General features: G+C 66.3%; 50 protein-coding genes (2 of these 50 cut by a window edge). 28 read left to right on the top strand and 22 right to left on the bottom strand.

Going from position 1 to position 57,436, the window contains the following annotated elements:
- A protein-coding gene (locus PV781_RS01550; protein WP_274773865.1) for an ATP-binding protein crosses the window boundary here: on the bottom strand, positions 1-923 show its 5' portion. The gene continues 430 nt to the left of window position 1, outside the view; only the first 923 of its 1,353 coding nucleotides appear in the window; its start codon is at positions 921-923; its stop codon lies off the left edge, out of view.
- Positions 911-1,633, bottom strand: a complete 723-nt coding sequence (locus PV781_RS01555) for a response regulator (RefSeq protein ID WP_274773866.1) — start codon at positions 1,631-1,633, stop codon at positions 911-913. Before PV781_RS01555 ends, PV781_RS01550 begins: the two co-directional genes overlap by 13 nt.
- 526 nt (positions 1,634-2,159) lie before the next feature.
- Here PV781_RS01555 and PV781_RS01560 point away from each other — a divergent pair.
- Positions 2,160-2,528: a hypothetical protein gene (locus PV781_RS01560; RefSeq protein WP_274773867.1), complete on the top strand. Its 369-nt coding sequence runs from the start codon at positions 2,160-2,162 to the stop codon at positions 2,526-2,528.
- 218 nt (positions 2,529-2,746) lie between these two features.
- Here the strand turns inward: PV781_RS01560 and thiL are convergent, their stop codons facing one another.
- The 10 genes from thiL to exbB all read right to left on the bottom strand — a co-directional run bounded on the left by thiL (position 2,747) and on the right by exbB (position 10,658).
- Positions 2,747-3,739, bottom strand: a complete 993-nt coding sequence (gene thiL, locus PV781_RS01565) for a thiamine-phosphate kinase (protein WP_274773868.1) — start codon at positions 3,737-3,739, stop codon at positions 2,747-2,749.
- Between the two features lies 1 nt (position 3,740).
- A complete protein-coding gene (gene nusB / locus PV781_RS01570) occupies positions 3,741-4,223 on the bottom strand; it encodes a transcription antitermination factor NusB (RefSeq protein ID WP_274773869.1) in 483 nt (160 codons plus the stop codon).
- Positions 4,220-4,711, bottom strand: a complete 492-nt coding sequence (gene ribH / locus PV781_RS01575; protein ID WP_274773870.1) for a 6,7-dimethyl-8-ribityllumazine synthase — start codon at positions 4,709-4,711, stop codon at positions 4,220-4,222. Before ribH ends, nusB begins: the two co-directional genes overlap by 4 nt.
- A 31-nt stretch (positions 4,712-4,742) precedes the next feature.
- Positions 4,743-5,354, bottom strand: a complete 612-nt coding sequence (locus PV781_RS01580; protein WP_274773871.1) for a riboflavin synthase — start codon at positions 5,352-5,354, stop codon at positions 4,743-4,745.
- Positions 5,355-5,453: 99 nt separating this feature from the next.
- The gene (gene ribD, locus PV781_RS01585) at positions 5,454-6,542 is read right to left on the bottom strand and encodes a bifunctional diaminohydroxyphosphoribosylaminopyrimidine deaminase/5-amino-6-(5-phosphoribosylamino)uracil reductase RibD (protein WP_425532349.1); all 1,089 of its coding nucleotides are present in this window, start codon (positions 6,540-6,542) and stop codon (positions 5,454-5,456) included.
- Between the two features lie 65 nt (positions 6,543-6,607).
- Entirely contained in the window at positions 6,608-7,084 is a 477-nt protein-coding gene (nrdR, locus tag PV781_RS01590; protein WP_274773873.1) for a transcriptional regulator NrdR, read from the bottom strand.
- A 33-nt stretch (positions 7,085-7,117) separates the two neighbouring features.
- Positions 7,118-8,428, bottom strand: coding sequence for a serine hydroxymethyltransferase (glyA, locus tag PV781_RS01595; RefSeq protein ID WP_274773874.1), 1,311 nt, complete (start codon positions 8,426-8,428; stop codon positions 7,118-7,120).
- Between the two features lie 167 nt (positions 8,429-8,595).
- Entirely contained in the window at positions 8,596-9,450 is an 855-nt protein-coding gene (locus PV781_RS01600) for an energy transducer TonB (RefSeq protein WP_274773875.1), read from the bottom strand.
- On the bottom strand, positions 9,447-9,908 hold the full coding sequence (exbD, locus tag PV781_RS01605; protein ID WP_274773876.1) for a TonB system transport protein ExbD: 462 nt from the start codon (positions 9,906-9,908) through the stop codon (positions 9,447-9,449). Before exbD ends, PV781_RS01600 begins: the two co-directional genes overlap by 4 nt.
- Positions 9,909-9,923: 15 nt before the next feature.
- Positions 9,924-10,658, bottom strand: a complete 735-nt coding sequence (gene exbB, locus PV781_RS01610) for a tonB-system energizer ExbB (RefSeq protein WP_342455434.1) — start codon at positions 10,656-10,658, stop codon at positions 9,924-9,926.
- Positions 10,659-11,450: 792 nt separating this feature from the next.
- Here exbB and PV781_RS01615 point away from each other — a divergent pair.
- A complete protein-coding gene (locus PV781_RS01615) occupies positions 11,451-11,834 on the top strand; it encodes a DUF2946 family protein (RefSeq protein ID WP_274773877.1) in 384 nt (127 codons plus the stop codon).
- Positions 11,835-11,960: 126 nt separating this feature from the next.
- The gene (locus PV781_RS01620; RefSeq protein ID WP_274773878.1) at positions 11,961-14,063 is read left to right on the top strand and encodes a TonB-dependent receptor family protein; all 2,103 of its coding nucleotides are present in this window, start codon (positions 11,961-11,963) and stop codon (positions 14,061-14,063) included.
- Positions 14,064-14,132: 69 nt separating this feature from the next.
- Here the strand turns inward: PV781_RS01620 and metG are convergent, their stop codons facing one another.
- The 7 genes from metG to PV781_RS01655 all read right to left on the bottom strand — a co-directional run bounded on the left by metG (position 14,133) and on the right by PV781_RS01655 (position 23,089).
- The gene (gene metG, locus PV781_RS01625) at positions 14,133-15,683 is read right to left on the bottom strand and encodes a methionine--tRNA ligase (protein WP_274773879.1); all 1,551 of its coding nucleotides are present in this window, start codon (positions 15,681-15,683) and stop codon (positions 14,133-14,135) included.
- 131 nt (positions 15,684-15,814) lie between these two features.
- Positions 15,815-16,837, bottom strand: a complete 1,023-nt coding sequence (locus PV781_RS01630) for a DNA polymerase III subunit delta' (protein WP_274773880.1) — start codon at positions 16,835-16,837, stop codon at positions 15,815-15,817.
- Positions 16,834-17,499, bottom strand: a complete 666-nt coding sequence (gene tmk, locus PV781_RS01635; protein WP_274773881.1) for a dTMP kinase — start codon at positions 17,497-17,499, stop codon at positions 16,834-16,836. The genes PV781_RS01630 and tmk overlap by 4 nt, the downstream gene beginning before the upstream one ends.
- Positions 17,496-18,746, bottom strand: coding sequence for a D-alanyl-D-alanine carboxypeptidase family protein (locus PV781_RS01640; protein ID WP_274773882.1), 1,251 nt, complete (start codon positions 18,744-18,746; stop codon positions 17,496-17,498). The genes tmk and PV781_RS01640 overlap by 4 nt, the downstream gene beginning before the upstream one ends.
- On the bottom strand, positions 18,730-19,728 hold the full coding sequence (locus tag PV781_RS01645) for a septal ring lytic transglycosylase RlpA family protein (RefSeq protein ID WP_274773883.1): 999 nt from the start codon (positions 19,726-19,728) through the stop codon (positions 18,730-18,732). Before PV781_RS01645 ends, PV781_RS01640 begins: the two co-directional genes overlap by 17 nt.
- A 366-nt stretch (positions 19,729-20,094) precedes the next feature.
- Positions 20,095-21,960: a TRAP transporter large permease gene (locus PV781_RS01650; protein ID WP_274773884.1), complete on the bottom strand. Its 1,866-nt coding sequence runs from the start codon at positions 21,958-21,960 to the stop codon at positions 20,095-20,097.
- A gap of 112 nt (positions 21,961-22,072) precedes the next feature.
- Positions 22,073-23,089, bottom strand: a complete 1,017-nt coding sequence (locus PV781_RS01655; protein ID WP_274773885.1) for a TRAP transporter substrate-binding protein — start codon at positions 23,087-23,089, stop codon at positions 22,073-22,075.
- 203 nt (positions 23,090-23,292) lie between these two features.
- Here PV781_RS01655 and PV781_RS01660 point away from each other — a divergent pair, with 203 nt between their 5' ends.
- From PV781_RS01660 to PV781_RS01680, 5 genes are all read left to right on the top strand, one after another.
- Positions 23,293-24,171, top strand: coding sequence for an IclR family transcriptional regulator (locus PV781_RS01660; RefSeq protein ID WP_274773886.1), 879 nt, complete (start codon positions 23,293-23,295; stop codon positions 24,169-24,171).
- Positions 24,168-25,337 carry an acetyl-CoA acetyltransferase gene (locus tag PV781_RS01665; protein WP_274773887.1) on the top strand — a complete coding sequence of 390 codons (1,170 nt, stop codon included), beginning with the start codon at positions 24,168-24,170 and terminating at the stop codon, positions 25,335-25,337. The genes PV781_RS01660 and PV781_RS01665 overlap by 4 nt, the downstream gene beginning before the upstream one ends.
- The gene (locus tag PV781_RS01670) at positions 25,334-26,968 is read left to right on the top strand and encodes an acyl-CoA synthetase (RefSeq protein ID WP_274773888.1); all 1,635 of its coding nucleotides are present in this window, start codon (positions 25,334-25,336) and stop codon (positions 26,966-26,968) included. Before PV781_RS01665 ends, PV781_RS01670 begins: the two co-directional genes overlap by 4 nt.
- Before the next feature lie 36 nt (positions 26,969-27,004).
- Positions 27,005-27,769, top strand: coding sequence for an SDR family NAD(P)-dependent oxidoreductase (locus tag PV781_RS01675; RefSeq protein ID WP_274773889.1), 765 nt, complete (start codon positions 27,005-27,007; stop codon positions 27,767-27,769).
- A 110-nt stretch (positions 27,770-27,879) separates the two neighbouring features.
- Positions 27,880-29,151: a serine/threonine-protein kinase gene (locus PV781_RS01680; RefSeq protein WP_274773890.1), complete on the top strand. Its 1,272-nt coding sequence runs from the start codon at positions 27,880-27,882 to the stop codon at positions 29,149-29,151.
- A gap of 1 nt (position 29,152) precedes the next feature.
- Here PV781_RS01680 and msrQ read toward each other — a convergent pair whose 3' ends face one another.
- The gene (gene msrQ, locus PV781_RS01685; protein ID WP_274773891.1) at positions 29,153-30,085 is read right to left on the bottom strand and encodes a protein-methionine-sulfoxide reductase heme-binding subunit MsrQ; all 933 of its coding nucleotides are present in this window, start codon (positions 30,083-30,085) and stop codon (positions 29,153-29,155) included.
- Between the two features lie 88 nt (positions 30,086-30,173).
- Positions 30,174-30,968 carry a thymidylate synthase gene (locus tag PV781_RS01690; RefSeq protein ID WP_274773892.1) on the bottom strand — a complete coding sequence of 265 codons (795 nt, stop codon included), beginning with the start codon at positions 30,966-30,968 and terminating at the stop codon, positions 30,174-30,176.
- Between the two features lie 234 nt (positions 30,969-31,202).
- Here PV781_RS01690 and PV781_RS01695 point away from each other — a divergent pair, with 234 nt between their 5' ends.
- The 3 genes from PV781_RS01695 to PV781_RS01705 are packed head-to-tail and all read left to right on the top strand — an operon-like array spanning position 31,203 to position 33,171.
- Positions 31,203-31,913 (top strand): PP2C family protein-serine/threonine phosphatase, encoded by a 711-nt coding sequence (locus PV781_RS01695; protein WP_274773893.1) that lies wholly within the window; start codon positions 31,203-31,205, stop codon positions 31,911-31,913.
- Positions 31,910-32,377, top strand: coding sequence for a hypothetical protein (locus PV781_RS01700; RefSeq protein ID WP_274773894.1), 468 nt, complete (start codon positions 31,910-31,912; stop codon positions 32,375-32,377). The genes PV781_RS01695 and PV781_RS01700 overlap by 4 nt, the downstream gene beginning before the upstream one ends.
- The gene (locus PV781_RS01705) at positions 32,374-33,171 is read left to right on the top strand and encodes a MinD/ParA family ATP-binding protein (protein WP_274773895.1); all 798 of its coding nucleotides are present in this window, start codon (positions 32,374-32,376) and stop codon (positions 33,169-33,171) included. Before PV781_RS01700 ends, PV781_RS01705 begins: the two co-directional genes overlap by 4 nt.
- Before the next feature lie 84 nt (positions 33,172-33,255).
- Here the strand turns inward: PV781_RS01705 and tssJ are convergent, their stop codons facing one another.
- Positions 33,256-33,792, bottom strand: coding sequence for a type VI secretion system lipoprotein TssJ (tssJ, locus tag PV781_RS01710; protein WP_274773896.1), 537 nt, complete (start codon positions 33,790-33,792; stop codon positions 33,256-33,258).
- A gap of 268 nt (positions 33,793-34,060) precedes the next feature.
- On the opposite strand from tssJ, the gene tssH reads away from it, so the two are divergent.
- The 17 genes from tssH to tssE all read left to right on the top strand — a co-directional run.
- Positions 34,061-36,688 (top strand): type VI secretion system ATPase TssH, encoded by a 2,628-nt coding sequence (tssH, locus tag PV781_RS01715; RefSeq protein ID WP_274773897.1) that lies wholly within the window; start codon positions 34,061-34,063, stop codon positions 36,686-36,688.
- A gap of 7 nt (positions 36,689-36,695) precedes the next feature.
- Positions 36,696-37,079: a PAAR domain-containing protein gene (locus PV781_RS01720; RefSeq protein ID WP_274773898.1), complete on the top strand. Its 384-nt coding sequence runs from the start codon at positions 36,696-36,698 to the stop codon at positions 37,077-37,079.
- 78 nt (positions 37,080-37,157) lie between these two features.
- Positions 37,158-38,129 carry a methyltransferase domain-containing protein gene (locus tag PV781_RS01725; RefSeq protein WP_274773899.1) on the top strand — a complete coding sequence of 324 codons (972 nt, stop codon included), beginning with the start codon at positions 37,158-37,160 and terminating at the stop codon, positions 38,127-38,129.
- Positions 38,130-38,316: 187 nt separating this feature from the next.
- Positions 38,317-40,719, top strand: a complete 2,403-nt coding sequence (locus PV781_RS01730; protein WP_274773900.1) for a hypothetical protein — start codon at positions 38,317-38,319, stop codon at positions 40,717-40,719.
- A gap of 83 nt (positions 40,720-40,802) precedes the next feature.
- Positions 40,803-41,279: an Hcp family type VI secretion system effector gene (locus PV781_RS01735; RefSeq protein ID WP_274773901.1), complete on the top strand. Its 477-nt coding sequence runs from the start codon at positions 40,803-40,805 to the stop codon at positions 41,277-41,279.
- Between the two features lie 182 nt (positions 41,280-41,461).
- The gene (locus PV781_RS01740) at positions 41,462-43,504 is read left to right on the top strand and encodes a type VI secretion system Vgr family protein (RefSeq protein WP_274773902.1); all 2,043 of its coding nucleotides are present in this window, start codon (positions 41,462-41,464) and stop codon (positions 43,502-43,504) included.
- 15 nt (positions 43,505-43,519) lie between these two features.
- Positions 43,520-44,125 carry a DUF6931 family protein gene (locus tag PV781_RS01745; protein ID WP_274773903.1) on the top strand — a complete coding sequence of 202 codons (606 nt, stop codon included), beginning with the start codon at positions 43,520-43,522 and terminating at the stop codon, positions 44,123-44,125.
- Positions 44,122-45,099 (top strand): FHA domain-containing protein, encoded by a 978-nt coding sequence (locus PV781_RS01750; RefSeq protein ID WP_274773904.1) that lies wholly within the window; start codon positions 44,122-44,124, stop codon positions 45,097-45,099. Before PV781_RS01745 ends, PV781_RS01750 begins: the two co-directional genes overlap by 4 nt.
- Positions 45,096-46,430 (top strand): type VI secretion system baseplate subunit TssK, encoded by a 1,335-nt coding sequence (gene tssK, locus PV781_RS01755; RefSeq protein ID WP_274773905.1) that lies wholly within the window; start codon positions 45,096-45,098, stop codon positions 46,428-46,430. The genes PV781_RS01750 and tssK overlap by 4 nt, the downstream gene beginning before the upstream one ends.
- A 322-nt stretch (positions 46,431-46,752) precedes the next feature.
- Positions 46,753-48,096, top strand: coding sequence for a type IVB secretion system protein IcmH/DotU (gene icmH, locus PV781_RS01760; RefSeq protein WP_274773906.1), 1,344 nt, complete (start codon positions 46,753-46,755; stop codon positions 48,094-48,096).
- A 16-nt stretch (positions 48,097-48,112) separates the two neighbouring features.
- Positions 48,113-51,613 (top strand): type VI secretion system membrane subunit TssM, encoded by a 3,501-nt coding sequence (gene tssM, locus PV781_RS01765; RefSeq protein ID WP_274773907.1) that lies wholly within the window; start codon positions 48,113-48,115, stop codon positions 51,611-51,613.
- Between the two features lie 150 nt (positions 51,614-51,763).
- Entirely contained in the window at positions 51,764-52,891 is a 1,128-nt protein-coding gene (gene tssA / locus PV781_RS01770) for a type VI secretion system protein TssA (RefSeq protein WP_274773908.1), read from the top strand.
- A gap of 48 nt (positions 52,892-52,939) precedes the next feature.
- Positions 52,940-53,452: a type VI secretion system contractile sheath small subunit gene (gene tssB, locus PV781_RS01775; RefSeq protein ID WP_274773909.1), complete on the top strand. Its 513-nt coding sequence runs from the start codon at positions 52,940-52,942 to the stop codon at positions 53,450-53,452.
- Between the two features lie 3 nt (positions 53,453-53,455).
- The gene (tssC, locus tag PV781_RS01780) at positions 53,456-54,943 is read left to right on the top strand and encodes a type VI secretion system contractile sheath large subunit (protein ID WP_274773910.1); all 1,488 of its coding nucleotides are present in this window, start codon (positions 53,456-53,458) and stop codon (positions 54,941-54,943) included.
- Between the two features lie 161 nt (positions 54,944-55,104).
- Positions 55,105-56,565, top strand: coding sequence for a type VI secretion system contractile sheath large subunit (gene tssC, locus PV781_RS01785; protein ID WP_274773911.1), 1,461 nt, complete (start codon positions 55,105-55,107; stop codon positions 56,563-56,565).
- 15 nt (positions 56,566-56,580) lie between these two features.
- Positions 56,581-57,381: a type VI secretion system accessory protein TagJ gene (locus PV781_RS01790; RefSeq protein WP_274773912.1), complete on the top strand. Its 801-nt coding sequence runs from the start codon at positions 56,581-56,583 to the stop codon at positions 57,379-57,381.
- A protein-coding gene (tssE, locus tag PV781_RS01795) for a type VI secretion system baseplate subunit TssE (RefSeq protein ID WP_274773913.1) crosses the window boundary here: on the top strand, positions 57,378-57,436 show its beginning. 385 nt of this gene lie beyond the right edge of the window; the window shows 59 of its 444 coding nt (coding positions 1-59); its start codon is at positions 57,378-57,380; its stop codon lies off the right edge, out of view. Before PV781_RS01790 ends, tssE begins: the two co-directional genes overlap by 4 nt.

Genomic DNA, 57,436 nt, shown 5'->3' on the forward strand with positions numbered 1-57,436 from the left:
TCGTCAAGCCCCACCAGTTCCAGGTCGGAGGTGGAAACCTCCTCGCGCACCAGCCGGATGGCGCTGTCGGCGATCCGGTCCAATTCCTCCAGGTCCGCGAACCACTTTTCCCGCTCGTCGTCATCGGAGAGAAACTCGGCCCTCAGCCTCAGGCGCGTGAGCGGCGTGCGCAGGTCATGGGCCGCGGCCGCCACAATGCGCATGCGGCTTTCCATGGCGCCCTTCAGCCGATCGCCCAGGGCATTGATGGTGCGCACGGCCGCCCGTACCTCTGCAGAGCCGGTCTCCTTGAGCACCGGCAATTCGCCATTGGGCCCGATCTCGTCCACCGTCTTCTGGAGCAGCACAAGCGGGCGCAGCAGACGGTTCACCACAACGAGAATCACGGCGGTGAAGCCGATGCCCGTGAGCATCAGCCAAGCCACCAGACGCAGCGGAAAGGACGGAGGTGGCTGCATCATGCCCACATCCGTAGGCACGTTCAACCAGCGGCCATCCGCCATTCGGATTGCAACCACTTCCCGGGGCCAGTGGCCCTCCCCCTCCCGTGGGGGCGGTGGCGGCCCCTCAGTCTCGGACCGCCCACGGAATGGCTCGCCCATGCGAACCACCTGGACCTCCATGGGACGCCCAACGGCCGCGAAGGCGCTGGCCACCTCGGCGGTGCGCCGGGCATCCACGACGCCCTTGAGGGGTGCATCCGTCACCAGGGAGGCCCGGGCCTGCTCGGCCGCGCTGCCGCCTTCCACAAGGGCCGCGATCAAGGCGGCCTGCGTCACGACGGATGGCAGGTCGGGACGCGGCGGAGGCGCCCCTCGGTCCAGGACGAAGAAGGTGATCGCCCCCGACAGCACCATGACCACAAGCAGCACAGCCACCACGAGGGCGGCGACCTTTGTGCGCAGCGAGGTCAAGCGTCGCACTCGACCGTTTCAACCCGCGCCGCGAATTGATAGCCGCCATTGCGTTGCGTCTTGAGCAGATTGAAGGCGCCCTGGTCGCCCAGCTTGCGCCGCAGGCGGCTCACCAGAACGTCGATGGACCGGTCGAACGGCCCCGCCTCGCGGCCTTGGGTGATGTCGAGGAGCTGCTCGCGCGAGAGGACCCGGCCGGGCCGCTCCAAAAATGCCACGAGGAGATCGAACTCGGCGGCGGTGAGCACAACGTCCTGCCCGTCTGCGTCCAGCACCCGGCGGCTGCTGGGCTCCGCCATGAAGCCGGAGAAGCGATATTGGCGGTTGGTGGCCACATGCTCGTCATGGTCGGAGAAGCGCCGCATCACCGCCCGGATCCGCGCCACCAGTTCGCGCGGATTGAACGGCTTGCCGAGATAATCGTCGGCGCCCACTTCCAGCCCGATGATGCGGTCCACCTCCTCCTTCAAGGCTGTGAGGAGGATGATCGGCACCCGCGAGCGCCCACGCAGGGAGCGGCACAGATCAAGGCCCGAGGCGTCGGGGAGCATCAGGTCCAGCACCACCAGGTCGATGCGGTTGGTGGTGAGGGCCTCTTCCATTTCGCGCCCGCTCGCGGCGGTGGACACGCGAAACCCCTGGCCTGACAGATAGCGGCCCAGCAGCTTGCGAATTTCATGGTCGTCATCGACCACCAGTACGTGCGTTGATGCGTCCACTGCGTGTCTGGTCCCGGTTTGTTGCTGGATGTGCTTCTAACCGAGCTTGACCATGGACGGGGCGTCCGGATTGCAAGCCCGTGTTTCCACGCGCGCCCTGGCAACATTCGGACACCATTCTCCACCCGGACGATACGTCCTGGCAACGCCCGGACGAAGGGCGGCAAAGGGAAGCGCCTAGATTGAGGTCATCGCAAAGGTCACGGGTCACACAGTCATGAACAGGCAATTCCGGCCCCCCCATCGCACCGCGATGGGCATCGCCGTCGCCCTCGCAGGGGTCGCGGTGGCGGGGTGGGCCATCGCCGACACGGCCGGGATGACGCATCCCCAGCGCCCCGACCGGTTCGCCAGCCTGGTTCTGGCCGCCGGGCCAGGCCCGGCCGAGGGTCTGCCTCCATCGCCGCCCGGCCCGCGCCGGGCACCCGATGCAGCCGCAGGCCCAGGCGGCCCCCTCGGCGTCGCTGCATCACGCCCGATGCCGCCGTCCCCGCCGCCATTGCCACCTCCCGCGCGGCTGGCGGAGATGCTCTCAGCCGCCGAGACCTTCATCGGCATTCGCACCGAACAGCTCGACGCGTGGCGTGACTTCACCGACGCGTCCCTGTCCCTCCTTCCCGAGCCCCCCGCGGCCCGGCCAGAACCGGGCACGGCGGACCCGTTCGCCCGTTCGAGCGAATTGGCAAACCGGATGGTGGCACAGGGCAAGAAGGCGGAACGGCTTCTTGCCGCCGTGCAGCAGCTCAAGGCAAAGCTGTCGCCAGACCAGCTTCAACGGGTGGCAAAGCTTGAGGCGATGCTGCCGCCCCCGCCCGCGCCCCCTTTCCCTCCTGGCCCGAAGCAAGACGCCGCGCCACCGTCGCGTGCCCCCAACGCACCGGGCTTGCCAAACTGATGTGAGACGGGAGGGCACGCCCCCACACCTGTGCCCTCCCCCAGCGGGCGTGCTTCGGCACGCCCGCTGCCCCAGATGAGGCGTTCGGATCTGCCCGATAAGGCGACGGACGCCCACGCAAAGGAAGGATGCGCCCCCACACCTGCATCCTTCCCCAGGGCGGGCGTGGCTTCAGCTGCGCCCGCCTTTTCCATTTGAAGAAGAGGCGGGTCTCGCCGTCAGATGTGGCTGTAGTTCAGGCGCGCGAGTGCGACCGGCGCCCCATCGGCGTCCAGAATGGCGAAACCGGGGGTCTCGAAGGTCTCGCCGACCACCCGCGCAGCGATGCCGGCCGCCCCCAGGTCCGCGACGAAGTCCTCTGCCGCATCGAAGGGGACGCAGGCCGCGATCTCATAATCATCGCCCCCCGCCAGGATCGTTTCCAAGAGGGCCGGCTCCGCCGCAAGCGCCGTTCGCGCCGCGTCGGAGAGCGGAACGTCCTGGACCCGCAGGAGGCCGCCGCAGCCGGAAACGCGCAGCATCTTCGCAAGGTCGCCGGCCAGACCATCGGAAATGTCCATGGCCGCGCTAGCCCGGCTCCGCAGAACGCCAGCGGCTGCGAGGCGCGGCTGGGGATGGAGATAGCGGTCTAGCAGGAAGCTGCGCTGCACGGGCGACAAGGCGGAAAAGCCCGGTCGCTCCGGCGTCAGGCGCAAGGCCAGTCCGAGGGCCGAATCGCCTATGGTACCGGTGACGAGGAGCGCCTCGTTGGGCCGCGCACCCGTACGCGGGACGAAGCGCCCGGTGGGAACGGCGCCGATTGCGGTCAAGGACAGCGTGACGGGGCCGGGGGTGCGCACCGTGTCCCCCCCCAGAAGCGGGCAGCCATAAAGGTCGCAATCCTCACCCAAGGCCAGGGCGAAGGCCTCCAGCCAGTCCGACGTCGTCTCACGGGAGACCACGAGCGCAATGAGGGCGCCGATGGGCCGCGCGCCCTTGGCGGCAAGATCCGACACATTCACCCGCAACAGCTTGCGGGCGATGGAAGCGGGGGGATCATCGGCAAAGAAATGCACGCCGGCCACCAGCGCGTCCTTGGTCAGGACCAGTTCGCTGTCCGGCGGCGGACGCAGCAGGGCGGCATCATCCAGCAGCCCGCGCGCGGCAGGGTGGCGCGCGATCGGCCGGAAGAGGCGCGCGATAAAGGCGTCCTCTCCCGAGCCTTCGCTCATGTCAGGCGGCTCCCGGCCGGGCGAACTCGGCGGCGCGCAGCTCCCGCGCCAGCGTGTCGAGCACGGCATTGACCATGCCGGTCTCGTCCCGCTCCAGGAAGGCGCCGGCCACATTCACATATTCGGCCACCACCACGCGGGCCGGAATGTCCGGCCGGCCAATGAGCTCATAGGCCCCGGCCCGGAGCGTCGCGCGCAGCACCGTCTCCACCCGGCGCAGCGGCCAGCCCGCGGCAAGCGCCTGGTCGATCATGGGATCGATGCGCAGCTGCTCGCGCAGCACCCCCTGCACCACGTCACGGAAAAGGTTGGTGTCGGCGTCGGGATATTCCACGCCTTCCACCTCGCGGCCGAGCCAAAAGCTCTGGAACTGCGCCAGGATGTCCTGAACCGGGGTCCCGGCCACGTCCATCTGGTAGAGCGCCTGCACGGCCCCAAGGCGCGCCGCGCTCTTCTTCAGCGGTTTGCCATTGCCTTCGCTCATGCCGACACCTGCCGCTTCAGGCGGATGAGCGACACCGCCGCCTCCGCCGCGCCGCCGCCCTTGTTGCCCTCGGTCACCCGCGCCCGCTCCCACGCCTGCGCCTCGGTCTCAACGGTGAGGATGCCGTTGCCGGTGGGCAGGCCGTGGGCCAGCGCCAGATCCATCAGGGCACGGGAGGATTCCCCCGCCACGATCTCGAAATGATAGGTCTCGCCACGGATGACGCAACCGAGTGCCACCAGACCCTCATAGGGGTCGCCCTGGAGCTCGGCGCCCTCCATGGCGATCTCAGCGGCGATGGGAATTTCCAGCGCGCCCGGCACCGTCACCACATCCACCCGCGCGCCGGCCGCCTCCAGCGCGCCCTTGGCGCCGCTGAGCAGTTCGTCCGCCAGTTCCTCGTAGAAGCGGCCTTCCACGATCAGAACCCGGGCGCCGGTGACCGGCTCGTTCGTCTCGCTCGCGCCCGCGCTGCGCGTGCCTGCCATGATGTCTCTCCTCGATCCGCGCTGACGGGTACTAGCCTCTGGGGAACTCCGCAAGCCGCGCCGCATAGCGCGCCATGAGATCCACTTCCAGATTCACCAGATCGCCGGCCTTCGCCGCCCCCCAGCTGGTCACCGCCAGCGTATGGGGGATCAGCAGGCAGGTGAAGCGGTTGCCCTCCACCGTGTTGACCGTTAGCGACGTTCCATCCAGGCACACCGAGCCCTTGGCGGCGATGAAACGCGCCAGCGCGTCCGGCGCCTCGAAGGTGAAGCGACTGGTCTCCGCGAAGTCCTCCCGCGTCACCAGCGGGATCGCCGCATCCACATGGCCGGTGACAAGGTGGCCGCCGAGCTCCGCCCCCATGGCCAGCGCCCGCTCCAGATTGACCCGCTGCCCAACCTGCCAGTTGGCCACCGTCGTAATGGCCAGGGTCTCGGGAGCCGCATCGAAGGTGAAGAGGGAACCGAGCGGCCCCCCGGGGGCGGCCGAGGTCACGGTCAGACAGACGCCCGAGCAGCAGATGGAGGCGCCGATCTCTACGCCTTCCGCAGGGTAGTGGGAGGCGAGGGTGAGGGTGCGCACCTCATTATGGGCGCGCACCTCCGTCACGAGGCCAAGGTCGGAAACAATGCCGGTGAACATGGCGCACTTCCGCTCTGAGAAGGAGAAATTCGCCGGTCTTTTCGACCATTTCACCCCGTCTGTCGATGCGCCTCAGCGCGCATCTGCCGTGCGCGGAACTCAGCGCCGCATCAGGCGGACCATGCGGTCCCGGCCGAACTGCGCGTCTTCCACCCGCACGAAGCCGACCGGTTCCAGCAACCGGCCGAGCGGCTGGCCCGGCAGGGCGTCGAGCGCAAAATCCCCAAGCGAGACAGGAGATTGGAAGACGGTAATTTCGTCTACCAAACCGGCCTCCAGCAAACCCGACGCCAGATGCGGGCCGCCTTCCACCATCGCTCGGGTCACGCCGAGAAGACCGAGCAGGTGCAGGACGGCGGAAAGGTCCAGCCGCCCGCGCGCGCCACGCGGCACGCGATAGACCTCAACCCCTTGGTCCACAAGTTCTTTTTCATTCTGCGCCGAGGCATCCTCCGCACAGATCACCCACAGGGGCACCTGCTCGGCGGTCGCTACAAGGCGTGACGACAAGGGCAGGCGCAGCTCGCCATCCAGCACCACCCGGACCGGCGAACGCCCCTCCTGCCCCGGCAGGCGGCAGGTCAAAAGAGGGTCATCGGCCAGCGCCGTGCCGATGCCCACAAGGATCACATCGGTGCGCGCCCGCAGGCCGTGGACCTTCTCCCCCGCCTCGGGACCGGTGATCGCAACCGGTGCCGGGCCGGGCAGTCCAACCTTTCCATCGGCCGAAATCGCCATCTTTAGAAGGACATGCGGCCGGCCGCGGGTGACGCGGCTGATGTGTCCAGCATGGTCGAGAAAGGCCTGTTCGGCGCCAACGCCCACCGTCACCCAGATGCCCGCCGCCCGCAGGCGAGCGACGCCGCGCCCCTTCACGCGGCGGTCGGGATCCTCGATGGCGGTGACCACCCGGCGGATACCGGCGGCGACCACGGCGTCGGCGCAGGGCGGGGTGCGGCCATAATGGGAGCAGGGCTCGAGGGTGACATAGAGCGTTGCGCCGCGCGCGGCCTCTCCAGCCTGGGCCAAGGCGAGGGGCTCGGCGTGTGGCCGGCCGGCCGGAGCGGTTCCTGCTTCACCAATGATTTCAGGGCCTTGAGACGTGTGGCGGACGACCACAGCCCCCACCGAAGGGTTCGGCCAGGTGCACCCGAGCCCCGCCTGCCCCACCGCCAGGGCGCGCGCCATCAGGCGCTCATCAACCTCCGGAGTGGTGACGGGGTAGGGCTCCACGGCTTTGGGCCCCACGTCCGTCACTCTCCGCTCCGGGGCGGCTCGCCCTGGTGGCCGAGTTCGCCAAGCAGGCTCTCGAAGTCCTTGGCTTCCCTGAAGTTTCTGTAGACCGACGCGAACCGCACATAGGCCACGTCGTCGATTTGCTTGAGCCCTTCCATGACCATCTCGCCGATGGTCTCGGAGGTGATCTCGGTTTCGCCGAGGCTTTCCAGCTGGCGAACAAGGCCGGACAACATGCGTTCTACGCGTTCTGTTTCCACCGGCCGCTTGCGCAGGGCGATCTCCACGGACCGGGCCAGTTTGTCGCGGTCAAACGGCACCCGCCGACCAGAGCGCTTCACCACCATCAGCTCTCGCAACTGCACCCGCTCGAAGGTGGTGAACCGCCCGCCGCAATCGGGACAGACCCGACGGCGGCGGATGGCGGTATTGTCCTCGGTGGGACGGCTGTCCTTCACCTGGGTGTCCAGGCTGCCGCAATAGGGACACCGCATGGTACCTCTCCCGCTCCGGTGTCCCGACCGCGCTCAGTAGATGGGGAAGCGGTCGAGCAGGGCGCCGACCTTCTCGCGCACGGCGGCTTCCACCAGGCTGTCCTCGTCCACACCCTTTTGGGACAAGACTTCCAGCACCTCGGCGATCATATCGCCCACCTGCTGGAACTCCTTCACGCCGAAGCCGCGCGTGGTGCAGGCCGGGGTGCCCAGGCGCACGCCGGAGGTCACGAAGGGCTTCTCAGGATCGAACGGAATGCCGTTCTTGTTGGTGGTGATGTGGGCGCGGCCGAGCGCGATCTCCGAAACCTTGCCGGTGAGGCGCTTGGGACGCAGGTCCACCAGCATCACATGAGTGTCGGTGCCGCCGGAGACGATGGCAAAGCCATGGCCCCGCAGGGTTTCCGCAAGCGCCTTCGCGTTTTCCACGACGTTCTTCGCGTAAAGCTTGAACTCGGGACGCAGCGCCTCGCCGAACGCCACCGCCTTGCCGGCGATGACATGCATCAGCGGACCGCCCTGGATGCCGGGGAAGATGGCCGAGTTGAACTTCTTGGCCAGGTCCTCGTCATTGGTCAGGATCATGCCGCCGCGCGGGCCGCGCAGGGTCTTGTGGGTGGTGGTCGTCACCACATGGGCATGGGGGAACGGGCTGGGGTGCGCGCCGCCCGCCACCAGGCCGGCGAAATGCGCCATGTCCACCATGAGCTTGGCGCCCACGCTGTCGGCGATCTCGCGCATCTTGGCGAAATCGATGACACGCGGGTAGGCCGAGCCGCCGGCGACGATCAGCTTCGGCTTGTGCTGGTCGGCGAGGCGCGCCACCTCTTCATAGTCGATGCGGTGGTCATCGGGGCGCACGCCATAGGGCACCACGTTGAACCAGCGGCCGGACATGTTCACGGGCGAGCCGTGGGTCAGATGACCGCCAGCGGCCAGGTTCAGGCCGAGATACGTGTCGCCCGGCTGAAGCAGCGCGAAGAAAACGCCCTGGTTGGCCTGGCTGCCGGAATTGGGCTGCACGTTGGCAAAGCTGCAATTGAACAGCTTCTTGGCCCGCTCGATGGCGAGATTTTCCGCCACATCAACGAACTGACAGCCGCCATAATAGCGCTTGCCCGGATAACCCTCGGCATACTTGTTGGTGAGCACCGAGCCCTGGGCCTCGAGCACTGCGCGCGACACGATGTTCTCGGACGCGATCAGTTCGATCTCATTGCGCTGGCGACCCAGTTCCGCCGTGATGGCAGCGGCGATATCAGGGTCCGTCTCCGCCAGGCCGGCAGAGAAGAAGCGGTTGTTTTCCTCCGTGACAGAGGAATGGGTCGCGTCGAGCGAGGCCATTGGCGGTCTCCGAGGTTCCGGCGCGGTGCTTGACCGATGACCGCGATTTCCGGGCAGGCGGCTCGCTTATCACAGGGCGGTCGCCAAGTCCAAAGCTGCGCTACACCCAGCGACATGCCCAAAGGCTTGCGGCTGTGTCCGAAAGGCGCGGCGACGGCCGCGCCATTTCATCGCTGGTCGAAATTCACCGGCACGGTGAAGGTGATGGTGCCCCCCGGCACTTCCGGCGGCGGAGCCGGCAGGGGCGAGGCGCGGCGGATCATGTCGAGCACCTCTCCGTCCAGCGTGGCCGAGCCCGTGGAGGACAGAAGCGAGGCGCCCAATACCTTGCCGGCGCGATCGATGGAGAAGCGCAGCCGCGCCACGCCCTCCTCCCGCCGGGCCCGCGCTTCGCTGGGATAGCGTTTGTGGCGGTTGATATGAGCCATGACCGAGCTGCGCCAATTGGCGGGCGCAACCGAATTGCTGGCCGATGCACCGCTGGTGGGCGCCGCCATGGCATTGGCCTGGGCGGCATCCGAGCGCGGCGCGGCGCTGGTGGCCGGCGCCGGGGGCTTGCGGCTCACCTTGGGCTTGGGCTTCGGCTTGTCGACGGGCTTGGGGGGCGGGGGTGTCTCCTCCAGCTTCTTTTCCGGCTGGGGCGGCGGCAGGAGCGCCTCGGCGAGGGCGGCCGGGGGCGGAGGCGGCAGCAATTCCTCGAGCGGCTCCACCAGCTCCGGCTGGGGCGGGGGCTGCTCGGGCTCCTCCTCCGTCTCGGGCGCGTCTTTCACCGGGTCGGGCGCCTGGGTCATTTGCGGACCCGGCGCCACGTCCTCCACCTCGGAGGGGGGCGCGACTGGCAGGGGAGCCAATTCGATCATCAAGGCGGCGGCTGGCGGGTCCGACGCCACCGGCGCGGGCCAATGGATGGCCATGTAGACGCCGCCCACATGGGCCGCCAGGATCACCGCTCCCGCCAGCAGCCAGCGGCTGGCCGCCCGCCCCCCGCCCGATCCGCCGTCATACCAGTGGATGGCGCTCACTGAGGCGCTCCTGCCGCAGGCGAAGCGGCCGGCGCCGCACCCGGCACCCCTTCAAGGCCCACCAATGCGATCTTCAGATAGCCCGCATTTCGCAGGAGATTCATCACCTCCATCACGTCGCCATAAGGCACTGCCTTGTCGGCGCGGACGAATACGCGCTGCTGGCGATCGCCACTGGTGGCGGCATCGAGCACGCGGCCCAGGCCGTCCCGCGGCACCGTGTCATTGCCGAGCGACAGTCCGAGATCCGACTGCACGGTGAGGAAAAGCGGCTTGTCCGGGCGCGGCTGGGGCTGGGCGGTGGAGGCCGGAAGGTCCACCGGCACGTCCACGGTGGAGAGCGGGGCCGCCACCATGAAAATGATGAGCAGGACCAGCATCACGTCGATGAACGGCGTGACGTTGATCTCGTGATTCTCCGGAAGCTCTTCGCCGCCGAGATCGAGCTTGGCCGCCATGTAACCCGGCCCCCTTTACTCGGCCGCAGCCCGGAGGTGCGATATGGGCCGTCCTTGCGCCCGGTCGAGATCGCGTGACAGGTGCCGCATGACTTCCGCGGAGGTGTCGGAGAGCTCAGCCTTGTAGCCGGCGATGGCACGGGCGAAGATGTTGTAGATCACCACTGCGGGAATGGCGGCCACGAGACCGATTGCAGTGGCCAGCAGCGCCTCGGCAATGCCCGGCGCCACCACGGCGAGGTTGGTAGTCTGCGCCTTCGAGATCCCGATAAAGCTGTTCATGATGCCCCACACCGTCCCGAACAGGCCGATGAAGGGGGCGGTCGCGCCGATGGTCGCGAGGATGCCGGTGCCGGTCATCATGCGCCGGGCGGCAGCGGCCTCGATGCGGTTGAGCGAAATGGCCACGCGCTCCTTCACGCCGTCGGCGGGCAAGGCGCGGGAGGCGTCCAATTCGGCGGCCGCGGAACGGACCAGGGCGGCAGCGGGATCGGTGCGGCTGGCAGGCAGCGCGCGCAGAACGCCGTCAAGTGTGGTCGCCCCACGCAATCCCTTCAGAATGCCCCGCACCTTGGCCTTGCCGACAGCCAGCTCGATGGACTTGACCAGCCACACGGTCCAGGTGGCGACGGAGGCGAGCGCGAGGCCCACCATCACGATCTGCACAACCAGCGCGGCTGCCATGAACATGCCCCAGGGCGACAGGTCGTGGGGCAGGATGGCGGGCGGATGGTCTGGCGCGGCCGCCATGGACATGCCGACCGAGGGCGCCGTGGAGGGGGCGCCAGGGACCGGGGAAACAGCCGAAGGCGCGGCCTGAGCATTGGGCACAGAGGGCGCCGGATGTGCCGCATGGGCATCCGGGGTGGCACTGGGCGCCCCTTGGGGCTGCGCCGTAGGCGCGGGAACAGCTGGCGTTGGCGCGGGCTTCGACAGGGCGGCCGGTGACGGCGGGGCAGGCGAAGTTGAAGGCGCAGCCTGGAGCAGTGCGGACGGCGTCTGCGTCACGGCCGCAGGTGCAGTCTGCGCCCAGGCACTGCCCGCGCCCACAAGCCCAAGGGCTGCCATCACGGCGAAAAGCGGGAGCCATCGGGGACATACCGAGGGCATGCCCGAGTTATCGCGTGTCGTCATCGCGTCACCGGCGTCAGGAAATGGCTGATTTGGCTGGCGATCCCGCGAAGGGACGAAGCTGGCTGAGGAGACTTATACCCCCACTTCCCCCGGCACGTTAAGTTTTTTTGCGTCGCACCCGTGTGGAGGCTGGGTCACAGCCTCTGCATATCTGCCGCCATCCCCTTCCTCTGACGGTCCGTCATGCTAAATTGCGGCGCACCGTGGCCAATCCGCGCGTTTCCCGGGACTGGTGAGGCGCGGGAGCAAGGCGCAGGTGCACGCGGCTTTTTTCAAGAATATCACACGCTCAATGCGTGGATCGCTACGGGGCAAGCCCGGGCCGGGCGGACCAAGGGGTGGGGCGCAGACATGCGCGGTGGGGGCAAGAGCGCTGGGAGCAAGGGCGCGCGGACCTTGGCGCGGCGGGTGAGCCGCGGCGCAGGCCGCGTGCGCATGCCGCTCGCCTGGAGCCTCGCCTATATCCTCCTCGCCCAGCTCATCCTCAGCGGCTTTTCCGCCGGCGCCGCCATGGCGGCCCTATCGCACGACCGGGCGCCTGCCTTCTGCTCCGGAGGGACCGATGCAGCCCCGCCGCAGGACCAAGCGCCCCATCGGGCGCCGCATTGTCTTCTCTGTCCGCAAGCGGGACTGACGCCGCTTCTTCCCGTTGCGCCCGCCCTGCCCGCTCCCCAGGCGGCGTTTGGGCTGGCGGCGGATGCCATCTCGCAGCCGGCGGAGCCGCGTTTCTGGGCGATCCACGAGGGCGCGCGCACCCGCGCGCCGCCCCTGGGGGGAAAGGGTTCGGCCTGAAGCCGCATCGTTTCACCGTGCTGCCGCGTGCCCGGTAGGGGTCTTGCCACCCAGACCGCGCCTGCGCGCACGCTCTCCCCTCGCCGCCGCCCCGCTTGGCCGATGCCGCGGGCGCCAGGACTTCCCATGCCCCCTCGCCATCCCTCTGCTGGAACCGGAGCGCTGCCGCGCGCCCTTCTGGCGGCCCCGCTTGCCGCCCTCCCCTTTTCGTTTCTGCCCAATGCCGCCTCGGGCCAGGAGGCCAGCTACGAGTTGCCAGTCATCTCCATCAATGCCGGCCAGGACGGCAGCCTCACCGTCCAGTCGTATCGCCAGGCCCAGCAGACCATCGACCTGACGCCGGGCGGCGTGGAAGTGGTGCCGGACACCCAGTGGCGCGACACCCCGGCCACCACCATCAAGGACATGCTGGACTATGTGCCCGGCGTCTTTGCCCAGCCCAAATGGGGCGAGGACACGCGCCTGTCGATTCGCGGCTCTGGCATCTCTCGTAACTCCCATCTGCGCGGCATCCAGCTCTACCAGAACGGCATTCCGCTCAGCAGCGTGGATGGCGGCGGCGATTTCCAGGAGATCGACCCCACCGCCTTCCAGTATGTGGAGGTGTTCAAGGGCGCCAATGGCTACCAGTACGGCGCCAATGCTCTGGGCGGCGCCATCAATTTCGTCTCTCCCACGGGCCGCAGCGCGCCGGGCATGGAGGTGCGCGTCGATGGCGGCGCCTTCGGCTTCGGGCGGGTGCAATCCAATGTGGGCGGGGTGAATGGCGCCTTCGATGGCTTCATCACCGCCTCTTACCTGACCCAGGACGGCTTCCGGCAGCATTCCTCGGGCGAATCGGTGCGCGGCAGTGCCAATTTCGGCTGGCAGCCCTCCGCCACGTTCGAGACGCGCTTCTACCTGAACGCCACCGACGTCCAGCAGGACATTCCGGGCGCGGTTTCGAAGACGGTGGCCCTCAACTCGCCCCAGACCGCCAACCCCACCAATGTGGCGCTGGACTATGAGCGCAACATCCAGGCCTTCCGCGCCGCCAACAAGACCACATTCATCCTGTCCGACACCACCAAGCTGGATGCCGGGCTCTATTACAACAACCGCTCCCTCGTTCATCCCATCTTCCAGGTTCTGGACTATGGCTATGAGGAAGTGGGCGCCTTCGCCCGCATGGTGGACGAGCGCACCATAGGCGGTTTCAACAACCGCCTGGTCATGGGCGTCAACTTCGGCACCGGGAACGTGGATGCCCAGCGCTACACCAATGTGAGCGGCAATTCGGGCAGGCTGGTCTATCTGACCACCGACGAAGCCACCACCACCACCCTCTATGCCGAGGACAATTTCTACCTGACCAAGGATTTCGCGCTGGTGGGCGCGTTCCAGTATCTCAATTCCAGCCTCAACCGGGTCGCCTATCTCGGCACGGTCTCCGGCGGCAATGACTACCAGCTGTTCCTGCCCAAGGGCGGGTTCATCTGGGAGCTCCAGGCGAATGCGCAGCTCTACGGCAACGTCTCGCGCTCCGGCGAGGTGCCGACCTTCTCGGAACTGACCAATTTCGCCGTGGGGGACATCGCCAACCTGGAAGCCCAGACCGCGACCACCGTGGAAATCGGCTCGCGCGGCCAGACCCCCACCTTCAACTGGGACGTCTCGCTCTATCGCTCCTGGGTGCAGAACGAGTTGCAGTGTCAGGACACCGGCATTCTGCTTGGCCTCACCTGCACGGTGGTGAACCTGTCCAACACCATCCACCAGGGTATGGAAGTGGGCGCCAACTGGCAGGTGGCGCAAGGCCTGTGGGCCAAGGGCCCCTTGTCCGACAGCCTGTGGCTGAATCTCGCCTACACCTATTCAGACTTCTTCTTCGACAATGACCCGGTGTGGGGCAACAACCAGCTCCCCGGCATTCCGCGCCACTACATCCGTGCGGAACTGCTCTACAAGCATCCGAGCGGTTTCTATGCGGGACCGAACGTGGAATGGGTGCCCACCGCCTATTTCGTGGATGACGCCAACACGCTGAACACCTCGCCCTATGCCCTGCTGAACTTCCGCATGGGCTACGATCCCGGGTCGCGCTTCTCGGTCTATATGGACGCGCGGAACCTCCTGAACGTGAACTATATCGCCAGCGTCAACGTGACGGCGCGCGCCAGCCAGAACCAGGCCTTGTTCGAGCCGGGCAATGGGCGGGCCATCTATGTGGGCGGGCGGATGACCTTCTGATCCCCTGAACGCAACAAGGCCGGGCGCGAGCCCGGCCTTGCCAAACAGATGAAGCCAGGCGCAATCGCCTCAGGCCTCCGGCTCCACATAGCGCGGGAACACGCCGACCGGCGCCGGCAGCGTGATGGAGGGCGGCAGGCGGCCAGTGGCACCAAGGCGGGCGAAGATGCGCTCGTCCTCGGGCAGGGCCAAGAGATCGAGGAGGCGCGCCGCGCTCGCCGGCACGACCGGCTGGGCGAGGATGCCGATCTGGCGGATCACTTCCGCCGTCACCCAAAGCACGGTGGCAAAGCGCGCCGGATCCGTCTTGCGCAGCGCCCAGGGCGCCTGCGCGGCGAAATAGCGGTTGGCGTCCGCCACCACGGCCCACACGGTGGACAGATACTGGTGGATGGCCTGGCTCTCCATGGCCTCGCGCGCCTTGGCCAGCATGCCGTCGGCGGCGGCGAGGATGGCCTCGTCCTCCGGCGAGATCGGCCCGGGCTCGGGCACGATGCCGTCGAGATTCTTGGCGACCATGGACAAGGAGCGCTGGGCAAGGTTGCCCAGATCATTGGCCAGGTCCGCATTCATGCGGGCGACGATGGCTTCGTGGCTATAGGAGCCGTCCTGGCCGAACGAGACCTCGCGCAGGAAGAAATAGCGCACGGGGTCGACGCCATAGGCGGCCACGAGGTCGAAGGGATCGACCACATTGCCCACCGACTTGGACATCTTCTCCCCGCGATTGAACAGGAAGCCGTGGCCGAACACCCGCTTGGGCGCGGCAAGGCCGGCGGACCACAGGAAGGCAGGCCAATAGACCGCGTGGAAGCGGGTGATGTCCTTGCCGATCACATGCAGGTCGGCCGGCCAATAGGTGCGGAACAACTCGCCCTGCGTGTCGGGATAGCCGAGCGCCGTGATGTAGTTGGTGAGCGCATCCACCCACACATACATGATGTGCTTGGGATCACCCGGCACCGGAATGCCCCAGTCGAAGGTGGTGCGGGAGATGGACAGATCCTGCAGCCCGCCAGCCACGAAGCTCACCACCTCGTTGCGCCGCGCCTCCGGGGCGATGAAGTCGGGATTGGCGGCGTAATGGTCCAGCAGGCGCTGCTGGTAGGCGGAGAGGCGGAAGAAATAGCTCTCCTCCTCCACCCATTCCACCGGCGTGCCCTGGGGGCCGAGACGCACGCCTTGGTCGTTGAGGGTGGTTTCGTCCTCGGCGTAATAGGCCTCGTCGCGTACCGAATACCAGCCGGCATAGGTGGACTTGTAGATGTCCCCATTGGCCTGCATCCGCTCCCAGATGGCCTGTGCGGAGCGGTGATGGCGGGCTTCGGTGGTGCGGATGAAGTCGTCATTGGAGAGGCCGAACGCCTCCACCATGGCCTGGAAGCGCGGAACGTTGCGGTCCAGCAGCTCCTGCGTGGTCAGCCCCGCCTTCTGGGCGGTCTGAAGCATCTTGATGCCGTGCTCGTCCGTGCCGGTCAGGAAGCGCACGTCATAGCCGTCCAGTCGCTTGAAGCGCGCGATGCAATCGGTGGCGATCGCCTCATAGGCATGGCCCATATGGGGCACGCCATTGGGATAGGCGATGGCGGTGGTGATGTAGAATGGCGTCTTGGACGACATGGCAGACCAATCGAAGGCCTCGCCGCCTGCGGCCCCAAGACGTTTCGCCATCGGCCCGGAGCCCGGCGCACCGATGGGTCGTCGCGCCGGATGCGGGGCCGGCCGGTCGCGTGGACCCCGCCCCTCCGCCGCTAGCGGGCCGCCTCAGCGAGGGCGGTGAAAATGCGGAACACGAGCGCCTTGCGGTCGAGATTGAACGTATCGGCCTCGGCTCCCGCGCGTCGCACCTTCTCCCACACCTCGGACAGCCGGACAAGGCGCCCACGCTCATGCGCGCCAGACAGGGTTTGCGCGGCGATCCAATCCGTCACCGCCTCAATGAAGAGATCGAGCCCGCCCGCGCGGTCTCCCTGGAGCCGCGCGCCAAGCCCGTGCAGGTCCTCCGGGCGCACCTGGGGCAACTGGTCCAGCAGGCGTTGCGTCGCCACGCGCACCTCCAGCCCCTCCCCGCGCGCCAGAACCAGGGCGCGGCGCACGCTGCCGCCGGCGGCCGCAGCGGCGGCGGGCAGTGCCGCCTCGTCCAGCTCGGCGTCCTGCTTGAGGTCATCAAGGGCGGCGAGAACGTCGGGCTCATGCAGGTCCCGCAGGCGCAACAGGCGCGTGCGGGAGCGGATGGTGGGCAGCACCCGGCCCGGCGCGTGGCACACCAGGAGGAAGAGCGCACGCGGCGGGGGCTCTTCCAGCGTCTTCAGCAGCGCATTGGCGCCAAAGGCATTCAGTTCATCCACCGCATCCACGATGCAAACACGCCAACCGCCAGAGGCCGCTGTCGACCCGAAGAAGGGGCGAACCTTGCGCACCATTTCCGCCGGGATGACGGTGGGGATCTTGTCTTCCCCACTTTCTGCCGCACGCCGCAGCACCAGCAGGTCAGGATGGGACATGGCCGCCACCTGACGGAACACCGGGTCTCGCTGCGAGACGAAGAAATCGTGCTGGTCCCGCCCCGCCTGTCCACCGGCCAGCACGAAGCGGGCGATCCGGTAGGCGAGCGTCGCCTTGCCGATGCCTTCCGGCCCGCCAATGAGGAGCGCATGGGGCATGCGCCCGGCGCGCCAATCCGCCATGAGGTCGGCCTCATGGGCGGCATGGCCGAACAGGTGCTCGCGGGTGCGCGGATGAGGTGCGCCGGCCAGCACATCGCCTTCGCTCATGCGTTCTCCTGCGCCGGAAGGGCAAGGCCAAGGCGCGCTTTCAGGGCGGCGCGGATGTCCTGCCACACGGTGTCGGCGGGTTGGGTTGCATCCACCACCACATAGCGGCCGGCATCGCTGCGGGCGAGATCAAGAAAGGCCGCACGGACGGCCGCATGGAAAGCGAGGCCCTCCTTTTCGAACCGGTCGGCCGCCGCCCCCTTGCCGCGCGCCGCCGCCCGTTCAAGACCGATCTCCGGCGGCACATCGAGGATGAAAGTGAGGTCCGGGGTCAGGCCGGGCGCGGCCACATGCTCCAGCGCGATGAGAAAGCGGGTGTCCACCTTGCCCACCGCCCCCTGATAGACGCGGGTGGAATCGGTGAAGCGATCGCACACCACCCACTTGCCGGCATCAAGCGCCGGCCGGATGGTATGGTCGACGTGATCGACTCTAGCCGCCGCGAACAGCACCGCCTCCGCGTCCGGCCCGTAGGGCTCGGCGGCCCCGGACAGCAGCACCTCACGGAGCCGCTCCGCACCGGGCGAGCCACCCGGCTCACGGGTTGTCACCACGTCGTGGCCGCACCCGCGCAAGGCATCGGCCAGCCGACGCAACTGGGTGGACTTGCCGCCGCCCTCCCCGCCCTCCAGGGTGAGGAAACGGCCCCTGTGCAGCGTCATTTCTTGAACTTGGCCAGCAACTGGCTGGTCAGATCGCGGGCCGTGTCGCCAACAGTGACCGTCGCGCCATCCAAAGCGCGCTGCCACAGCGTGCCAACGGCGACCTCCTCGGTGGTGACGAGGGGCACTTCCAGCACCTTCAACTGCCCGCGCAGGATTTCCAGCTTCGCCACCTCGGTGCCCTTGGCGATGGGGGCGCGAAGCGGAGAATTGTATGTGACGCGTGAGACGATCTTGTCGGGCGTGTTGCGCGGCAGGAGCAGCATCACCGGATCGCGCGGCGCAATCGCCACCGAGCCGGCATCGCCGCCAAAGACATTCGCGCGGCCAAGCTCGGCACCGGCAGCGAACAACTGGCGATATTCGAAGGAGTGGAAACCCCATTCCAGCAGGCGCTTGGCCTCCTCAAGCCGCTCCTTCTCGGTCTTGGCACCCATCACCGCCACGATCAGGCGGCGGTTCGATTGCTGGGCGGACCCGACGATGTGATAGCCGGCATCCCGCAGCCACGCCGCCTGGAGGCCATCGGCGCCCACGCCCGCATTGAGCAGGGGATTGCGGTTGCGCTGCTTGATCTTGCTCCACTCGATGTCCGGCACAGAGAACAGCGGATAGAATTTGGGGAAGGTGCGGATCACATAGCGGGCCAGCTGCGCCATATCCTTGGCGGTGGACACCTGATCGGGATCGGCGAAGCCTTGCGCGTTGAGGAAGGACGAATTGGTCAGCCCGATGGCTGCGCCCAGCTCGTTCATCTTCATGGCGAACGCCGTCTCGGTGCCGGAGACGCCTTCGGCCAGCGCGATGGCCGCGTCATTGCCGGACACGGTGAGAGCGCCGATCAGCAGGTCTTCCACCCGCACCGGCTTGTTCACTTCGGCAAACATGGCCGCGCCACCGGACGGCCCACCGCCCCGCCGCCAGGCATTCACCGAAACCATGAACGGCGTGTCCGGCGTGATCCTGCCCGCCTGCAATTCGTTGAAGACCACGGCGGCCGTCATGATCTTGACCAGGCTGCCGGGCGCCATGCGCCGGTCGGCGTCCTTCTCGAACAGGATGGCACCGGTGGAGAAGTCCACCAGGATGGCGGAGGGCGCCGGGGTCTGGAACGTGCCCTGGGCGCCGGCCGGAGCGGCCATCGCCAGGAGTGCGAACGCCGCCACAAAGAACAGGCCCGCGCCGGCGAGCCGGGCGCGGGCCTTCTTGAAGAGGCTGCTATGGGTCGGATCAGCGTCCAGATGCATAGGTTGGAACACCCGCATAACCAAGGCCCGAAACAGGCTGCGCCCCCACGGCCCAGCCAGAGGCCACCACCGTGCTACCCGGCTGCGCGGCCGGGCGCACGGCCTGGAACGCCGTCTGCGTGCCCTGGCGCGGCGCTGGCGCGGGCTCGGCTGCGGCCTGCTGGGTCGGAGCCGTCTCGATATTGGCGGCCTGGCGCACCGGCGCGGCGGACGAAGACACCGGCTCGGTCTCCTGGTGGCCGAGGTCATAGGGCCGCTGCAGCGGGAACGGGATTTCCCCGTCGTCAGACTTGGGCGGCATCACGCGCGCCAGGGATGGCACGAAGGGCGTCGCAGACGCCACCATGATGGCGGAATTGGAAGGCACCTGCGCCGGGCCGTCATCGCGCAGGGTCGCGGCGAGCTTGCGGTCGTCCGAGCCATCAAGCGGAGCGCGTCCCACATATTCAACCCGCACCTTGGCGATGCCGTTGCTCTTGAAGCCGAGCAGATCCGCCGTGGCGTGGGAGACGTCGATGATGCGGTTGGAGTGATAGGGCCCGCGGTCGTTCACCCGCACGATGATCGAGCGGTTGTTGCGCACATTGGTAACGCGCACATAAGACGGCATGGGCAAGGTGGGATGGGCGGCGGAAATGGACGCGCGGTCGAATACTTCGCCATTGGCGGTCAGGCGACCGTGGAAATCGTCGCCGTACCAGGAGGCGACACCCTCGCCCACATAATTGGGATCTTCCTTGGGGACATAAGTCTTGCCGGCGATCTTGTAGGGCTTGCCCACACGATAGGCGCCACCGCCCTTGGGGACCGCCTCGCCATCCGCCACCACACGCGGGCTGGCGGAGACGCCGTAGCGCGGATCGATCGTGCTGCCGAGCTTGTTTGAGCCGCTGCAGCCGGCAAGCGCCAGGCAAAGAAGGGCGATACCGACGGAACCGCCGCCGAGGCGGGATTGGGGTCCGATCTGATGCTCGCGCGTCATGTCCGTCCTGTCCAGTTTTGTCACCCATGCCGCTGGCACTGGCGACTCAAGGACCGTTGCCAATATGGCACGGCGCCGTCCGAATGAACACAAGAGTGACATGGAACGGGGCAAAAATGCGGCAAGCCTGTGGCCATGGTTAACAGGCTGTAATGAATCGTGTGGTGGCGCGGGTTTGCCGCAGGCGGCCCAAGACCCTCTCCCCCAACGGAAATCCGGTGATGCGGACCTCCCGGCCCTCCGGAGCGCGCCCGCGGTGCTCCCGCTCAGGGACGCCACGCTTCTGCCAATACCGCCCGGACCACCTCGTGGGAAGAGGTGGCCCGGATCAGTCTTAACACTTTCTTTCCAGCCGATGTGCCGCCGTCACAGGTAGCCGATGGACAGCCACGGAACGGCGGCGATGACCAGCAGCCCCACGAAAAGGGCCAGCAGATAGGGCCAGATGGCGCCGATGGCCTCGTCCGGGGAGACATTGCCGATCTTGCAGGCCAGGTAGAAGCCGATGCCAATGGGCGGCGTCATGAGGCCGATATTCATCGCCGTGACGATGACCATGGAATAGTGCACATCATTGATGCCGAGCTTGCGCGCAATGGGATACATGAGCGGCGCCATGAGCACGATGGCCGGCAAGCCCTCCAGCACGCAGCCCAGAACCAGGAACAGCACCACCGAGAAGGCCAGGAAGGTGATCCAGCCACCCGGCAGGGAAGCCATGAAGGTGGCCAGCTCCTGCGCGATGCCCGCTTGGGTAATGGCCCAGGCCATGGACACGGCGGTGCCGAGGATCATCAGGATGGCACCGGTCAACGCGGCGGTCTCCACCAGCATGCCGTAGAAGGTGCGCAGCGAAATGCCGCCATAGAGCACCACGCCCACGAACAGGGCATAGACCACCGCGATGGTCGACACCTCTGTCGCCGTGGCCACCCCGCCCGACACCGCGCTGCGGATGAGGAAAGGCAGGACCAGGGCCGGAGCGGCAACCAAGGCCGTGCGCAGCACCAGTTTGCCGGGCGCCCGCTTCACCCCGTGCATGTCCTCGTTGCGCGCCTTGATGCGCGCAAGCGCGGCCAGCACCGCCAGCAGCACCATGGCCACCACGAAGCCGGAGGTGAAGAGCGCGGCGATGGACACGCCCGCCACCGAGCCAAGGACGATCAGCACGATGGACGGCGGCACCGTGTCCGCCATGGCAGCCCCTGTCGCCAAAAGGGCGATCATCTCCCGCGGGCTGTGCCCGCGCCGCTTCATTTCCGGGAACAGGGCTGGGGCGACGGTGGCCATGTCCGACACCTTCGAGCCGGAAATGCCGGAGACGACGAACAGCGAGCCGAGCAGCACGTAGGACATGCCCGCCCGCACATGGCCCAGCATGGAGGCGAGGAAGTCCACGATGGCCTTGCCCATGCCGGTGGCGTCGAGCACGCAGCCGAGCAACACGAACACCGGCACCGACAGCAGGATGAGCCCGGACATGCCCTCGTCCATGCGGCCGATCATCACGAAAATGGGCACACGGGTGGCAAAGGCCAGATAGCTCAGCGTGCCGACGCCAAAGCAGAAGGCGATGGGCACGCCCGCCGCGAGAGCCCCCGCCACGAACACCACGAGGAACAGGACGATGGTGATGTTGCCAGCGCGGATCAGGCTGGGCGCGGAAAACCACAGCACCACGAACAGGCCGGCAATGATGGCGAGCGAGGCGGCGATGTCCGTCACATGCGCCCGCCGCACCGCGCGGGCCACCGCAATGGCCGCCATGATGCAGATGCCCACCGGCAGGGCGGAGACGCGGAAGCTGTTGGGAATATTGAGGGCGGGCGAGGTCACGTACCATTCCTCGACCATGTAGTCGTAGGCGGGATAGACCAGCGCCAGCAGGAAGGCCGCCACCACCAGCAGTGCGAACGTGTCCACGAAGCGCTGCCATCGCTCGGGCAAGGCGTGCAGGAACAGGGTGAGGCGCAGATGCTCGTTGCGGTCGAGCGCGATGACGGAGCCGAGCATCGCCAGCCACAGGAAGGAGATGGATGCCGCCTCGTCGATCCACACCACCGGCAGCGAGAACAGATAGCGCGACAGAGCCCCCACCAGCAGCAGGCTGACCACCGTTACCAGCAGGGCCGCGGCGATCCACTCCACCGGCTTGAGAAAGGGTGACCCCCTGCGCGGCTCATCGGTCTCTGCGAGCACGGGCAGGGAGGTATCTTCGAATCCGGATGCCATGGCGGTCTGCCCGTCCTTGCGGAATGCCCTTTGGTCAATTGATCGGCGCGCGGATGCCGGGGGACTTCTCCCCCGGCCGATTGAGGGGCGCGCGCCCGCGCCCCCCGCCGCGTCAGAGCTTGCCGGCGTACTTTTCGAGGATGGCCCAGGCCTCGTCGCCATACTTGCCCTTCCACTCGGCATAGAAGCCGGCGGAGCGGAGCTTGTCGCGGAAGCTGTCGACCTTGGGCTCGTTGAAAGTGAGGCCCTTGTCGGTGAGTTCCTTGCGCAGGTTGGCATTGAGCTGGGCCACGTCGCCCCGCTCCTTGACGCCCGCCTCGTTGATGTTCTTGGCCACAATGGTGCGCAGGTCCGCCGGCAGGGCCTCCCAGGCGCGACGGTTGGCCAGGAACCAGAAGCCGTCCCACATATGGTTGGTCAGCGAGCAGTATTTCTGCACTTCGTAAAGCTTGGCGGTGGCGATGATGGCGAGCGGGTTTTCCTGCGCGTCCACCACCTTGGTCTGCAACGCCGTATAGACCTCGGCGAAGTTGATGGAGGCGGGCGAGGACTCGAACGCCTTGAACATGGAGGTCCAGAGCGGCGAGACCGGCACGCGGATCTTCAGGCCCTTGAGGTCCTCGGCCGTGACGATGGGCTTGGTGGAGGTGGTGATCTGGCGGAAGCCGTTGTCCCAGATCTTGTCCATGGCCACGATGCCGGCCTTGGCGATCTGCCCGCGCACATAGGTGCCGAGGTCACCGTCCATGGCCTTCCACACGGTGTCGTAGTCCGGGAAGGCGAAGCCGATGCCGCTCACCGAGGCGTTGGGCACCAGGGTGGAGAGGATCAGGGGCGAGAGGGTGAAGAACTCCACGCCGCCGGAGCGCAGCTGGCTGAGCATGTCGGTGTCGCCGCCGAGCTGGCTGGACGGGAAGATCTTGATCTCCACGCGGCCATTGGTCTGCTGCTTGATGGCCTCGGCCATCTCGTTTGCCCGCACGTTCATGGGGTGGGTGACGGGCAGGTTGTTGGCGTACTTGTAGGAAAATTCAGCGCTCTGGGCGCGGGCGACGAACGGCGCGCACACGCCCCCGACCAGCGCACCCGCGGCACCCGCCTTCAACAACGCGCGACGGCTCAACGACATGTCATGCTCCTCCAGTCTCAGGGTCCAGGACGGACCGGCGTTCCCATATTTTCAGGTCCATCATATGGACCCCTTATTCGTGGCACTCATGCTGGCCCACTTGCCGGGTGATGGCAAGGGGACTATGTTCGTTGCAATTACTGGCTCTCCTGGCCGGACACAACAATAAATCAGGTCCACATGTTGGATCGTGGGAGAAAAGAGTGACCCGCACGGGTGACGATCCGTCCATCGGCGGCACACAAAGCATCGAGCGCGCCATCGCGCTCCTGCTCATGGTCGGCCGCGCGGGCACGGCAGGCGCGCGCCTGTCCGATCTGGTGCTTCAATCCGGCCTCCCCAAGCCGACGGCGCGGCGTGTTCTCTTGGCCCTCGTTCGTTCAGGCCTTCTGGACCAGGACGAGGTATCGCGCCGATATCATATCGGCCCGGAGGCCTTTATCCTAGGCACTCTTGCCTCGGTTCGGTTCGGCATTCATGCCTTATCCCTCGACGGGCTCGCGCGCCTTGCCCAGGAAACCGGCGACACGGTCTTCCTCTCTGTTCCCCGCGACACCTTTGCGGTGTGCCTCCACCGCGAGGAAGGGCCGTTCCCCTTGCGGACCCATGTTCTTCAGGCCGGCGACCGGCATCCCCTCGGCGTCGGAGCGGGAAGCCTCGCGCTTCTCGCCGCTCTCCCGGATGAAGAGGTGCAGCGCATCATCGCCGCCAATGGCGAGGTGCTGGTCCACAATTATTCGGCCTATTCGCCCGAGCGCCTGAGCCAACTGGTCGCCGACACACGCGCCCGCGGCTACGCCTTCAATCCCGGCCTCGTCATGGCCGGCTCCTGGGGCATTGGCGTGGCCGTCATGGGTCCCGATGGCCGGCCGGCCGGAGCACTCTCCATCGCCGCGGTGGAGAGCCGCCTGCCCGAGAGCCGCCATCCCGAGCTCATTCCCCTGTTGAAACGCGAATCGGCCTTGCTGACCCAATCCCTGGCCCATCCGACGGCAGCGCCCCAGGGCACTGCGTCCCGCACATCCCCCCTCCCCCGCGCCGGGCGCTCCGCGCCCCGCCCCCTTCAGAAGGTGAGACCATGACGCGCGCAGCAATCGTGGGCTATGCCCATTCCCCTTTCGGAAAGCTTGAGGATGCCGACACCGAGGCGCTGATGGCGCGCGTGTCCATGGCCGCGCTGGAGCATGCCGGCGTCGAGCCGCAGGATGTAGACGGCATTTATGTGGGCGTCTTCAATGGCGGCTTCCAGAAGCAGGACTTCCAGGGCGCCCTGGTGGCCCTCGCCGACGAGCGTCTCGCCCACACGCCCGCGACTCGGCTGGAAAATGCCTGCGCCACCGGCTCCGCCGCCATCTTCTCGGCCCTGGATTTCGTCGAATCCGGCCGTGGCCGCATCGCGCTGGTGGTGGGCGCCGAGAAGATGACCGCCAAGCCCAATGCGGAGGTCGGCGACATCCTGCTCAACGCCTCCTATCGCAAGGAAGAGGCGGACATCGAAGGTGGCTTTGCCGGCGTGTTCGGCCGCATCGCCCAGACCTATTTCCAGCGCTACGGGGACCGCTCCGAGGAGCTGGCGCAGATCGCCGCCAAGAACCACCGCAACGGCGTCTCCAACCCCTTCGCGCAGATCCGCAAAGACCTCGGCTTCGACTTCTGCAACACGGTTTCGGACAAGAACCCGCTGGTGGCCGGCCCGCTGCGCCGCACCGACTGCTCGCTGGTGTCCGACGGTGCCGCCGCATTGGTGATCGCTGATGCGGAGACCGCCGCCGACATGAAGCGCGCCATCGGCTTCCGTGCCCGCGCCCATCGCAACGACATCCTCCCCCTCTCCCGCCGCGATCCCATCGCATTTGCCGGTGCGCGCCAGGCCTGGGCTCAGGCGCTGGAGCAATCCGGCCTTGGCCTCGACGACCTCTCGCTGGTGGAGACCCACGACTGCTTCACCATCGCCGAGATGCTGGAATACGAGGCCATGGGCCTCGCCAAGCCCGGCGAGGGCTACAAGGTGGTGCGCGAGGGCATCACCCAGAAGGACGGCCGCCTGCCGGTCAATGTCTCGGGCGGCCTGAAGGCCAAGGGCCATCCCATCGGCGCCACGGGCGTCTCCATGCATGTGCTCAGCGCCATGCAGCTCATGGGTGAGGCGGGTGACATGCAGGTGAAGGATGCCGCCATCGCCGGCGTCTTCAACATGGGCGGGGCGGCGGTCGCCAATTACGTCTCCATCCTGGAGCGCCAGAAGTGAGCGGCGCGTCTGCTCCCAAGGGCGGTCTTGTGCCCTGCTCCAAGCGGGTCATGAACCTTGCCCATGTCCTGCGCCAGGCGGCCCGCCGCTTCCCGCAGGAGATCGGCTTCGTCCACGGTTCATCCGAGACCACCTGGGCGCAAATGGACGCCCGGGTGGACGCCATGGCCGCAGCGCTTGTGAAGCGCGGCATCGGCAAGGGCGATCGCATCCTGGTGCAGTCCAAGAACTGCCTGGAGATGTTTGAATCCATGTTCGCCGCGTTCCGGATCGGCGCGGTGTGGGTGCCCACCAATTTCCGCCAGACCCCGGACGAGGTGGCCTATCTGGCGCAGGCGTCCGGCGCCATCGCCATGATCTGCCATGGCGATTTTCCCGAGCATGTGAAGGTTGCCCGCGCCCAGTCGCCCGCCATCGGCTTTGTCATCGGCATCGGCTCAACCGATTTCGGCGACGAGTACAATGCCCTCGTCGCCGCCCATATGGGCGAGAAGGTGCCGGTGGCGGATGTGGAGCATGACGATCCCTGCTGGTTCTTCTTCACGTCGGGCACCACCGGGCGGCCGAAGGCGGCGGTGCTGACCCATGGCCAGATGGGCTTCGTCATCACAAACCATCTGTGCGACCTGATGCCCGGCACCACCCATGAGGATGCCTCCCTTGTGGTGGCCCCCCTCTCCCACGGCGCGGGCGTGCACCAGCTCTGCCAGGTGGCACGGGCGGTCAAGACCATCCTCCTGCCCTCGGAGAAGTTCGACGTGGCGGAAGCCTGGCGGCTTGTGGAGCACTGGCGGGTGACGAACCTCTTCACCGTGCCCACCATCACCAAACTGCTGGCCGAGCATCCCTCCGTGGACAGCTACGACCATTCCTCGCTGCGCTATGTCATCTATGCCGGCGCGCCCATGTATCGCGAGGATCAGAAGCGCGCCCTGGCCAAGCTCGGCAAGGTGCTGGTGCAGTATTTCGGCCTGGGCGAGGTCACCGGCAACATCACGGTCCTGCCCCCTGCTTTGCACGAGCCGGATGATGGACCCCATGTGAAGGTCGGCACCTGCGGCTTCGAACGCACCGGCATGATGGTCCAGATCCAGGACGAGGCCGGACGCGAGGTCGCCCCCTTCGAGACCGGCGAGATCTGCGCGGCGGGCGTCGCGGTGTTTGCGGGCTATTACAACAACCCGGACGCCAATGCGAAGGCCTTCCGCAATGGCTGGTTCCGCACCGGCGACCTCGGGCATATGGACGAACAGGGTTTCGTCTACATCACCGGTCGCGCCTCCGACATGTACATATCCGGCGGCTCCAACGTCTATCCGCGCGAGGTGGAGGAGAAGGCGCTTCAGCATCCAGACCTCGTCGAGGTGGCCATTCTCGGCGTGCCCGACCCCATGTGGGGCGAAGTGGGAGTCGCGGTGTGCGTCGCCCGGCCGGGGACGCAGCTGAGCGAGGCGGACGTCATCGCGTTCTTGGATGGGAAGGTCTCCCGCTACAAGCTGCCGAAGCGCGTGTTCTTCTGGGAGGCGCTGCCCAAATCCGCCTACGGCAAGATCACCAAGAAGATGGTGCGCGAGGAGCTGGAAGCGCGCGGTGCGCTTCCCCTCGAAAAGGCAAGCGAGCCGGCCGCCTGAGCGGCCGCCTTTCGTCCTCAATGAAGGGAGAAGCGCGTGTCCAAGCCTGGCAGCGTGATCGTCACGGGCGGTGCCTCTGGAATCGGGTTTGCGGTGGTCGAGGATCTCCTGAAGGAGGGCTGGCGCGTGGTGGCAGCGGACCTGGCCCCCGGCGCCATTGCGCGCGCCCGCGAAGCGTTCGCGGACTATGGTGACCAGGTGCGCTGCATGGAGGTGGACATCTCCGAGGAGACCGCCGTCGCCGATCTGGTCGCCACCACCGATGAGGCGTGCGGTCCGCTCTGGGGCGTGGTGAATTGCGCCGGCATCGCCAGGGACGTGCCCGCGCTCGAAACCTCGGCGGAGATGTTTCGCAAGATCCTGGACGTGAACCTGGTCGGCACCTTCCTGATGGCGCGCGAGGCGGCCAAGATCATGAAGGGGCATGGCGGCGGCTCCATCGTCAACATCGCCTCGGTGTCCGGCATGCGCGGCAATATGGGGCGCGCCGCCTATGGCTCGTCCAAGGGCGGAGTGCTGACGCTGACCAAGATCCTGGCGGTGGAATTCGCCACCTATGGCATCCGCGTCAACGGCGTCGCCCCCGGCCCCATTGAGACGCCCTTGGTGAAGGAATTGCACACCATGGAAGCCCGCGAGGCCTGGATCCGCACCGTGCCGCTGCGCCGCTACGCCCAGCCCCGCGAAGTATGCGGCGCCATCTCCTTTCTGTTGGACGAGACCAAGTCGTCCTTCGTCACCGGAGAGACCATTTGCGTGGATGGCGGCTTCACCTCGGGGGGCCTTCTCGGCAACGGGTGAAGCTGGGGACGGCGAGTCACGGCGCCAGCCCCCCTTCAATTGCGCCGCGCGCACCTCTAAGGTGCCCGCGGTGCCGGCGGTCGGGCTCGGTGATGGCGCAGAACGCACATATGGACGCAGCCCTGACTGCCTTCCTCGCCGGTCGGCTCACCTTCGATCAGCTGGCACGGGAACTGGCCGGCGGCTGCCATGCGCCCGAGGATGTCGATCACCTCGCCCAGCGTCTCCAGCGCTACACGGACGATCGCTATCTTCCCTTTGAAATGGCAGAGACCCTCTTGCGCGAGGTGGGGCGGCTGGTGGCCGAGGGGGCCGGCAGCGCGGACCCGGACGGCAAGGTGCGCAAAAGCGCCGACCAGACGGTGGACACAGCCATCATCTCGGCCCTGGTCGACCGGTTCAAGCCGCTGCGCTCGGGACGGCGGGCGGCGTCCACCGCCAAGCCGGACGAGTTGGACGCCAGTCTGTCCACCTTCCGCAGCCTGCGCTTCCGAAAGGATGCCAAGGCCGCCGCGGCCGGCCAGCGGCGCAGCATCGCCCTGCCCCAGGGTCCCTCGCCGGAGGCCCTCGTCGGCCTGATGCTGCGGGATCGATTCGTACTCGACAAGGAACTGGGACGCGGCGGCATGGGTGTGGTCTTCCGCGCCGTCGACCGGCGGCGACTGGAGGCGGGCGCGCCGGACCCATACGTCGCCATCAAACTGCTCAACGAGGAATTCTCTTCCCATCCCGATGCCCTGCGCACCATGGAAGCGGAGGCGCGGCGCACCCAGCAACTCACCCATCCCACCATCCTTCACGTGCACGATTTCGACCGGGACGGCCGACACGCCTTCATCGTCATGGAGCTTCTGGACGGTGCCGCCCTCGACGCGGTGATCTATGAGAGGCCCCATTTTCCCGGCAGCGGGCTTGCCCGAGACGCCATCCTCCAGATGAGTGCGGGCGTCGCCTTTGCTCATAGCCGCGGGGTCATCCATGCGGACCTGAAGCTCGCAAACCTCTTCCTGTGCAAGGACGGGCGGCTGAAGATCCTGGACTTCGGCATTTCCTCCACCGCCCAGGCGCTCGACTTCGATGCCGCCGCTCTCGGCGCCCTGACGCCCGCTTATGCGAGCCCCGAGCGGTTGCGCAACGATCCGCTGACCCCATCGGACGATGTCTATGCCCTTGGCTGCATCATCCACCTGCTGCTGACCGGCCAACATCCCTTCGACCGCAAGTCCGGCCAGGAGGCACAAGACGAAGGACTGGTGCCGCCGCCCTTGCCCATGCTTGTGCGGCGGGAGGAACGGGCGGTGCAGCGCGCCCTGCGCTTCCACGGCCCCGAGCGGCAGGCCAATGCGGGCGTGTTCCTTGCGGAATATACCGGCGAAGCCTGACCTATCCGCGCGCCGGGGAGATCCGCGCGGCGCCCTCCGACTTGTCGGCAGACTTGCCCCCCGCCTTTTCGGCAAGCTTGCCGCCCGCCTTGTTCGGTTTCGGCGGCGCAATCCAGTGCCGCGCCTGAGCGGCTGCGGCGACTACAAGGCCGGTGCCCGTCACCCACCAAGCGGGCGAAAGGCCGCCGGCGGGATCCAGATTGGCAGCCGCCACCAGCCAGGGATTGATGCCGGTGGCCAGGCCATACCAAGCCACCTCCACCAACGCCGTGAAGCCCCCCGCCGCGAGCGACAGCAGCGCGAAGCCCAGCGGCCCCAGCACCCGCAAGCGCCAGAAGGCCAGCCGATAGCCAAGCAGCAGGGCCAGAAGGCCCGTCATCATCACCGGCTCGGTGACATCCAGCCGTGATTGGATGAAGAAGTGAGCCATGGCCACGATGGCGATGGGATAGACCGTAGCATGCAGTGCGTTCCAGCGCTTGCCACCCATGGCGCGGATGGCGGCGTTGAAGGAGGTGGCGCCCAGCACCATCAGCATCAGGAGAGCCAGGGCGCCGATGGTGAGATAGAAGCGAAGCACGATCTCGCTTGCCACGCGACCCAGGTCCCATCCCTGGTCGGCGGCGTAGAGGACGAGATGCAGGCAGGCATAGCCGAGCGCCGCGAGCCCGATGGTCCGCCGCGCCAGCACAAGCTTTGGCCAGTGAAACAGGCGTCGCACCGGCGTGACGGCGAGGCTCAGGAGCAGGAAACGGATCGCCCACAGGCCGGTGAAGTGGATCGCTTCGGAGACCGGCCGGGCGCCGAAATCCCAAACCGCCACACGCCAGCCGAGCCAGGCGAGGGGCAGGAACACCCCGAGGAAGGAGGCGGTCTTCTCGAAGCTGAGGCGCCCGTTGCGCTCATGGAACAGGGCCGGAGGCAGCAAGGTCATTCAGGTCCATCCGCGGTGGAATATGCCCACCATACGGTGTGCGCAGCGCCGGAATTACGCTCACGCCGCGCACGATGGCGTGAACCGGTCAGACTGCCACGGGCGCCTTGATGGCGGGATAGGGATCGTAATTCTCGAAGCGGATGTCCTCGTAGCGGAAGGCGAAGAGATCGGTCACATCCCCGTTCAGCACCAGTGTGGGCAGGGGACGGGGGGTGCGGGTGAGCTGAAGCTCGGCCTGTTCCACATGGTTCAGATAGAGGTGCGCGTCACCGAGCGTGTGGATGAAGTCGCCCGGCTCCAGACCCGTCACCTGCGCGACCATGTGGGTGAGCAGCGCGTAGGACGCGATGTTGAAGGGAACCCCCAGGAACACGTCGGCGGAGCGCTGGTAGAGCTGGCAGGAGAGCCGCCCCTCGGCCACGTAGAACTGGAACAGGCAATGGCACGGCGGCAAGGCCATGCGGGGCACGTCCGAGGGATTCCAGGCCGTCACGATGAGCCGGCGCGAATCGGGGTTCCGACGGATGTCGCTCACCAATTGGGCGATCTGGTCGATCACACCGCCCTCCGGCGTCGGCCAGGACCGCCACTGATGGCCATAGACAGGCCCCAGTTCGCCGCGCTCGTCGGCCCACTCATCCCAGATGGTGACGCCATTCTCCCGCAGGTAGCGCACATTGGTGTCGCCGGCGAGAAACCACAGCAATTCGTGGACGATGGACTTCAGGTGCAACCGCTTGGTGGTGACCAGAGGGAACCCCTCCGAAAGGTCGAAGCGCATCTGATAGCCAAACAGGGAGCGCGTGCCGGTGCCGGTGCGGTCGCCCTTCACCACGCCTTCATTGAGGAGGCGCTGCAGGAGGTCGAGATAGGTGCGCATGGGCGAGGTCCGGCTTCGGGCGATCAGTCGAGGCGGCACCAAAGCATTCCGGGCGCGCCACGTCGAGTGCCGCCCAGCGCGGAGCCGCCCTCCCCCGTCGGCCCCGGCCGCACCGGGAGAAGGGAGCATCCCGCCAATCTGTCGCGCTTCTGAATTGATGCCGACACGTTCACCACCCAGAATGGCCCATCCTCTCGCGCAGAATCGGCGCTGCGCCCAGCCACCGGAAACCTGATGCCGGGTCTTGCCCACCTTACTGTCTCCTCCTCCAGTTGCCGGGGCGCCGCGCGCACCCGCAACCAGGATGCGTTTCTCGCCGTGCCGCAGGCCGGCGTATTCGCGGTCGCGGACGGCATCGGGGGCCTGCCCAACGGCGATTGGGCCAGTCGCTCCATCGTTCAGGCCCTTGAGGACGAAGCCAGCTCCAGCGGCCTTGCCTTCGACCAGCAGGTGCGTCAGGCGGAAGAGGCGGTGCTGCGCACCAATCGCAGCCTCTATGAGACCGGCTGCCGGGGGGCGCCGCCCTTCACCATGGGGTCCACGATCGCCTTGGCCCTGGTGGGCCACGACCGCGCCACCTGCCTCTGGGCCGGCGATTCGCGAATCTATCTGCACCATGACGGGGCGCTCTACCTCCTGACCACGGACCATGTGGAGAAGATCCCGTTCGGCTCTGCCGGCATCAGCCGGACCGTGCTGACACGGGCGGTCGGCTCGGCGCCCCGGCTGAAGCTCGACCGCGTGACCGTGCCGTTCGCGGCGGGCGATACGCTGCTCCTGTGCTCGGATGGCGTCTTCAACGTGCTTTCGGCGAGCCTGATGCGCGACCTGATTGCCAGCCGTGGCGACGATCTGGCGGATCGGATCGTCAGCGAGGCGCTCGACGCTGGCACGCAGGACGATGCCACGGCCGTCACCGTCTCTGCGCCGGGAGGCACCGCATGACGCGCGACGCCCCCTCGCCGGACGGGCCAACCCGTCGCTCCCGGAAGGGCGATCCGCTCCAGCGCCTCGAGCAGGTGTGTCGGGAGATTGCCCATGGCAATTACAATCACACCGAGGACCTGTTTGCCCTCACCACCGCCGAGGACGCCTCCCCCGTGATCCAACAGCTGGCAGAAGCCTTCGGCTTCATGCTGGTGCAGGTGGAGGCGCGCGAGATGCGCCTGTCCGGGCTGATCGAGGATCTTCGCGCCCTCCAGCGGGAGCTGGAGGCCGCCAACAGCCGCCTCACCCAGGAGAACGCGCAACTCTCCGCCCATGTGCAGAAGCTGCGCATCGACATAGATCGCAAGCAGTTCCGCAAGGAAGTTGGTGAAATCGCCGATACCGACTATTTCCGGGACTTGCAGAGCCGCGCCCGCCTGATGCGGGCCCGCCACAAGGGCGAACCGGACGCCGACACATGACCCGCATCATCTCCACGCACTCCTATCGCGGCGGCACCGGCAAGTCGAACATCACCGCCAACCTTGCCGCGCTGCTCGCGCAGAACGGGCACCGGGTGGGAATCATCGACACCGACATCCACTCCCCCGGCATCCACGTGCTGTTCGGCATCGAGCCGCGCATGGTCACCACCACCCTCAACGACTTCCTGTGGGGACGGTGCGCCGTGGAGGAGGCAACCCTGGACGTGACAGCCCAGGCCATGCCCAAGGGCGCCGCGCCCGCCGGCCAGGTCTTCCTGGTGCCCAGTTCCATGCGGACGGGAGAGATCGCCCGCATCCTGAAGGAAGGCTATCCGGTCGACCTTCTCAATGAGGGCATACAGGGGCTCTGCGAGCGCCTGGAACTGGATTTCCTCCTCATCGACACCCATCCGGGCGTCAATGAGGAGACGTTGCTCTCCATCGCCATTTCCGACTGCCTGCTGCTGGTGCTGCGGCCGGACCACCAGGACTATCAGGGCACGGCCGTGACGCTGGAACTGGCGCGTCGGCTGGAGGTGCCGCAATTGCTGCTGGTTGTGAACAAGGTCCTCTCGGGTGCGGATTTCGGCGGCCTGGCGGACCAGATCACCAATGCCTTCCGCACCCCCGTTGCGACGGTTCTCCCGTTGACGGAGGACCTTGTTCGGCTGGGCAGTGCCGGCGTTCTCGCAGCCTTGGAGCCGCAGGCGCCTTACGTGGAGGGGCTGCGTCACATCCTGCCTTACATCGAGGCCGACAATGACCGCGACCTCGCCCCCACCGGGCGCTGAAGGTGGCAAGCGGTTGGGGGAAGGCAAGGCGGGAAACACGGCGATAGAACCGATACGGGTAAGGGGACCCGTATTGCTCCAAAGCTAGATCGGCAGCGCGAACGGCTTGGGACCCACCTTGACCACTTGGACCACCACCTGAAGGTCGACCACATTGACCTGCAGGTCGTTCACGACGCCCGGCTGCAAGGGAGCGATCGCCCGCCATTGCGCCTGATCCACCGAGCGGAAGGCGGCCATGATCCCGACAAAGACCGCTTCCGTAGGGAGGCTATCCACATACACCTCCGTTCCACCGGGCGGGATGACGAACTCCTTGCGGCTGACGAGGCTCTGGCCGAGTGCCTGTGGCTCCGCATTGAACAGGGTCAGGAAGTCGGTCTGCTGGAACTCCATGTCGGACCGCAGCGCGTAAAGGCGCACGAGGATGGGGAGCGGCTGCCCGGCAGGTCCCCGGTTGGCATCGCCGTCCACAAGGATGCGCATGCCAAGCGTGGTCTGCCGGGGTGCCGGCGCCGCCCCGCACCCTGCGAGCAGCGAGGCCGTCCCAAGCACAAGAACCCGTCGGGACAGCAGTGAAGCGACACCGGGAGGAGCCGCGTGCCGGCGGCACTCTACCATTGCAGACTTGACCTCACGAATTGCACCATGCGCCGGGAGAGGGTCCTGCGCACATCGCAAAGGGCTTACTGGCGCTTAAACCACGCCATCTGTGACAGCGGCGCGACACGGTCGCGCGGAACGCGCGGAAACCCCTTGTGCCTCAAGGTTTTCCTGCCCTCTCAACGACCGACACATTGCTCTTGCTGAAGCGCTTTAAGGTCCCCCGCGGGAGGCGTCCACTCACCTCCCGTGGCCAATGGGTGCCAGCGTTATTCGGGGGCAAAGCATGGCGTCTGTCGATCTCAAGTCCCTGATGGCGCGGCTTGATCCCTTGGCGCGCACGGCGCTTGAGGCGGCGGCTGGCCTTGCCCTCGTGCGCACCCATTACAATGTGGAATTGGAACACTGGCTGCTGAAGCTTGTGGAGGAAGAGCGCTGCGACGTGGCCCTCATCCTGTCGCGCTCGGGTGTGGAGATGGGTCGTCTTTCCGCCGACCTGTCCCGCGCGCTCGACCGACTGCGGGCGGGGAACGGACGCCCCCCCGGCCTGTCGCCCGACGTGGTGGACCTGGTGAAACAGGCTTGGTTTCTCGCCTCCATCGATGCCGGCCTGGTCCAAATCCGCACCGGACATCTCCTCCAGGCGCTCCTTGGAGACGAGCGCCTGGCGCTGCGCGTGGCGGAAATGGCCCCGGCTCTTCGGTCGCTGCCCCCCGAAGTCCTCAAGCGCGACTTCTCCGCGCTGACCGCCGAATCGCGCGAGACAGCCCTCACTTCCCTCTCGGCCCCATCAGGCGAAGCGATGGCCGGACCAGCCGGCACGGACGGCGATCCGCTGGCGCGCTTCACGGTCGACCTGACGGCACAGGCCCGGGACGGGCGAATCGACACCATTCTCGGCCGCGACGGTGAAATCCGGCAGATCGTCGACATCCTGATCCGGCGCCGGCAGAACAATCCCATCCTCACGGGCGACGCCGGCGTGGGCAAGACGGCGGTGGTGGAGGGCTTCGCGCTGCGCATCGCCTCCGGCGACGTGCCTCCCCCCCTGCGCGACGTGACGCTCCGCTCCCTCGACCTCGGCCTGCTCCAGGCAGGCGCGGGCGTGAAGGGCGAGTTCGAGGCCCGCCTGCGCTCGGTCATCGACGCGGTGAAGGCGAGCCCCAATCCTGTGATCCTGTTCATCGACGAGGCGCACACCCTCATCGGCGCCGGCGGAGCAGCGGGTCAGGGGGATGCGGCCAACCTGCTGAAGCCGGCGCTGGCGCGCGGCGAGTTGCGCACCATCGCCGCCACCACCTGGGCCGAGTACAAGAAATATTTCGAGAAAGATGCCGCCCTGGTGCGGCGGTTCCAGGTGGTGAAGGTCGACGAGCCGAGCGAGCCGGTTGCCGCCGCCATGCTGAGGGGCCTCGTGCCGACGCTCGAGCGCTACCACAAGGTGCGGATCCTCGACGAGGCGGTGACCGAGGCCGTGCGCCTCTCCGCCCGCTACATCCCCGCCCGCCAGCTGCCGGACAAGGGGGTCTCCCTGCTGGACACGGCCTGCGCCCGCGTGGCGGTGAGCCAGACCACCATTCCCGCCGCGATCGAGGACCGCGCGCGGCGACTGGATCTCATCGCCGATGAACTCACTCTTCTGGCCCGTGAGGCCGCAACGGGCCACAATCACGCCGCCCGCCAGGGCGCGCTTGGCGACGAAGCGGCGGTTCTGCTGGCCGAGCGCGACGCCCTCACCACCCGGTGGGAGGAGGAGCGCGCGCTGGTCGAGCAATTGTCGGGCCTGCGCAAGGAAATCGAGGCCGCGACGTCCGAAGCGCCCGCCCCCGAGGAGCTCGCGGAAGAGTTTGCCGCCACCAGCGCCGCGCTCGTCGCCCTCCAGGGAGAAGCCCCGCTGGTGCATCCCCTCGTGGACGGACAGGCCATTGCCGAAGTGGTGCAGAACTGGACCGGCGTCCCCGCCGGCCGGATGCGGTCCGACGAGATCCATACGGTCCTCGCCCTCCAGGAGCGCATGGAGGAGCGGATTGTCGGCCAGTCCCACGCCATTGCAGCAGTGGCACAGGCCATCCGCACCTCAAGGGCAGGCCTGACCGATCCGCGCAAACCCCTGGGGGTCTTCCTCATGGTGGGGCCCTCCGGCGTCGGCAAGACCGAAACGGCACTGACACTGGCGGAACTGCTCTATGGCGGGTCGCAGAATCTGACCACCATCAACATGTCCGAATTCAAGGAGGAGCATAAGGTCAGCCTCCTCATGGGCAGCCCGCCTGGCTATGTGGGCTATGGGGAAGGCGGCATCCTCACCGAGGCCGTGCGCCGACGGCCCTATTCGGTGATCCTGCTGGATGAGATGGAAAAGGCCCATCCCGGCGTGCAGGACGTGTTCTTCCAGGTGTTCGACAAGGGCCACATGAAGGACGGCGAAGGCCGCGATGTGGACTTCAAGAACACGATCATCCTGATGACCTCCAATGCCGCGTCGGACCTGATCACCCGGCTATGCGCTGATCCCTTTACGATTCCCGAGCCCCAGGTGCTCGCGGAAGCGCTGCGGCCGGAACTGAGCAAGCATTACAAGGCCGCATTCCTGGGGCGCGTGACGCTGGTGCCCTATTTGCCGCTGAGCGAGGGGGTGATCCGAAGGATTGTGGAGTTGCAGCTCGGCCGCATTGCCCGTCGTGTGAAAGATGCCTACGGCGCGCGCTTTACCTTTGCGCCCGAACTGGTCGAGGCCATCGCCCAACGCTGCACCGAGAGCGCCTCGGGCGCTCGCAACATTGAGAACATCCTTTCCCGCACCCTGCTGCCGGAACTCTCGGCCGGCGTGCTGGAGCGCCTTGCCCGGGGCGAAGGCATTGGCTCCGTTCACGTGGGGCTCGGCGCGGGCGGCTTTACCTACGAGATCGGATGAGGCGCACATGCCCCCTGCTGCCCGGCTCGGCGACAAGGTCCTCCAGAGCGCGCCCCACTGCCATGCGCCCATCCATCCGCCCGCGCCGGTGCCAACCCCGGTGCCCCATCCCGGCATGCCTCTCGCCATCATGAAAGGCTGCCCTACCGTTCTCATCGGAAAGATGCCGGCGGCCCGCATGACCGACACCACCTTGCCTTGCATGCTTGCCGGCTGTGTGCCCGCCGGCCCCGGCATGATCATGAAAGGGTCGGCAACGGTGCTCATCGGAAAGCTGCCGGCAGCACGGGTCGGGGATTCCTCCCTGCATGCCAGTTGTGTTGCTCCCATCCCCAGCCCCAACGGGACCATCCTGCCGCCGGGATGCCCGACCGTGATGATCGGGGGCTGACCGGTGCGGCTTTCCCATTTCGAGGGTCTCAAGCCCATCTGCCCGGCTTGCCGTCAGTCCGGCCGATCAAGGCGCCTTGTGCTGGCCGACGGCGCCATGGTCGCGGATGAAGACGTGAGGGCCGGCGTGCTGGTCTGCCCGGACGCCGCGTGCGGGGCGCGTTATCCCATTGTCGAGGGTGCGCCGATTCTGGTGGCCGATCTTTCCGGATGGCTCTCTGCCAACCTGCACCTGCTGCTGCAAAATGAATTGGACCATGCCGGAGCCGCCGACGTGATCGCGCGCGCCGTCGGCCCGGACTCCGCCTTTGGCGTCGTGCGTCAGCAGGCGTCGAGTTACGGCTACGACCATTATGGCGACCTCGAGCCCCGTCTTTCAGCACCGCAGGCGCAGGCGGGAGGCGTGCGCAGCCTCCTCGCCCAGCTGCTGAAAGACAAGTTGGACATCGCGGGCCCCGCGCTCGACCTCGGCTGCGCGGCCGGTCGAACGGCCTTTGACCTGGCGGATCGCACCAAGGACCTGGTGCTGGGCATCGACCTCAACTGGCCGCTGTTGCGGATTGGGCGCGGTGTTATCGACCACGGCATCGCGCGCTTCCCGTTGCGCCGCATTGGCCTTAGGTACGAGTCCTGCGCGTTCCCGGCCCCCCTCGATCCGAAGGGGCTGGTCGATTTCTGGGTCGCCGATGCATTGAACCTCCCGTTTGCGGACGCCACGTTCGGCCTCGTGGCGGCTCTCAACGTGCTGGATTGCGTCTCCTCGCCCCGCCACGCGCTCCACGAGGCTGAGCGCCTCCTCCTCCCAACCGGCGCCCTTGTTCTCGCGACACCGTTCGACTGGGCAGCCCATGCCACGCCCCAGGCCGAGTGGCACGAAGAGGCCAGTCTCCTCGCCCTGCTCGCGGAGGCCTTTGCGCCCAACGCCTGCCCCTTGCGGCCGGCGTCCTCCCCCATCGACCTCACCTGGAACGTGCGCCTGCATGACCGGGCGCGGATGGATTATCGCTGCCAAGGGATGGTGTGCACGAAAGTGATTTCGAACCCCGCGTAATTCCAGTGTCATGGAATACCGATACCACTCTAAGCGTATTCAATCCGCCCTACCTCGCGAAGAGAATGTCCTGCGTAATTGAAGTATATACAGTGCGTTTTCCATTATTTAACCCGCGCAGTTAATGGCCATTGAAACATAAAATACGCCAGCAGGACCAATACAATTCACGACAAGGGCACCGGCGATGGCCACCGTCAAATCCTATGAACTCGCCGCCTACATGACGATGGTCCACAAGACCATCGCCAAGAAGGCGCAGCAGCTTCATGGGGCCGCCCTCGCCACCCGGCCTGCCGCACAGCTCATTTCCGGTTACAGCCCCATGCGGGGCAAGGTGGATCAGCCCGAGGTGGTCGCTTTCGCTGTGCTCCTCGCCGAACTTTACTCGAAAAAAGAAAAAGGGATTGGACTGAACGAGGCGGAGGCTCTGATCTACGGCCCGCCCGGCAACACACTCGTGGACGCCATCGACAATGTTCGCGAAGCGCTGCAGTCGCGTGTTGTCTATGACACGTCCCTCAAGGCGACCCTCGACTATCTGGAAAATGTCACCGCCGCCAAGGCGGCAGCCGATGCCCTGACCAGGCGCATGAAAGGGGAGCTGAAGAGGCCCAATCCCTGGGCCGTCACGCTCCTGGATGTGCTGTTTGCGGCCAGCCTCCAGGCGGTGCCTTTCGTCGGCCCCATCCTTTCGGCCGCCGTCAAGGACGGGATCGTGTCCGCCGCCGTCAACGCACTCGGCGGGGGCGATCAGGCCGACGCTCGGCAGGCAGCCCAGGCCGATCAGGACATTGGCACCCAAATCGCTGGAAATGTGGTCGGCGATGTTGCCGACCATGTCGGCGCGCGTGTGAGTGCGTCAGCAGATCATGAAGACGCTGATGATGACATCCGCCTGAAATGGTTCGCCACCGGCCTGAACGCGACCTTCATCTATACGCTGATCCAACAAAGCCGCGAGCGATCCGAAAAGAAGAGCCTCCGCGTGATCTCGGATGATGTCGAGTTCATGCGTGAATTTGCCGGGCGCGATACGAACCGCTGGCTTGGCATGTCCCAGAACCCGCAGACAGCCAACGAGTTGGTGGCACGCTTCAGCAATCGGGGGGCCTCCAACGGGGCGGTCCAGCAAGCCGCGAGCCGTGTGGGCACCGAGTTCAAGAGGACCCTCCGGCAGGATGGCGCTACGCTCGAGGCCTATTCGAACTCGATCGCGAGCAAACTCAGTGAATTTCGCAACCTGGTCGACGCGTTCCTGTGCATGAGCGTGTCGCTGGCCCTGGTCGACAGCATCGATAAATTCAAAATTCAGGCGGCAAATCGCGATATCAGCCCGAAAAAATTCGGCCTTCTTCAGAAGTCAAACCAGATCTCTGCGACCGATGAAAACATAAGCGCACTTCTTATTATATCTTACTATTTCATCTCAGAGATAAAGAACAGCAGCCGTCTTGAAAGACTTCGACACACCCAGGGAGGAGAGCCGTTCGCCAAAGCGGTTCACGCCCAGAGGGTTGCCGTCGAGGAGCGAAAGCAAGTCCTCCAGAAGACCGAGAGCCTAGCCAACGCTGCCCGGGATATCGATCAAAGGATCCAGCAGCAACAGGCCGTGGTGCGGGATGCCGCGGAAAAGCTGAAGGGGCTCGGCAGGTTCGATGCCCTGAGGGTCATGCCTGCCATCAAGGCGCAACAGGACAAGCTGGCTGCGCTCCATATGGACAAGGCCGCCGCGGACAAGGCTGCGACGGACCTGCGCACATTGGCTGAAAACCGGCTCAAGACCTTTCAAGTGCTCAACAGCGCGAACCCGGACGCGCCCGCCAACAAGTTCAAGATGCAGGGACTTGGCTCTGACACAGAGTTCTCCTGGCGGCCGAGCACCCTTCAGGCCAGGAATTATGTCGAGCAGCTCAAGCGCGCCACCATGCAGGACATCGGCGCCATCTTTCCCAATCCCAGTTCTCGCGGGTTCGAGGAAGCCATAAAGGCAGTGCTGGCCAGTTCTGTCATCGTCTCCAATGTTCATGCTCAAAGTGCACGCGGCGAAACCATTTCGATCAATAACGGGGCCGTCGCCGCGCTTGGAGAGCCGGGCCTTGATTTCGTTCATTTCTACACGAAGTTCCTGGGTGTTGCGACGAGCAACGACAAGCGCAGGGCGATTGGCCAGTGGAGTGATGGTGCGGTGACGCACCGCTTGCGCTGGCCGAAGGAGTCCACGCTCTCCGCAAAGGCGAGCATCGCCGAGACCGCCACCATGTACAGCTTCGCCGCAACGGTGGTCGCTTACGTGGATCTTGCGGAAGTGGCCATGGGTGTCACGACCTGGTCGACCTACCGGCAGTTCCTGAACTCCGTCATCCGAGAGATCAACGACAAGGCCATTGACCTCAAGAACCAGGACAAGAGCGCCTATGACCGCGCGCGGGCACGCGCGGAAGAGGCTCACAAACAAAACAAAGCTGCAGTGCAGGCAACCCTGGCGCAGGCGGCGGCCGCACAGACAAAAACACAAAATACAAATACCGAAAAGAAAAACGTGTCCACAATATATCAAGATCAACTGATCCGCAATCGCAAGATTTGATTTCTCCAAATCATAATTTCACCAACCTCGAAACAGGCAGCGTCTTGATCGGCAAGGCACTGACCTAAAGTGGAGTACAGTCCATGGCTATCTACCTGAACTATGACGGCATCCAGGGCGAGGCGACCCATCAGGATCACCAGAAGTGGATCGATGTGCTGTCCCTCTCTTGGGGCGTCGGCCGCGCCATTGCCACCCCTTCGGGCTCCACCAACAACCGCGAGGCGTCCGAGCCGTCGGTGAGCGAGGTGTCCATCGTCAAGATGTTCGACGCCTCCTCGCCCAAGCTCTTCACGGAAGCCTGCACGGGTAATGCCGGCAAGGTGGTGAAGATCGATCTCGTCTCCACCGGCAGCCCGGGCGTGACCTATGTGACCTACACGCTCACCAATGCCCTGATCTCCTCCTACTCGGTCTCCACCTCCGGCGACCGCCCGACGGAGTCCGTCTCCATCTCCTTCACCAAGCTCGAGTTCAAGTTCACGCCCTATGGCGACGACAACAAGGCCGGCACCCCGGTGACCGTCTCCTACGATCTGGCGACCACCAAGTCGGCCTGATCCGAAGCGGGATCGCGACGTTCCAGGACGTTGCCCTGCCCCTGCGTGCCATTTGGCACCCGGGGGTGGGGCGAACGGCGTTAAGTGGCCTCCAGGTTTTGCAGGACCTGAAAGCGGCGCCTCAGAACCGGGTCCTGATTCACTGCATCGTTTGCACCATTGGTCGAAGGTTCGCCGCCGCCATGAGTTCTCAAGCCGCGCCTGTCCAGGCTGGACGCCTCATCACTCTGACGACCCCGCTTGGCGGCGATACGCTGCTGGCGACCGCCGTGGAGGGCCGGGAGGCGGTGTCTGAGCTGTTCCGATTCAGGCTGGAAATGGTGTCTGCCAATCCCGGGCTCACCGCAAGCCAGCTTCTCGGCAAGCCCCTCACGGTGACCTTGAACCTCCCGAAGGCCGCGCCCCGTCCCATCAACGGCATCGTGACCGCCTTCAGCGCGGGCGCGCGGACGGTGGACGGCCTGCGCCGCTACGAGGTGATCCTCTCGCCCAAGCTTTGGCTTTTGACGCGAACGGTGGATTGCCGCGTCTTCCAGCACCAGAGTGTGGTGCAGATCGTCCAAACCCTTCTCTCGGAAGGCGGCATCTCCGACTACCAGACCAAGGGCCTGACCGGCAGCCATCCGGCACGCGACTATTGCGTCCAATATCGCGAAAGCGATTTCGACTTTCTGTCCCGCATCTGCGCGGAAGAAGGCATTTACTTTTATTTCCAGCATTCCGCCAGCAAGCACACCTTGATCCTGTCCGACAGCGTGTCGGGCTATGGCGACGTGCTGGCCACCCCTGTTCAGCACGCCCCACCCGAAAGCGGGCTCACGCTGGCGATGCAGGCATTCCAGGTGCGCGCCTCCTTCCGTTCCGGCAAGGCCACGCTGCGCGACTATAATTTCGAGCAGCCGACGGGCGATCTCACCGCCTCCACCAGCACCATGCTCGACAACGCCGCCTTTAAGAGCTGGGAAGTGTTCGACTATCCCGGCGGCTACGACCAAAAGGGCGACGGCACCGCTCTCTCGCGCACCCGGATGGAGGCCATCGAGGCCGGCTACAGCGAAGCGGAGGGGCAGTCGACCCTTCCCCAGTTCGCCGCCGGCATCCGCTTCACCCTGTCCGATCACGAGGTGGCGGCGGAGGAGAACAAGACCTATGTGCTGGGCGCCGTCGACCACCGCGCCGAAGATCGCAGCCATCTGGGAAACCAGGAGCAAGAGCCCTCCTACTCCAACAGGTTTGTCGCAATCCCCTCCACTGTGCCCTTGCGACCGCCGACGCTGCCGCCGCGCCCCCTCATCCCGGGGCCGCAGACGGCGCTGGTGGTGGGCCCCTCCGGGGAGGAGATTTATTGCGACAAATATGGCCGTGTGCGCGTCCAGTTCTTTTGGGACCGGCTGGGCAAAAAGGACGACCAGAGCTCATGCTGGGTTCGCGTGGCGCAGACGCTGTCCGGCGCGGGGTTCGGAACCCATTTCACCCCTCGGGTGGGGATGGAGGTGGTGGTGGTCTTTCTTGAAGGCGACCCCGATCAGCCCCTGATCGTCGGCTGCGTGCCCAATGGTCAGAACCTGCCCCCCTACACCTTGCCCGACAACAAGACGCAAAGCGGCATCAAGACGCGATCCTCGAGCCAGGGGAGCGCCTCGACCTTCAATGAGCTGCGCTTCGAGGACAAGAAGGGTGCCGAGCTGGTCTATATGCATGCCCAGAAGGACTTCACCCGCGAGGTGGAGAATGACGACACCCTCACCGTCCAGCACGACCAGACGCTGACCATCAAGAACAACCGCACCGAGACCATCCAAGAAGGCAATGAGAGCGTCACGGTAGGCAAGGGCCACCGCACCGTTGCCATCTCCGAAGGCAATGAAAGCCTGACGGTGGCCAAGGGCAACCGGGCGGTGACGGTCTCGCAGGGCGATGACACCCTCACCGTCTCCAACGGAAATTGCACCACCACGGTCAGCAGCGGCAATCATTCCGTGTCTCTGGGGTCCGGGAATGCCACCACCACCTGCGATGGCGGCTCCATCACGCTCAAGGCGGCACAATCCATCACCCTGAAGGTGGGCGCAAACGCGCTCACCATCAGCCAGAGCGGCATGACGCTGAAGGCAACCCAGATCACCATCACGGCGGATGCCAAGCTCCAGCTCGGCGCGCCCATGGTGAAGGTGAATGGCGATGGCACGGTCCAGGTCCAGGGCGGCCTGGTCACCCTGAATTAGGAACGGCCCCTGAACATGGTGCATCTGGCCCGCTCCCTCCCCAAGATCCGCTTCGCCACGGCCGAGCAGTTGGCTGCCGTGCTGCCACCGGATGAGGACACACGCCCCTTTTTCACGCCTCGCCGCTCCGCGCCGGAGGTGCTCGCGGCATTGCTGGAGGCCGGCGAGCATGTCGCGGCCATCCGCTATCTGGCGGTCGCCCTGCCCCGGCGGGAGGCGGTCTGGTGGGCGTGCGCCGTGGCGCGCCGCTTTCCGGCACCCGTGGCTCGTCCGGAGGAGCAAGCCTGCTGGGCAGCGGCGGAAGCCTGGGTCTACACACCCGGGGATGCCCAGCGTCGGGCCGCTTACGCACCGGCGCAGGCGCTCGATTTTTCCACCGCCGGCGCCTACGCGGCGCTTGGCGTCTATTGGTCTGGGGGAAGCCTCGCGCCGCCGGAAACCGTCCTCGTCATTCCGCCCGGCGATGCACTCACCGGCAGCGCCGTGGGAGCGTCCGTCCTTCTCAGCTGCATACCCGGACCGCCGCGAGAGATTGCAGCCCGGCAGGAGATCGCTCTGGCCATGGGCTTCGACATCGCCGATGGCGGCAGCGGACTGGACGCGCAGGAGCCCGGCGCATGAAGTCCGTGCTCACCCTGACGGTTCGGGGGCTCAGTGACCTTCCGCCAGAGGATCGCACGCGCAGCCTCGAAGCCGGCCGCCTGCGCATTGGGCGCGACGGCGACAATGATTGGGTGATCGAGGACCCCGAGCGCCTCGTCTCCCGCCATCACTGCACCATCATGGCCTCTGGTGGGCTGTTCACGGTCATCGACACATCCGTGAACGGGCTTGTCATCAATGATGCGGAGCGCCCATTGGGGCGCGGAAACTCAGCCTTGCTGAGCGATGGCGATATTCTCCACCTCGCTGGCATCGAGGTTGCCGTCGCCTTGGCCGAGGAGGCAGCAACGGACCAGGATCCGTTGCGCGCCGTTCTGCCGCCCCGCAAAGGCTTTCCCGGAGATGCAGCCATAGCGCCGCCCCCCCCGGCGCCAGCCCCGGCGCCCGCATCCATCTTCCCGGTGGCGCGGCCCTTCCCGCACGCGACCGGCTCAGCCGAGGCGCCCCCTTGGCTTCGACCGTCGACACCTGCCGGACCCGTCCTTCCCGGTGTGGGCAAGGGCGCACCCCCGCTGACCGCTCCGGTGACGCCGGACGACCATTTGCCCGCCGAGCGCCAGGCCTTCGTGCCCGGCAGACTTGCCCCGCAGCTCATTCCCGACGACTGGGACGCCGACCCAAAGCCGGCAGAACCTGTTCGGAAGGCCGCGCCGGAGGCATCCCGTCCCGCTTTGGCCCTCCTCCTGATCGAAGCGCTCGCCCGCATCGCTGCCGCATCGGAGGAGGCCGAGGCGACGCTGCTGGAAGGACCGCCAGACGAGGTCCTCGCACGCCTGGAAGGGGGCGATCCGGCCTGGACGGGGTTGGCCCTGGCAAGTCTTTCCGCTGCGATCGCCACGCGCCTGGCGGGAGGAGCCTGTCCAGCCCTGCCGCAGGACATGCACCGCCGATCAAACATTGACCCGACGGCCGAGGGAGACGGGGCACCATGAGCAACCACAACAAGGTGGTCTGGTCCGAGGGGATGTTCCTGAAGGCACAGCATTTCCAGCAGCAGGACCGGTTCGTGGAACGCCTCGTCCGCCAGCGCGCGGATGCGCTGGTGCCTTTCGGCTGGGGCTTTCGTACCCTGACGCTCAACCGCGACCTGCTGGGCCTCGGCAAGCTCGCGCTCGACCGGTGTGACGGCGTCTTCGAGGATGGAACACCGTTCTGCGTGCCGGAAGACGACCTCCATCCCGCGCCGCTCGTTCCGCCGGTCGCACTGACCAACAGCATCGTCTATCTGTGCGTACCCCTGGTTCTGCGGGGCGCGCCTGAAGTGGATATGGGCCTTCAGATCCAGTCCACCGCACGATTTCGCGCAGAGGACCAGGAGGTGATGGACGCCATCGGGGGATCGCAGGCGGTGGCGCAGGTGCGCACCGCCCGCCTGCGGCTCAGCCTCATGCTGGAGCATGAGGACCGCGCCGGCTTCCAATGCCTCGGCATCGCCCGCATCGCCGAGGTGACGGCAGACCAGCGCATCATCCTCGATCCCGACTACATTCCCCCTTGCCTCAATGCCTCCGTCTCCCCGGTGCTCTCGGGCGCGCTGTCGGAGGTGACGGCCATGCTGCACCACCGCGGCCAAGCGCTCGCGCCGCGCGTGACGGGGTCCAGCAGCCACGGCGTGGCAGAAATCGCCGACTTCCTGATGCTTCAGATGATCAACCGGGTTGAACCGTTGCTGATTCATCTGGCCAGCCTGAAGAGCGTGCATCCCGAACGCCTATTCAGCACCTTCCTTCAGATCGCCGGCGAATTGTCCACCTTCACCGTGCCCCATAAGCGGCCGCGGGACTATCCCGCCTACCGCCACGACGCGTTGGAGATCCCGTTCAACTCGGTGCTGTCGGACCTGCGCCGCTCGCTGAGCACCGTCCTGGAACAGAACGCCGTCCAAATCGTGCTGGAGGACAGGCGCTATGGCATCCGGGTGGGCACCATTGCGGATCGCAGCCTGGTGGCCAGCGCGGCGTTTGTTCTGGTGGTGAAGGCGAGCCTCCCGGGCGAGACCATCCGCCGCTCGCTGCCCGCCTTGGTGAAGATTGGCCCGGTCGAACAAATCCGGGAACTGGTGAATGTCCAGTTGCCCGGCATCCGTGTGACGCCTCTCGCGGTCGCCCCGCGCCAGATTCCCTATCACGCCGGGGCCGTTTATTTCGAACTGGAAGCGGATAGTCCTCTATGGCGGCAAATGGCGACCACCGGAGGAATTGCCGTGCATCTGGCAGGGGATTTCCCTGATGCCCTGATGGAATTGTGGGCCATCCGCCGGTGAGCCTGCCGGCTAAGGATGCCGGGATTTGCGATGATTTTCGTGGACGCGCACGCGGCGTCATGCGGATGCAACAGGTCCGGGCCACATCTTCGTCATTTGCGAGGGTGGAACAGGCATGAGCACGGGCGTACCGGCCCAGGAGGGTGAGGAAACCACCATCTTCTCGCCCGCAGCCGCGGCGCGCCGGGGGCTAAATCGCGACGCAGCGGCCGCGCCCCAGGCCGTTCCCCTCCCCCGCCCAGCGGGCGACCTTGGCGCCGGTGCGCCCTCTGCGCCGAGCGCGTTCCGTCAGTCGCCTCCCTCTTTCGTGGCGCCTCCCGTCTTGCGCCGAACCCGCGCGGCACCAAAGGCCAGTGCCCTCTCCCTTGGCCGCGATCGCCGACCCCAGGCGGTACAGGCGGCGGCAGACATTTATCGGGACAATCCGGGGCTCGCCCTCGCGGTGCCCATCTTCGAGATGTTGGTCCATCTCCAGGGCGAGCAGTTCGTGGACGTGCGTGCGGTCCATGCGCAGATGCTGGAGGAACTGCACGTCTTCGAGACCCGTGCGGCGGCCGAGGGCCTGTCGCACCAGCATATTCAATTGATCCTTTATGCCCTCGCCGCCACCGCCGACGACACCATCCTCCAGACACCCTGGGCCAAGGATAGCGACTGGACGTCGAAGACCCTCATCTCAGCCTATTTCCAGGAAACCTGGGGCGGGGAACGTTTCTTCACCTTGCTCCAGCAGATGATGACGGCGCCGCTCACCGCCGTGCGGGAAATCGAGTTCTATTTCTTTTGCATCGAATTCGGATTTGAAGGGAAGTATCGGCTCGCCTCCAACGGTCCCGGCGAACTGTCGCGCATTCAGGACGACCTGTTTCAGTTCCTGCGTTCCGTGCGGGGCACCATCAAGCCCGATTTGTCGCCCGCCTGGCACGGCCTGGGGCTGGACCGCAGCAAGCCGCGCGACATGATGATGCATTGGCTCGGGGCGCTCGGGCTCGTCTGTGCGTTGCTGATCCTCTTCCTCGTATTGGCGATTACACTGCGGCGGGAGGCGGGTCTCGTGGCCCGCCAGGTGGACGGCCTTCTCGTCGACCCACCGCCCGTGCTGCGGCCCGCCACCCCGCGACACCCGGATGCAGCACCGAGCCCGGCAGTCCCCCCACCGGCCGCCAGTCCCGCGCCCTCCACGCCACCCGCCGCGCCCCCGCCTCCGGCGCCACCTCCGATCCCAACCCTCACGCCGTTCCAGATCATCTCCAAAGCACTGGCGGAGGATGTGAAGGCCGGCCTGCTGACCGTCAGCGAGCGCGAAGGCAAGGTGGTCATTCGAACGCAGGGCGAAGTGTTTGCCTCCGCCAGCACCACGCTGCGATCGCCATTCCCGGATGTGCTTCGGCACGTCGCTGACGCCATCGCACCGCTTGCTGCATCGGTGGAGGTGCTGGGCTTCTCGGACAATGTGCCCATTCGCTCCACCACCTATCCCAACAATCTCGCGCTTTCGGCCGCGCGGGCGGAGCGCGTGGCAGACGTGCTCAAGCCGGACATGGCCGACCACCCTGTGCCCATCACGGCAACCGGCCGAGGCTCGGCCGACCCCATCGCTTCAAATGACACCCCGGAGGGCCGCCAGAGCAACCGGCGGGTCGAGATCCTCGTGACCCCGCGCTAGGCGGCGAAGGAAGATGATGCCCGCTCGTACCTCCTGGACCTTCTGGCGCTGGCTGGTGCTGCTTGCTGCCACCCTGATCGTTGGCCTGCTGGTTTGGTTTGTGGCGCCTCACGTCTCCGTGGCCGGGCACAGCCTGCTGCCCGATCTGCCGTCCCGCATCCTGGCGGTGATCCTGGTTGTGCTTCTGGGCGCCATGATTGCCCTGTTCTGGATTATGGCGAGGCCCGCCGAACGGGCCTCCCGTCGCGAAGGAGCGCCCCATGACAGACTGGGCGAAGCGCGCACGCGCCAGAGGCAGGAGCTGGACCGCGGCTTCCGGCTGGCGCTCGGTGTGCTCAGGCGCATCCGCAAGCCCCATTTTCTCAGCAGTACGTACCGATATGAACTGCCCTGGTATGCGGTCATAGGGCCAGAGGGCGCCGGCAAGACCAGCCTGGTTCATGCCTCTGGCCTGCGTTTTCCATTGAACGAGCGACGCAGCGGCCGCATCAGTGCGGGACCCCTGAGCTTTTCCTTCACCGACCATGCCGTCTTGGTGGAGGCCAGATGCCCTTCTCCCCTCGACCAGGAAGCGGGCGTCCTCGCCACATTCGGCAGCCTTCTGCGCCGCTACCGCGGCCGCCAGCCGCTCAACGGCGTGCTTTTGGTGCTGAACTTGACAGAGGTGCTCGCGGCATCGGACGTGACGCGCTTCTCCTTTCATGCCGACCTGCGAGAGCATTTGGAGCGCCTGCAACGGGAGATTCGTCGCCGGGTTCCGGTCTATGTGATCTTCAGCCACACCGACCAGGTGCCGGGGTTCGAGACCTTCGCGGCCAACCTCTCCGCCACCGATCGGCGTGCGGTCTTCGGCCTCACCCTGCCCCTTTACGACGAGCGGGGGATGACCCCGAAGGGCAAGCCCCTGGCAGCAACGGTTGCGGCGGAGTTCGATCACTTCCTGCAATGGCAGCGGCCGCGGACACTCACCCAGCTGAACGCCGCCTTCGAGGTGCAGGAGCGCCTCGACTGCTTCCTCTTCGTGCCGCAGCTGGCTACGCTGAAGCCGGTGCTCTCCGAACTGGTGGAAGACGTTTTCCGTCCCACCGATTTCGAGCGACCGCTGCTGTTGCGCGGTCTCTATTTCACCGCAGCTCCCGATCCAGGGTCCGATCCCAATGTGGCCCACCCGGCGAGGGATGGGGAAGGCGCGCCCGGCGAGCGCAGGAGCGAGGGCTACTTCATCCGCGACCTCCTGGAGCGGGTGGTTTTCGCAGAGGCCGGCCTGGCCGAGCGTGATCCGACCTCGCGCCGCCGGGACTCTGCGCTGCGCCTGGGCCTCTTCGCCGCCGGCATCGCCGCAGCAGCCGCGCTGACCTTGTGGTGGTCCGTCAGCTTCGTTGCCAACCGTTACCTGGTGGAGGACCTCGCCCAGGGGACCGCCAAGGCCCAGACGGCCATTTCGGAACTGGGCCTGGCGGTGAAGGAGATTCCTGCCGACCAGGTGGACCTTTCCGCCATCGTCCCCACCCTCACCGCGCTCGAGAACCTGCCCACCGGGTGGGGCTATCGCGATGCAGCCACGCCGCTTCGCATGAATGGAGGCCTATCCCAAGCGGGCTTCCTCTCCACCTATACGATCCAGGAGTACAAGGACGGTCTCCTCACTCTCCTGCTGCCTCGCCTGGAGACGGTGGTCCAGAGATCTGTCACCGACACGCTCGGCAATCCGCAGGATCTCTACGGCGCGCTCATGGTCTATCTGATGCTGGGCGGCGCCGGCCCCATGAACACGGATGCGATTGTGGACTGGGTGCGGCGCTACCTCATCTCGGCCTATCCCGGCCCGGCCCAGGCTCCGCTGCGCGTCTCACTCCTGGATCATGTGCGCAACCTGTTGACCATTGGCTTTCCGCCGCTGGAACTGAACCAGACCCTCGTCTCGCAGGCACGCACCGTGCTGAGTGCCTATCCGGCCGCCGAGCGCGGCATGACGGAACTCCTCAAGCTGCCGGAAATCAATTCCCTCATCCCCTGGCGCCTCACGGACGTGGCCGGACCGTTGACGCCCTATGCGTTGGCCCGGCGATCCGGCAAGCCGCTCTCGGCACCCATCGCCGGCATGTACACGGCTGACCAGTTCTTCACCGTTGTTCTGCCCGCCATCGACCGCATCGCCCAGCGCCTCGCAGCCGAGGACTGGGTGCGGTTCCCAGCCACGCCGGACATGCCGCTGGCGCATCGTGCCGCCCAGCTGAAGCGCGACATCCGTGGCCTCTATGTGAGCGACTATATTGCCGAATGGCAGAATCTTCTCAGCGACGTGGCGCTGTTGCCGTTTGACAGCCTCCAGGCGGAAGTGAGCATACTCCAAGCCCTGATCGGGCCGCCTTCGCCCCTCGACAGCTATCTGAAATCGGTGGCGCAGCAGACCACGCTGGCGCCGCCGCCACCGCCCGATCCCGCCAAGACCGCCGCCGAAACTTTCCGCACCCTGATCCCGGGCGGTGATACACCAACTCCCAGCACGCCCGGCGCCGGGCTGGCACAAGCCGTGACCGACCATTTCTCCGGGCTGCATCGCTTCGTGACGGGACAGCCGAGCCCCCTGGAAGAGGTGCTCAAGACGATCGGCCAGTTGCGCATGATCATCGGTCCAGCTGCAAGCCTGGGCTCGGGCAACCCGGCGCAGCTGACCGAGCTCACCTCCGGCCCGGCCTTTGCGCAAATCCTCAATCAGTTGAAGCTGTCCACGGTCACCGCGCCGCCTGGCCTCGCAGATTCGATCCTCGGCCTGGTGCGACAGACGTCCTCCATCACCAATGCAGGGGTCCGCGCGGACCTGGACGCCACCTGGAAGACGCAGATCCTGCCCTTCTGCCAACAGGCGATCAGTGGCCGCTACCCGTTTGCCGTATCCTCCACCGATACGACCTTGGCGGATTTCACCCGCATGTTCGGCCCGGACGGCCTGCTGGACCGCTTCTTCGAGCGCCAGCTGAAGCCCTTCGTTGACACCACCGTTTCCCCCTGGAAAATGCTGGCCAATGCGGGCGCGGCGCCCGACATCACGTCGCAGGGCCTTGCCCTGTTCGAGCAGGCGGACCGCATCCGGTCCATGTTCTTCCCCCAGGGCGCCACAGCACCCCAGCTCAACTTCGAACTCACCCCCACCGACCTCGACGCTGGCGCCATGCGGGTGCGCCTTGAGGTTGATGGGCAGGCCCTCCTCTACCAATATGGGCCGCCGCAGGCTGTCTCGTTCAAATGGCCCGGGATCACCTCCGGTGTGCGGGTGGAGTTCGGGGCTTCGACACCCGGGCAGCCGTCTTCGCTCTCCGTGCCCGGTCCGTGGGCGCTGTTCCGCTTTCTGGGAGGACGACCGCTGACGCGGCTAGGGCCCAGCCGCTTCGCCTTTACCGTGTCGCTTGGGCCCCGCAATGCCAGCTTCACCCTGGATGCGGCGAGCGTCAGCAACCCCTTCCGCCAGAACCCCCTGACCGGCTTCCGGTGCCTGTCTTCCCTTGTCTCGGGCTGAGGGGAGGATCGCAGGCGGATCGGAGCCCGATCGTGTCATTAATCTGATGTATAAACCTTCTATCACTTAGTGTGCGAGCTGCCTTTTTGCATGCGTGGAGCATGGAACGCTTCAGTCATCCCCTATTCTAAAGCTTTCACGCAAAAGGCCATGACGGATACATTTACGTTCGATCCCCAGTTACTTATCGCGCCTCTTGGCGATGAGGATCCCATCGGCACGGATCCGAGAGCGGACATTTCTCCGTCTTCCCGCTTCCTGGCCCTGAAGGATGCACGAGCGGCCGCCCGCCGGAAGGAACGCGCCAAGGACATAGACGCTGATGCCCCATCCGCCACTGAGGAATGGGAAGATGTGGCGCGCCTGGGCTACGAGATCCTCTCCGAACAGGCAAAGGATCTTGAAGTCTGCGCCTGGCTGATCGAGGCCCTTCTGCGGCTGGACGGTTTCACCGGATTGCGGACCGGGATCGAGGTGGCGCGAGGCTTGGTCGAGGCCTATTGGGACGGTGTCTTTCCCTTGCCGGACGAGGACGGCCACGAGCCGCGCATTGCTCCGTTCATCGCGCTCAACGGGGCGAGCTCGGACGGCACCCTGGTTCAGCCGCTGCGGAAGGTTCCCCTGACCCCGGGCGAGGAGGGTGTGCCGCTGTGGCAATATGAGCAGGCGCTCGAAGTCAGCCGGATCACGGATGCTGCCAAGCGCGAGGCCCGCATCTCAGCCGGCGCGCTCGCCCTCGACGCCTTCCATATGGCGGTTCAAGGCGCGCCCGCGTCCTTCTTTGCGGGGCTGGTCGCGCAGATCGATGCAGCCCTTCGGAGTTTGAACGCCCTCTCCGACGCCTTCGTGGCGCGCGTAGGGGCGGACGCACCTCCCGCCGGCGCCATTCGGGCGCTTCTGGAGGCCAACCGCGAAGCCGTACAGACGTTTGCCGCCGACAAACTCGCGCAGGCCACCGCCAGCCACGCCCTTGATACGCTCGACCCCACCGGGATGGACGAGCCGGAGGAAGAAGCCTCCGCTGCGTCGGCAGGCGATGGCAGTGCGTCCGCGCGGCGGCCGGCGACCCGCGACCAGGCGCTCAACCAGATCCTGGAGATCGCCCGCTTCTTCCGGGTGAGCGAGCCCCATTCGCCGGTGTCCTACGTGCTGGAGGAAACGGTGCGGCGGGCACGCATGTCCATGACCGAGCTCCTCGACGAGCTGATCGTGGACCAGGACGCACGCCGCTACTTCTACCTCGCCTCCGGTATCCGCCCGCCCGCGACTGACGACTAGCGCCGCGACCCAGCCTTTTGCTTCCATTCCAAGGGGGACATGCCCGCGATGCCCAGTATCCATGACAAGCTGAACCGGGTGCGCAAGCCCCGCGTCCACATCACCTATGATGTGGAAACCGAAGGCGCGATGGTGCAGAAGGAACTGCCCTTCGTGGTCGGCGTGCTCGGCGACTTCTCCGGCGACCCCAGCGAGCCCCTCAAGCCGCTGACCGAGCGCAAGTTCATCCAGATCGATCGGGACAATTTCGATCAGGTCCTGGCGCGCATGACGCCTGGGCTCAAGATCAAGGTGGATAACACCCTGGCGGATGATGGCAGCCAGCTGTCCGTGGAACTGGCCTTCAGGTCCATGGATGATTTCGAGCCTGCGGCCGTCGTGGAACGGGTGGAACCGTTGCGAAAGCTGATGGAAGTGCGCAGCCAGCTGCGCGACTTGCTGTCCAAGGCTGACCGTTCGGAAAACCTGGAAACCCTGCTCGAGCAGATCCTGTCCGACGACGCGCGGCTTAAGGCCCTCGGCGAGGAACTGGGCGTGTCCGAAGAAAAGACGGAGGGCTGATCCATGAGCGCCGCTGAAGCACAGGCCCAGTCTGCCGAAACGGTCGAGACCAAGGAGCTTTCCTTTCTCGATCAGGCCATCGCCGCCACCAAGCAGACCGATCCGGACCGGACCGCGGAGTTGCTGCGCACCCTGACTCAGGAAGCGCTCGCCGGGACGCTGACCTATTCCAAGAACCTGGCCCAGACTATCAATGCCGCCATCACGGCCATCGACGGAAAGCTCTCGGCCCAGCTCAACGCCATCATGCATCATGCGGACTTCCAGAAGCTGGAAGGCACCTGGCGGGGGCTGAACCATCTGGTGATGAACTCGGAGACAGGCTCCAGCCTTAAGATCCGGGTGCTCAACTGCACCAAAAAGGAGCTCTACAAGAGCCTGACTAAGGCTTCCGAGTTCGACCAGAGCGTGATCTTCAAGAAGATTTACGAGACGGAGTTCGGCAGCCCCGGCGGCGAACCCTATGGCGCGCTGATCGGCGACTACGAGTTCAGCAACCACCCCGAGGACGTGGAACTGCTGAGCCAGGTCTCTCAGGTGGCGGCAGCAGCGTTCGCCCCCTTCATCTCGGCGGCGAGCCCGAAGCTGTTTGGCTTTGACGAATATACTGAACTGTCCAAGCCGCGGGACCTGGAAAAGATCTTTGACAGCGTCGAATATGCCAAGTGGCGGTCCTTCCGAGAGAGCGAGGATTCCCGCTTCGTCACCCTCACCTTGCCCCGCACCCTTGCCCGCTTGCCCTATGGCAGCCAGACCAAGCCGGTCGAGGCATTCGACTATGAGGAAAGCCCCATCCAGGGCGGCGTCGCGCGCGGCATGGCGCATGACGAATATTGCTGGATGAATTCGGCTTACGTGCTGGGCGCGCGCCTGACCGACGCCTTCGCCCAGCATGGCTGGTGCACGGCTATTCGCGGCGCCGAGGGCGGCGGCAAGGTGGAAAACCTGCCGAGCCATGTGTTCGTCTCCGATGATGGCGACACCGATCAGCAGTGCCCCACCGAGATTGGCATCACCGACCGGCGCGAGGCGGAGCTCTCAAAGCTCGGCTTCCTTCCTCTGTGCCACTACAAGGGCACGGACTATGCGGTCTTCTTCGGCGCCCAGACCACCCAGAAACCCAAGAAGTATGACCGTCCGGAAGCCACGGCCAATGCGGCCATTTCCGCACGCCTGCCTTACATCATGGCCACGTCCCGCTTCGCCCACTACCTGAAGATCATGGGCCGCGACAAGGTCGGCTCCTTCATGGAAGCCAGCGACTGCGAGGCTTGGCTCAACCGCTGGATCATCAACTATGTCAACGGCAACCCCGATGCCGGGCAGGAGATGAAGGCGAAGTATCCGCTCGCCGAGGCCAAGGTGGAAGTGCGCGAGATCCCCGGCAAGCCCGGTGCCTACAATGCGGTGGCGTGGCTGCGCCCGTGGCTGCAGATGGAGGAGCTCACCACCTCCCTGCGCATGGTCGCCCGCATTCCTGCAACGGCCTGAGGCGAGAGCAAGGCGCCCCCGTGCCTTCGACACAGCACGAAGCCGAGCAAGGCCCGTCCCCCTGGGTCGGGCCTTCTCCCGCGCCGGAGGCCGAAAGGCCGGCCCCGGCGGAGCCTGGTGCTCCAGCCGGACGGGAGGGGTTGCGCCGGCACGCGGTGGATATGGCCCTCGCCCGTCAGGCGGATGAGCGGCTGGAGGCCTTTCTGATCGCCACCGATCCGGCCGAGGCGCTCGCCGACTGGTTCGGTTCGGATCTGGCGGTGATCGGCGACGGCCGGACCTTGCAAGCCGCCATTGAACGGGACATCGCCTTCCTCGACGCCCTTCTGACGCAACAGCTGAACCAGGTGCTTCATCATCGCCGGTTCCTCAAGCTGGAAGCCTCCTGGCGCGGGCTGCGCTATCTCGTGACGTCCGCTTCTGGGGCGGAAAACGTCCTGGTTCGCGTGCTCAATGCCACCTGGCGGGAACTTGCCAACGACTTCGACCGAGCTGGCGACTTCGACCAGAGCGCCCTCTTTTCCAAGGTCTACAGCGAAGAGTTCGGCATGCCGGGCGGTAAGCCCTACGGCGTGCTCCTGTGCGACTACACGATCCAGCATCGCCCCTCCGCAGAGCACCCGGTGGATGACGTCTCGGCGGTGTCGAGCCTTGCCGCTGTCGCGGCGGCAGCCTTCGCGCCCGCCATCCTGAACGCCTCGCCACGCCTGCTGGGCCTTGATGACTTCCGCGACCTCGATCACGTCCAGAGTCTGGCGGGCCTCTTTCGGCCCCTGGAATATGCCCGCTTCAGCCGGCTGAGAGATGCCGAGGATTCCCGCTTCATCGGTCTCGTGCTGCCTCGCATCCTTCTGCGGTCCCCGCGCATCCGCGATGGAGCGCCGGGCCTAGCCTTTCGGTATCGGGAGGATGCGCAGGGTCTGTCCACCCATCACCTGTGCTGGGGCGGCGCGGTGTTCGCCTTTGGCGAAATTCTTGTGCGCAATTTCCATCTGCACGGCTGGTTCGCCGATATGTGCGGCACCCGCCGCGATGAAGTCGACCACGGCGTGGTGACCGGACTGAGCGCGCCCTCGGCAGAGACCGATGCGCCGGGCGTTGTGCCCCGCTTTGCCAGCGAACTGGCCATCCCCGCCCATCTGGAACAGGACCTCTGGCAGTCGGGCCTGATGACGCTCAATGTATGCAAGGATACGCCGCGCCTGGCCTTTCATTCCTCGGTTTCGATCCAGAAGGTGAGTGCTGCTGATGCAACACCTGCGGGGGTGAATGCGCGCCTTTCGGCCATGCTGCGCTATATTCTCTGCGTGTCGCGTTTCGCGCACTACGTGAAGGTGAAAATCCGCGATCGCATCGGCAGCTATGTGACTGCTGATGCGTGCGAGCGCGACCTGCAAGCCTGGCTGCACAGCTATTGCCTCGGCAATGATGACGCCTCTCCGGAGATGAAGGCGCGCTATCCCTTGCGCGAGGCGCGTGTGTCGGTGCGGGCCGCGCCGGGGCGCGCCAGCGCGCTGAACTGCGTCCTGCACCTGCGTCCCCATTTCCAGCTCGACCATGTGTTCACCACCTTCAAGCTCGTGACGGAGCTGGCGCTCGCGCCTGCCCGCGCGGCGCCCTGACCCGGAAGGCCCGCCATGTCTCAGTCCGCCGTCGAACTGTTCAGCGAAGGCCGCCTCGCCGATGCCATTGCGGCCATGGGGGCCGAGGTGCGTGCGCATCCCACCGACATTGAGCGGCGCAGCCTGCTGGCGGAGTTGCTGTGCGTGGCCGGCGATCTCGCCCGCGCCGATGCCCAGCTCACCGCCATGGCGGAGCAGGACCCGGCCGCGGCGGTGCGGATCGCCACCTTGCGGCAGTTTATGCGGGCGGACATGGCACGTGCGCAGGTCTGGAGCGACGGTCGCGCGCCCGATTTGCTCGATGCGCCGCCCCCCCATCTGGCTCTGCGCCTTGAGGCCCTCATGCACCTGCGCGCTGGGCGCATGAGCGAGGCCGTCCAGGCGCTCGCCGCGGCCGAGGAAGCCCGCCCAGCCTTGGCCGGTCATCATGATGGCGTGTCTTTCGACGATTTTCGCGACCTCGACGACCTCAGCGCTGGCGTGCTCGAGGTCCTGTCCTCCACCGGCAAGTATTTCTGGGTGCCCCTGGAGCGCGTGGAACATGTCGCCTTCCATGCCCCCTCCCGCATCATCGACGGCGCCTGGCGGGCGGCTGAAATCTCTGTGCGCGGCGGACCGGAGGGGGAAGTCATCATTCCCGCAATCTACCCCTTTGCCCCGACGCGCGAGCGCGAGGTGGCGGCGCTGGGGCGGGAGACCGAATGGCACGAAATCGGCCCTGACTGTATGCGCGGCGAGGGATTGCGCTGCTTCCTCGCGGGCGAGGAGAGTCTCACCATCCTTGAGCTCGGCCGGCTGGAGTTCGACCCCGCATGAGCCTCGTGGGCCCCGACCTTCTGGATCGACTGGCCGGAAGCGAGGGCAGCGTCAC

The sequence above is a fragment of the Aquabacter sediminis genome (assembly GCF_028863665.1).
In the GTDB taxonomy this organism is placed as follows: Bacteria; Pseudomonadota; Alphaproteobacteria; order Rhizobiales; family Xanthobacteraceae; genus L1I39.

What these genes read in the sequence shown, in the direction of transcription:
- PV781_RS01560 (WP_274773867.1), top strand. Translation starts at nt 2,160, where the DNA reads ATGCTCTCAGCCGCCGAGACCTTCATCGGCATTCGCACCGAACAGCTC.
- thiL (WP_274773868.1), bottom strand. Translation starts at nt 3,739, where the DNA reads ATGAGCGAAGGCTCGGGAGAGGACGCCTTTATCGCGCGCCTCTTCCGG.
- nusB (WP_274773869.1), bottom strand. Translation starts at nt 4,223, where the DNA reads ATGAGCGAAGGCAATGGCAAACCGCTGAAGAAGAGCGCGGCGCGCCTT.
- ribH (WP_274773870.1), bottom strand. Translation starts at nt 4,711, where the DNA reads ATGGCAGGCACGCGCAGCGCGGGCGCGAGCGAGACGAACGAGCCGGTC.
- PV781_RS01580 (WP_274773871.1), bottom strand. Translation starts at nt 5,354, where the DNA reads ATGTTCACCGGCATTGTTTCCGACCTTGGCCTCGTGACGGAGGTGCGC.
- ribD (WP_425532349.1), bottom strand. Translation starts at nt 6,542, where the DNA reads ATGGCGCGCGCCCTGGCGGTGGGGCAGGCGGGGCTCGGGTGCACCTGG.
- nrdR (WP_274773873.1), bottom strand. Translation starts at nt 7,084, where the DNA reads ATGCGGTGTCCCTATTGCGGCAGCCTGGACACCCAGGTGAAGGACAGC.
- glyA (WP_274773874.1), bottom strand. Translation starts at nt 8,428, where the DNA reads ATGGCCTCGCTCGACGCGACCCATTCCTCTGTCACGGAGGAAAACAAC.
- exbD (WP_274773876.1), bottom strand. Translation starts at nt 9,908, where the DNA reads ATGGCGGCCAAGCTCGATCTCGGCGGCGAAGAGCTTCCGGAGAATCAC.
- exbB (WP_342455434.1), bottom strand. Translation starts at nt 10,658, where the DNA reads ATGGCGGCCGCGCCAGACCATCCGCCCGCCATCCTGCCCCACGACCTG.
- PV781_RS01620 (WP_274773878.1), top strand. Translation starts at nt 11,961, where the DNA reads ATGCCCCCTCGCCATCCCTCTGCTGGAACCGGAGCGCTGCCGCGCGCC.
- metG (WP_274773879.1), bottom strand. Translation starts at nt 15,683, where the DNA reads ATGTCGTCCAAGACGCCATTCTACATCACCACCGCCATCGCCTATCCC.
- PV781_RS01630 (WP_274773880.1), bottom strand. Translation starts at nt 16,837, where the DNA reads ATGAGCGAAGGCGATGTGCTGGCCGGCGCACCTCATCCGCGCACCCGC.
- tmk (WP_274773881.1), bottom strand. Translation starts at nt 17,499, where the DNA reads ATGACGCTGCACAGGGGCCGTTTCCTCACCCTGGAGGGCGGGGAGGGC.
- PV781_RS01640 (WP_274773882.1), bottom strand. Translation starts at nt 18,746, where the DNA reads ATGCATCTGGACGCTGATCCGACCCATAGCAGCCTCTTCAAGAAGGCC.
- PV781_RS01645 (WP_274773883.1), bottom strand. Translation starts at nt 19,728, where the DNA reads ATGACGCGCGAGCATCAGATCGGACCCCAATCCCGCCTCGGCGGCGGT.
- PV781_RS01650 (WP_274773884.1), bottom strand. Translation starts at nt 21,960, where the DNA reads ATGGCATCCGGATTCGAAGATACCTCCCTGCCCGTGCTCGCAGAGACC.
- PV781_RS01655 (WP_274773885.1), bottom strand. Translation starts at nt 23,089, where the DNA reads ATGTCGTTGAGCCGTCGCGCGTTGTTGAAGGCGGGTGCCGCGGGTGCG.
- PV781_RS01665 (WP_274773887.1), top strand. Translation starts at nt 24,168, where the DNA reads ATGACGCGCGCAGCAATCGTGGGCTATGCCCATTCCCCTTTCGGAAAG.
- PV781_RS01680 (WP_274773890.1), top strand. Translation starts at nt 27,880, where the DNA reads ATGGACGCAGCCCTGACTGCCTTCCTCGCCGGTCGGCTCACCTTCGAT.
- msrQ (WP_274773891.1), bottom strand. Translation starts at nt 30,085, where the DNA reads ATGACCTTGCTGCCTCCGGCCCTGTTCCATGAGCGCAACGGGCGCCTC.
- PV781_RS01690 (WP_274773892.1), bottom strand. Translation starts at nt 30,968, where the DNA reads ATGCGCACCTATCTCGACCTCCTGCAGCGCCTCCTCAATGAAGGCGTG.
- PV781_RS01695 (WP_274773893.1), top strand. Translation starts at nt 31,203, where the DNA reads ATGCCGGGTCTTGCCCACCTTACTGTCTCCTCCTCCAGTTGCCGGGGC.
- PV781_RS01700 (WP_274773894.1), top strand. Translation starts at nt 31,910, where the DNA reads ATGACGCGCGACGCCCCCTCGCCGGACGGGCCAACCCGTCGCTCCCGG.
- PV781_RS01705 (WP_274773895.1), top strand. Translation starts at nt 32,374, where the DNA reads ATGACCCGCATCATCTCCACGCACTCCTATCGCGGCGGCACCGGCAAG.
- tssJ (WP_274773896.1), bottom strand. Translation starts at nt 33,792, where the DNA reads ATGGTAGAGTGCCGCCGGCACGCGGCTCCTCCCGGTGTCGCTTCACTG.
- tssH (WP_274773897.1), top strand. Translation starts at nt 34,061, where the DNA reads ATGGCGTCTGTCGATCTCAAGTCCCTGATGGCGCGGCTTGATCCCTTG.
- PV781_RS01720 (WP_274773898.1), top strand. Translation starts at nt 36,696, where the DNA reads ATGCCCCCTGCTGCCCGGCTCGGCGACAAGGTCCTCCAGAGCGCGCCC.
- PV781_RS01730 (WP_274773900.1), top strand. Translation starts at nt 38,317, where the DNA reads ATGGCCACCGTCAAATCCTATGAACTCGCCGCCTACATGACGATGGTC.
- PV781_RS01735 (WP_274773901.1), top strand. Translation starts at nt 40,803, where the DNA reads ATGGCTATCTACCTGAACTATGACGGCATCCAGGGCGAGGCGACCCAT.
- PV781_RS01740 (WP_274773902.1), top strand. Translation starts at nt 41,462, where the DNA reads ATGAGTTCTCAAGCCGCGCCTGTCCAGGCTGGACGCCTCATCACTCTG.
- PV781_RS01745 (WP_274773903.1), top strand. Translation starts at nt 43,520, where the DNA reads ATGGTGCATCTGGCCCGCTCCCTCCCCAAGATCCGCTTCGCCACGGCC.
- PV781_RS01750 (WP_274773904.1), top strand. Translation starts at nt 44,122, where the DNA reads ATGAAGTCCGTGCTCACCCTGACGGTTCGGGGGCTCAGTGACCTTCCG.
- tssK (WP_274773905.1), top strand. Translation starts at nt 45,096, where the DNA reads ATGAGCAACCACAACAAGGTGGTCTGGTCCGAGGGGATGTTCCTGAAG.
- tssM (WP_274773907.1), top strand. Translation starts at nt 48,113, where the DNA reads ATGCCCGCTCGTACCTCCTGGACCTTCTGGCGCTGGCTGGTGCTGCTT.
- tssA (WP_274773908.1), top strand. Translation starts at nt 51,764, where the DNA reads ATGACGGATACATTTACGTTCGATCCCCAGTTACTTATCGCGCCTCTT.
- tssB (WP_274773909.1), top strand. Translation starts at nt 52,940, where the DNA reads ATGCCCAGTATCCATGACAAGCTGAACCGGGTGCGCAAGCCCCGCGTC.
- tssC (WP_274773910.1), top strand. Translation starts at nt 53,456, where the DNA reads ATGAGCGCCGCTGAAGCACAGGCCCAGTCTGCCGAAACGGTCGAGACC.
- tssC (WP_274773911.1), top strand. Translation starts at nt 55,105, where the DNA reads ATGGCCCTCGCCCGTCAGGCGGATGAGCGGCTGGAGGCCTTTCTGATC.
- PV781_RS01790 (WP_274773912.1), top strand. Translation starts at nt 56,581, where the DNA reads ATGTCTCAGTCCGCCGTCGAACTGTTCAGCGAAGGCCGCCTCGCCGAT.